Consider the following 56,772-nt stretch of genomic DNA (forward strand, 5'->3'; position numbering starts at 1 on the left):
AGCGAAGCGACGGTGCCAACGGCCTTGGACTGGAGGTCGCTTGCGCGCTTCTGCGCAAGCTCGGCGCCGCGCACCGTCGCTTCGAGAGCCTTCTTCTGCGCTTCGGTCTGGGCCAGGCTCGCCTTGGCACCGGCAATCTGCGCATCGAAACGGCTGAGTGCAAGTTTCTGGGTGGCAATCTTTGCCTCGGCCTGCTCGGCTGCGATACGATAATCGCCATCGTCGAGGGTAACGAGAGGATCGCCGGCCTTCACCTTCTGGTTGGCGACGGCATCGACCTTGGCGACGTATCCCGAAACCTTCGGCGAAATCGTCGCGATGTCGCCTTCGATATAGGCGTCATCGGTCGAGACCATGAAGCGACCATTGGTCCACCAGTCGTAGCCGAACCAGGCGCCGGCGGCGAGAAGCGCCAGACCGAGCACCGGAACGATGGGCTTGCGCGCCTTCTTCGGCGGCTGCGCCGCTTCTGCGGGAGCCTGGACAGCGGCCTGCTCCGCCGCAGGCGCCTTTGCCTCAAGCGCGGTTTCCTGCTGCACTTCAAAATTCTCGTCGACTGGACGGACGCGAGCAGCGCTGGATGTGTTGGATGCGGACATTGGGCACCGGCCTGGTTAAAGATTGCTGAACGAACTGAACCGTTCGGTTCGATCGAGCTTGACATAAGCCCTTTCTGGTCGCATATCAAGAGGAAATCGAACCGCGCGGTTCGATGACTGAAATTTAATGCAAGCAGGACGGAAACAAGCGACCACCATGAGCACGGTGAAGACCGGAACCCAGGACGTGATCCAGCCGAATGTCGGCCAGGACGAAGATCTCTTTTCGATGGGCGGCCGCCACGCCGCCGGCGAGGACCCCGCCAAGCGCGAGCAAATCCTCGAAGGTGCCCGGCGCGCCTTTTTGAGCCAGGGTTTCGACGCTGCCAGCATGAACGACATCACCCGTGAGGCCGGCGTCTCCAAGGGTACGCTCTACGTATATTTCGAGAACAAGGAAGACCTGTTCAAGGCGCTGATCATCAAGGGCAAGACCCGGGTGGTCCAGACCGCCAAGCACGCGCTCAACGATCACGACGACGTCGAGGAATCGCTCTACGACTTCGGCGTGACGCTGACGACCAGCATGACGGCCGAAGAAACGATCCGCTCCATGCGCATGGTGATCGGCGTGATCGATCGCATGCCGCATCTGGCCGAGCGCTTTTTCAGCGAGGCGCCGGAAAACGGTTATACCGTGCTCAAGGCCTATCTCGACCGGCAGGTTCCCGCCGGTACTCTGGATATCGACAACACCGAGATGGCCGCCCGCCAGTTCATCGAAATGGCGCAGGCCGGGCTCTTCAAGCACCGCCTGTTCGGCGGCATGTGCTCCGCACCGCCGAAGGAACAGATCGAGGCGACGGTGACCGCCGCCGTCCGCGTCTTCATGTCCGCCTACGGACCGAAGAAATAGGACGGCTGGCGCCGAACTCTTCCGACCCGTCCGGCGTTACAATCCAGCAATTGCGATCAAGCGCGCCTTCCGGCAAGACCCTATCACCAGGGCGCTGCCAAAGGAGTGATGATGAGTGCCATCGGACGGGCGGTCTGGTTCATCGAGAGCCATTTCGCAAAGGACATATCGCTGGATGAGATCGCCGGGGCCGCTGGCCTCTCGCGCTTCCATCTCTCGCGCGTTTTCGGGCTGGTCACGGGCCGCTCGATCAGCGCCTATATTCGCGGCCGGCGCCTCAGCGATGCCGCTTACGCCCTGGCCGATGGTTCCCTCAGCATTCTTTCGGTAGCCCTCGAAGCGGGCTACAACTCGCACGAGGCTTTCACCCGCGCCTTTCGCGACCAGTTCGGCGTGACGCCCGAGACGGTGCGCAAGCAAAGGCACGTTCGAAACATCGAACTGATGGAGCCTTTAAGAATGGACGATACCCGTCTTCTCAAGATCGACCCGCCGCGCTTCGAAGAGAGCCCGCCCCTGCTTCTGGCGGGCCTGGCGGAAACCTATGCCTACAGCCGCACCGAGGGCATCCCCTCGCTCTGGCAGCGGTTCAACCGCCATTTCGGCAACATACCCAGCCAGAGGGGCGACATGGTGTCTGCACCCATAGCAATGGCGAGGCCGGAACCTTCCGTTACATGGCAGCCGCAGAAGTCAGCGAAACCGACGACCTGCCGGAGGGCTTTTCGACGCTGAAGCTGCCGAAGCAGCGTTATGCCGTCTTCCTGCACCGCGGCCACATCTCAGCGATCGCCAAGACCGCGGACCATGTCTTCGGCACCTGGCTGCCCGAGTCCGGACTTCAGCACGGCGAAACGCCTGATCTCATCGAACGCTACGACGATCGTTTCGATCCGCATTCGGGCATGGGCGTCGTGGAATTGTGGATTCCGATCAAATCGTAAACGGTAAAGCGCCGCCGCAAATAGCGGCGGCGCTTGTCACCTCCGCGATGTTTCTTAAATACTTTCGGCGATTCTTGCGCGACGACGCGCCACCCACAAAGGAAGATCGCCGATGCAGGATATCCTGTTGCTTGCCCAAGACCCCGCCGCCTGGGTCGCCCTCGTCACGCTTGTGGTCATGGAGGTGGTTCTCGGCATCGACAACCTGATCTTCATCTCGATCCTCACCAACAAGCTACCACTGGAGCATCGCGAAAGGGCCCGCCGCATCGGCATCGGTCTCGCCCTCGTCATGCGCCTTGCCCTGCTCGGCACCGTTGCCTGGATCGTCAAGCTGACGACGCCGGTGTTCGAGGCCTTCGGCCAAGGCTTCTCCTGGAAGGACATGATCCTGATTGCCGGTGGCCTGTTCCTCGTCTGGAAGGCGACCAAGGAAATCCACCACAATGTCGATCCGGCCGATCATGGCGAGGACTTCATCGCGTCTTCGGCGATCAACAGCTTCGGCGCTGCGATCGCTCAGATCCTGTTGCTCGACCTTGTCTTCTCCGTCGACAGCATCATCACCGCCGTTGGCATGACGCCGCACCTGCCGATCATGGTCATCGCCGTGATTGCCGCCGTGACCGTTATGCTCGTCGCCGCCAATCCGCTCGCCAACTTCATCGAGAAGAACCCGACGATCGTCATGCTGGCGCTCGCCTTCCTCTTGATGATCGGCACGACGCTGATTGCCGAAGGCATGGGCCTGCATGTGCCGAAGGGTTACATCTACGCCGCCATGGCTTTCTCGGCCCTTGTCGAAATCCTCAACATGGTCGCGCGCAATGCGCGGCTCCGGAAGGCTGGCAAACTCAACTGACGAGTTGAGCCCACGACGGTCTCATCACGAAAAGGCCCGCATCGCCGATGCGGGCCTTCTTGTTTGCGGGAGTTCACGAAGACGCGGGGCCGACCCGACCGGCCGTCAACCGCGAGCCTTCAGCGAAAAGCAGGATCGCTCCTCCTCTTTCGCTGAGCCATGCCGGTGGCTGGCTCCACGCCTTCTGATTGGACAACGCCTCTCCCGAGGAAACGTTCCGCTGGCCTTCCGGTCCGGTTCAGACGTCCGCGCGATGACCGACTTCGACCAGGATGTTGCCGGGAATGACCACATAGAAGACGTAGGCGCCGTGCCGGTCCTCCGGTGCGATCACCTGGACGCCGGATCCACGCACCCGCCGGTAGGCGTCGTCGACCTCGGCCCGCGCCGGCAGCAGGAAGCCGATGTGGTAGGTCTGGGCACCGAGGTTCACCTGGTCGCCGCCGCCAAGTGCCGTGATCGGCGGGCTGACGACGAGCACGAGGCCGAAACCATCCGTCAAGCGATAGAAGGCGTCCTTGCCGCGCTTTTCGACCAGCGTCAGGCCGAAATGGTCGATGAGGAAGGAAGCCGTTTCGGCAACGACGGGGCTATAGAGGTCGATATGATTCAGTCGCATGTTCACAGTCTCCGTGTTCGAGAAACGCGGCGGACTGCGTCGATATGCATACCCCGCTGCGGACCGATGCGATTGCATCGGAACCACGTCGTGGGTTCGAACGCGACGTTCGAGCAGAGCTTCGTTAGAAAACCGAAGGGACCGGGCTTACCATATCCGGTCCTGCCTTTTTCGACGCGTCCTGCTTACAGCAGAACGGCCGGACACGGAAGATGGAATGACGATCAGTTCTTTCCGGCGTCCGGATCGATGTGCTGGAGTTCCTGCAAATAGGTGTCGAGACGATCGAACTTCTGCTCCCAGAAGCGGCGGTAACTGTCGAGCCAGCTGTTGACGTCCTTCAGCGGCGCGGCCTCGAGCCGGCACGGGCGCCATTGCGCTTCGCGGCCGCGGCTGATCAGCCCGGCGCGCTCGAGAACCTTGAGATGCTTGGACACTGCCGGCAGGCTCATTGCGAAGGGCTCCGCCAGTTCGCCGACCGAGGCCTCTCCGAGGGCGAGACGGGCAAGGATCGCCCTTCGCGTTGGGTCGGCCAGGGCGGAGAGCGTCGTCGACAAGCGATCTTCCGGCATTTTCTAAAAAACCTTTCAGTTAAATAACCTTTCGGTTCATTATCGTCCAGGGCCGGCAGTGTCAACAAAAACCGACGTGGTCCACTTTCCGTTGACATGATCGGTGTTCTATGGTCTCACGCGAGCCGACTGGAATAGCCTGCCGATACCGCTGTTGCGGCACCCTTGCGGGCCTTTCCTTCCCATAAAATGCGCGCCCCGGCGGTCGGATTTCTTTTCCGGCAAGGGGCGAAAAGCACGTCAGACGGGCAAAAAGACCATGGCAAATTCAGCAGTCCGGGTACGCATCGCACCCTCCCCCACCGGCGAGCCGCATGTCGGCACGGCCTATATCGCTCTGTTCAACTACCTCTTCGCGAAGAAACACGGCGGCGAGTTCATCCTGCGCATCGAAGACACCGATGCGACCCGCTCGACGCCGGAGTTCGAACAGAAGGTGCTGGACGCGCTGAAATGGTGCGGGCTCGAATGGTCTGAAGGTCCTGATGTCGGTGGTCCCTATGGCCCCTATCGCCAGAGCGACCGCAAGGACATGTACCGTCCCTATGTCGAGAAGATCGTCGAGAACGGTCACGGCTTCCGCTGCTTCTGCACGCCCGAGCGGCTCGAACAGATGCGCGAGAGCCAGCGCGCCGCCGGCAGGCCGTCGAAGTATGACGGCCTTTGCCTCAACCTTACAGCCGAAGAAGTGACGTCGCGCGTTGCCGCCGGCGAGCCGCATGTCGTGCGCATGAAGATCCCGACCGAGGGTTCGTGCAAGTTTAACGACGGCGTCTATGGCGACGTCGAAATCCCGTGGGATGCCGTCGACATGCAGGTGCTCTTGAAGGCCGACGGCATGCCGACCTACCACATGGCAAACGTCGTCGACGACCATCTGATGAAGATCACCCACGTCGCCCGCGGCGAGGAGTGGCTGGCTTCCGTGCCGAAGCACATCCTGATCTACCAGTACCTCGGCCTCGAACCGCCAAAATTCATGCACCTGTCGCTGATGCGCAATGCCGACAAGTCGAAGCTGTCGAAGCGCAAGAACCCGACGTCGATCTCCTACTACACCGCCCTCGGCTATCTGCCGGAAGCGCTGATGAACTTCCTCGGCCTGTTCTTCATCCAGATCGCCGAAGGCGAGGAGTTGCTCACGATCGACGAGCTCGCGGCAAAGTTCGATCCGGAAAACCTGTCCAAGGCCGGCGCGATCTTCGATATCCAGAAGCTCGACTGGCTGAACGCGCGCTGGATCCGCGAGAAGCTCTCGGAAGACGAGTTCGCTGCCCGTGTGCTTGCCTGGGCGATGGAAAACGACCGCCTGAAGCAGGGCCTGAAGCTCAGCCAGTCGCGCATCTCGAAGCTCGGCGAACTGCCGGATCTCGCAAGCTTCCTGTTCAAGTCCGATCTCGGCCTGCAGCCGGCTGCCTTCGCCGGTGTCAAGTCGACGCCCGAAGAACTGCTCGAGGTCCTCAACGCCGTTCAGCCGGATCTCGAAAAGATCCTCGAATGGAACAAGGAGTCGATCGAAGCGGAACTGCGCGCGGTCGCCGAACGCATGGGCAAGAAGCTGAAGGTCATCGTGGCGCCGCTCTTTGTGGCGGTTTCCGGCTCGCAGCGCTCGTTGCCGCTGTTCGACAGCATGGAAATCCTGGGCCGCGCCGTGGTACGCCAGCGCCTGAAGGTCGCTTCCCAGGTGGTCGCCTCCATGGTCGGCAGCGGAAAGTAAGGAGAGCACGATGAACGACAAGACCGAGACCACTGGCCTCTCCTCCGACGCAACGGAAGTCCGCGCACAGAAGCTGAAGCTGCTGCGCGAACAGATCGGCGACGTCTATCCGGCGCATTTCCACCGGACGATGAGCAATGCCGAACTCACCGCCAAGTACGAAGGCCTGGAACCGGACACCGAGACGCAGGATGTCGTGACCGTTGCCGGCCGCGTCTACTCCTCGCGCAACTCCGGCATGTTCATGGACATCCATGACGCCTCCGGCAAGATTCAGATCTTCAGCCACAAGGACGTGACGAGCGAAGAGGCCCGCGGCCTGCTGCCGATGATCGACATCGGCGACATCATCGGCGTCACCGGCGTCGTGCGCCGTACCAAGCGCGGCGAGCTGACGATCAACGCCCAGGCGATCACCATGCTGACGAAGTCGCTGCTGCCGATGCCCGAGAAGTGGCACGGCCTCTCCGACATCGAAATTCGCTACCGCAAGCGTCACCTCGACATCATGACCAACGAGGAATCGAAGCTGCGCTTTCAGAGCCGCAGCCGCATCGTTTCCGGCATCCGCCGCTTCATGGAAAACGACGGCTTCATGGAAGTCGAAACGCCGATGCTGCATTCGGTCTACGGCGGCGCTACCGCCGAGCCGTTCAAGACGCATCACAACACGCTGAAGCTCGACATGTTCCTGCGCATCGCGCCGGAACTGTACCTGAAGCGCACGCTGGTTTCGGGCCTCACCGACAAGGTCTTCGAGATCAACCGCAACTTCCGCAACGAAGGCGTCTCCACCCGGCACAATCCGGAATTCACCATGATGGAGTGCTACTGGGCCTATGCCGACTACGAGGACATCATGGACCTCGTCGAGCGGCTGTTCGCCGAGCTGGCGATGGCGATCCACGGTTCGACCGAATTTGCCTACGGCGACAAGGAAATCTCCTTCAAGGGTCCGTTCCGCCGCGTGCCGATGCCCGACGCCGTCAAGGAAGCGACAGGCATCGACTTCCTGGCGATGAAGACCGACGAGGAAGCCCGCGCGGCCGCCAAGGCTGCCGGCTTCGAAGTCGAGAAGGACTGGACCTGGGGCGAGTGCCTCGCCTTCATCTTCGAAGAAAAGGTTGAAGGAACGCTGATCCAGCCGGCCCACGTCACGCATTTCCCGAAGGACATCTCGCCCTTCGCCAAGGAAGTGCCGGGCGAACCGCGCCTGGTCGAGCGTTTCGAGACCTATTGCAACGCCTGGGAACTCGGCAACGCCTTCTCGGAACTCAACGACCCGGAAGAGCAGCGCGCCCGCATGGTCGAGCAGCTCGAACAGGCGCATGCTCGCGGCGAAAAGGCCAAGCAGCTCGACGACGAGTTCCTCGATGCCATCGACCAGGGCATGCCGCCGGCCGGTGGCCTCGGCATCGGCGTCGACCGCCTGATCATGCTTCTGACCAATGCGCCGTCGATCCGCGACGTCATCCTCTTCCCGGCACGCCGCCAGAAGGCCGACTGATCAAGGTCGCATTGCCACGAACACGAAGGCCCGCCGCACCAGCGTCGGGCCTTTTATTTTCTGATGATGATCCGACGTCTCGGACGCAGCGTGGTCTCAGTGACCGGCCGGCGCCTCGGCCGTCTCCTCCGGTTCGGCCGCATGTTCGGCACCGCCTGCTTCGGCGGTCTTGGCTTCGGACGGATCCGCGGACGGATCGATGCACGACGAGTGGTCGTCCATCGCTGCCATCATCATGCGGATATCATCCATCGAGAGATCGACCGTCTTGCCATGAAAGACGCCGACGGAATTCGCCGTACCGGCATTATAGGAAGCACGGAACGTTTCGCTCATTCCAGGCACGCTCTGCGGGCCTGGAGCGAAAAGCACTTCCGCCCCGATTGCGGCTCCGCGAACCTGCGCCCGATCCTCCGGGCCGGCCGCGTCGAGCACGACGACCTGATAGAGATCGGCGCTCTCGGCCTTCGCCAGCGCGCCGACCACACGCAGGGCCGTGCGCATGCGTGCCTCGCCATCGGCGCGATCGGTCTTGACGTGCATGCGGATCCAGCGCTGGCCGTTATGGCTGAGCTTGAGGGTCCGCAGCATCGTGCATTCGAGACCCGATGTATTCGGCTTGGAAAGCCCCGCCATCAGTGCGTCCCGGCTGACATAGACAGCGGCCCCGCCGGATGCGGCCGACACGCCGAAGGCGGCCGCGAGGATGACGAGCAGCCTCTTCGATGGCCGAAACTTGCCGAGGATAGCCTTCACGAGGGTGACTCCGCCGTCATATCCAGGAATTGCAGAAAAGCCCGAAAGGGCGCGCCTCAACATTAGGCGCGCCACCCTTTCGGAAAGTTTAAGCTGCTGCGAGGGAGCCCGCCATGTCTGCCGGTGCAGCGATGTTCCAACGGAAACCGGCCAGGAAGGCGCTCAGTCTCGGCCCAGGCGCCCGCGAGGGAGATTGACTTTCACAGCCATCTTGCCTCCATTGCGGGCCGTCAAACACAAGAACAAGAAAAGAAGAACGCAATGCACAAAGTCATCTTTGATACGGACCCGGGCATCGACGATGCGATGGCGCTGCTTTTCCTGCATCGTCATCCGGCTATCAACCTGATCGGCATCACCACTGTCTTCGGTAATGCCTCGGTCGAAACCACCACCCGCAATGCGCTGTTCCTGAAGCAGCAATGGGGCATCGATGCACCGGTTGCCAAGGGCCTCGACAAGACCTTCGACCCCGACCGTCCGCATGTCGGCTGGCCGACCTTCATCCACGGCGACGACGGCCTCGGCAACATCGATGTCCCGGAGACTGTCGACCTGCCGATCGACCCGCGCCCGGCGCACCGCTTCATCATCGATACGGTCCGCGCCCATCCGGGCGAAGTGACGCTGATCGCCGTCGGCCGCATGACCAACCTGGCGCTGGCGCTGCGCGAGGATCCGGATTTTGCCGCACTTGTGCGCGAAGTCGTCATCATGGGCGGCGCCTTCGACGTCAACGGCAACATCACACCCGCTGCCGAAGCCAATATCCACGGCGACCCGGAAGCCGCTGACGTGGTGATGACGGCCGCGTGGCCGGTCACCGTCGTCGGCCTCGACGTCACCACCCAGACCGTGATGACCAAGGCGATGATCGCCGACATAGCCGAGCGCGGCGGCGAGGCCGGCAAGCTGCTTGCTGACATCTCGAAGTTCTACGTCACCTTCTACGAGCAGCATGTTCCCGATGGCATGGTCGTGCATGACAGCTGCGCCTGCGCCTATGTCGTGGCGCCCGATCTCTTCACCGTCAGAAGCGGATCGATCCGTGTCGTCTGCGGCGGCATTGCCGACGGCCAGACGATCCAGAGCCCCGACAACAGGCTCTTCCCGCCGAGCCCGTGGGACAATCTGCCAAGCCAGAAGGCCTGCATCGACATCGATGCGGCCCGCACGCTGAAGCTGATCAGCGACACGCTTGTCTTGAACGACTGAACCTGATCGAGGCGCGACCGATGTTGCGCCTTGAAAAACTTGAACAAGATGGCTGGCGGACGCGCGTTCGCCGGCTATCTTTATGTCCATGAAACCGGACGCCCTGCTCTATCCCGCCCCCAAGGGTCTCTACTGCCAGATTGGCGATTTCTACATCGACCCGGTGCAGCCGGTCGAAAGGGCGCTCATTACCCATGGCCATTCCGACCATGCCCGCGCCGGCCACGGCCAGGTGCTCGCCACCCGCGAAACCCTCGACATCATGCGCATTCGTTACGGAGATGGATTCTGCGGCACGAGCCAGGCGGTCGAACTCGGGGAAAGGCTGACGCTGAACGGTGTCGAGGTGGGCTTCCATCCCGCCGGCCACGTGCTTGGCTCGGCACAGATCTCAGTGCATGCCAACGGTATCCGCATCGTCGTCTCCGGCGACTACAAACGGCGACGGGATCCGACCTGCACGGGTTTCGAACCGGTTGCCTGCGACGTGTTCATCACCGAGGCCACCTTCGGTCTGCCGGTCTTCCACCACCCGGACGACCGGGCCGAGACGCGCAAGCTGCTCACCTCGCTTACCCAGTTTCCCGAACGGACCCACGTGGTCGGCGCCTATGCGCTCGGCAAGGCGCAGCGTGTCATCGCGCTGCTGCGCGAAGAGGGCTACCACCAACCGATTTTCATTCACGGCGCCCTGCAGCGGCTGTGCGACTACTACCAGAGCCAGGGCATCGATCTCGGCGAACTCCGCCCGGCAACACTTGCCGCCGACGAAAAGCAGGATTTCAGAGGGACCATCGTGATCGGTCCGCCCGCCGCCTTCGCCGACCGCTGGTCGCGGCGCTTCGCCGATCCGATCGCCATCTTCGCCTCCGGCTGGATGCTGATCCGGCAAAGAGCGAAGCAGCGCGGCGTCGAACTGCCACTCGTCATCTCCGACCATTGCGATTGGGCCGAGCTCACGCAGACGATCACCGAGATTGCTCCCGGCGAAGTCTGGGTCACGCACGGCCGCGAAGAAGCACTGGTGCGCTGGTGCGAGCTGCAAGGCATCGCCGCCCGCCCGCTGCATCTCGTCGGCTACGACGACGAGGGAGAGTGACGGATGCACGCCTTTGCCGAGCTGCTCGATCGCCTCGTCCTGAGCCCACAGCGCAACGCCAAGATCCGCCTGCTTGCCGATTACTTCCGGACCGCGCCGGATCCGAGCCGCGGATATGCGCTTGCGGCAATCGCCGGCACGCTGTCGCTGAACACGGTCAAGCCGGCGATGATCCGGGACCTGCTGCTCGAACGCATGGACGCCGTGCTCTTCCAATATTCCTACGATTATGTCGGCGACCTCGCCGAAACGGTCTCGCTGGTCTGGGAACCGCCGGCTGGTACGGTTCAATCGGACATCCCGCTGGGTGCGGCCATCGAGCGCCTGCAGATGACCGGGCGCGCCGACGTTCGCAGCGTCGTGCGCGACATGCTCGACCACCTGGACACGTCGGCGCGCTTCGCTTTCCTCAAACTGGTGACCGGAGGCCTGCGCATCGGTGTATCGGCGAAGCTCGCCAAACAGGCGCTTGCCGACATGGGCGGCAAGGACGTCGCTGAGATTGAGACGCTCTGGCACGGTCTGTCGCCGCCCTATCTGCCGCTCTTCCGCTGGCTCTTGGGCGAGGCGGATAAGCCCGAGCTTTCGACGCCGGCGGTGTTCCACTCGGTCATGCTCGCCAATCCCGTCGCTGAGGGCGATCTCGACGCGCTCGACCCCAGGGATTTCGCGGCCGAATGGAAGTGGGACGGGATCCGCGTACAGCTTGCCAATATCGGCGGCGTCAAACGTCTTTACTCCCGCAGCGGCGACGAAATTTCCGGCGCCTTTCCCGATGTGCTCGAGGCCGCAGACTTCACCGGCGTCATCGACGGCGAACTGCTCGTCGGCGGCACGGCGCGCACCAATCGCGCAACCCGAAGCTTCGCCGACCTGCAACAGCGCCTGAACCGCAAGACAGTCAGCCACAAGCTCATCGAGGCCTACCCGGCCTTCATGCGCGCCTATGACATTCTCTTTTCAGGCGAGGAGGACGTTCGCCCGCAAGGCTTCGTCACACGAAGGGCGATGCTTGCCGATCTTGTGGAAAGTGCTGCGCCACAACATTTCGACCTGTCGCCGCTGGTGCCGTTCTCCTCCTGGGAAGAACTCGACCGGCTGCGCGCCGACCCGCCCGACCCGGTCATCGAAGGCATCATGCTGAAACGGCTCGATTCACCCTATACGGCCGGCCGTGTCAAAGGTCCCTGGTTCAAGTGGAAGCGTGCGCCCTTCAACATCGACGCAGTGCTGATGTATGCGCAGCGCGGCCACGGCAAGCGCTCGAGCTACTATTCCGATTACACCTTCGGCGTCTGGACTGTCATCGACGGGAAGGAAACGCTGGTGCCGGTCGGCAAGGCCTATTTCGGCTTCACCGACGCCGAACTGGAGGTTCTCGACCGTTTCGTCAGGGACAACACGACCGACCGTTTCGGGCCCGTCCGTGCCGTCAGGGCCGAACCCGATTTCGGTTTCGTCGTCGAGGTCGCCTTCGAAGGCATCAATCGCTCGACCCGGCACAAATCGGGCGTGGCCATGCGCTTCCCCCGCATTGCCCGCCTGCGACAGGACAAGCTGCCACGCGATGCCGATCGCCTGGAGACGCTGCAAGCCATGATCGAGGCCCGGGAAGGCGCGTAGCATCGTGATATTCGTCCGGAGATTTGGGAACACCGGCGACGGCTGAGCGTTGGGAAAAGGCTATCAACCGAAAGGTGGTGTTCCATGCCAGCCAAATCGAAAGCTCAGCAGAAGGCAGCCGGTGCGGCCCTGGCCGCAAAACGCGGAGAGACCAAGAAGTCCAGTCTCAAGGGCGCGTCCCGCGAGATGGAAAAATCCATGACGGAAGGTGAACTCAAGGAACTCGCCGAGACCAAGCGCAAGAAGCTACCCGAGCGCAAGCGCGGTTGAGTGCGAAACCTCGAATAAAAGAGCTGGCTAAAACAAGAATTATTAAGACCCTTTTGGGATTATCCGGGTCGATACACAGCCATTCGCGTGCCGCCGGGGTGATTTGTGCCTGCCAGACATGCTTTCAACCTCGGAATGAAGAGGCTCTCCAGGGTTTTAACGCCAAGCTACCTTCCGGCGGTCATCGCGGCTTTCGTGGTCCTGGTGGCCGGCATCCTGGCGGACAATCAGAACCAGGTGGTAGCCGAGGCGCGGTTGCGCGCACGGGTAGCCGAAGAGCTCAATCCCATCCGCTCCAAGCTCGAAGCCAACGTCAACGGCAATATCCAGCTCGTGCGCGGCTTGATCGGCACGCTCGTCACCGAGCCGGGCATGGATCAGAAGCGCTTCGCCGCCCTTTCGCGCAGCATCTTTACCGAACGCTCGCAACTGCGCAGCATCGCTGCCGCGCCGAACCTCGTCGTCTCGCTCGTCTACCCGCTCAAAGGAAATGAGAAGGCGCTGGGGCTCGATTACCGCAAGAACGAGTTGCAGCGCGCTGCCGTCATGCGTGTCAAGGACACCAGGCAGATGGTGCTTGCCGGCCCGGTGGATCTCGTCCAGGGCGGACGTGGGCTGATCGGCCGCTTCCCGGTAATGATCGACGCCGGCGGCGGCAGCAATCGCTTCTGGGGCATCGTCTCCGCCATCATCGACATCGACCGCCTCTATCGTGACAGCGGCCTCCTTTCCGAACAGCCCGGCATAGATATCGCAATAGCCGGGCGACCCCGCGATCTTCAAGCATTCGCCGGTCGGGATGACCGTGCTGTTGCCCGGCGGCTCCTGGCGCATTGCAGCCGTTCCCAGGGGCGGCTGGCCGACGACGGCCGGCAATGCCTGGTTCATCCGCGGATTGATCGTTCTCGGCGGCCTGATGATCATCCTGCCGATGGTGCTGACCGGTCGCCTGATGAGCGAGCGGCAGATGAACATCCGCGCGCTGAGGCACAGCAAGGCGCAGCTGCAGGAACTCTCCCATCGCCTCAAGATCGCGCTGGACTCGTCGCAGATCGGCATTTGGGAGCTGGATATTGCGAGCGGCAAGCTGCTTTGGGACGACCGGATGCGCGAACTCTACGGTCGCGCCGGCTCTACCCGCGAGACCTATGAGGACTGGAGGAGCGCCCTTTATTCCGACGATCTCCAGCGCGCCGAGGCCGAGTTCGTAGAAGCGCTCGAGACGGGCGACGCCTACAACTCGGACTTCCGCATCTGCCTCCCAGACGGCAGTTTGCGTCACATTCGCGCGATCGGCTCCGCCTATATCGGCGCCGATGGCATGCGGAAGGTCGTCGGGGTTAACTGGGACGTCACCGCCGACTTCGAGACCCGCGAAACCCTGTTCGAAGCCAAGCGCATGGCCGAGGCACACAGCGTCGAGCTCGAGGCGGCGCGCCATCGCATGGAATTCAATGCGCTGCACGATCCGCTGACCGGCCTGCCGAACCGCCGGTTCCTCGATCAGGTCCTGGCCGAGCGCAACAGGCATTTCGCACCGGAGGCCCGGCTCAGCATATTCCACATGGACCTCGACCGGTTCAAGCAGATCAACGATACGCTCGGCCACGCCGCCGGCGACGAGATCCTGCGCCATGCCGCCGAGCTGCTCCGGGGCAATGCGGATGCCAGGGACTTCGTCGCTCGCATCGGCGGCGATGAGTTCGTCATCGTTCGCCAGGATGGCGGGATGGAACCGGACGCCGCACTCGCATCCCGCATCATCGAGGCGATGAGCGTGCCCGTCCGCTACAAGGACCAGGAGTGCCGCATCGGCGTCAGCATCGGCATTGCTGCTCAGGCCAAGGCAACGGATGATCTGTCGCACGTGCTGGTCAATGCCGATATTGCGCTCTACGAAGCCAAGCGCCGCGGCCGCAACCGGCACGAGACCTTTACCGGTGAGCTGAAGACGGCCGTTTTCAAGACCAAGCAGACGGCCGACGAGATCCTTCGCGGGCTGGAGCACAACGAGTTCATCGCCCATTTCCAGCCGCAGTTCTGCCCGCGATCCCTCGACATAACAGGTGTCGAGGCACTGGCGCGCTGGGATCACCCGTCCAAGGGACTGCTCGGCCCGCATACCTTCCTGAAGACGGCGGAAGACATTAACGTGGTCGCGTCGATCGACCAGGCAATCCTGGAACAGGCGCTATTCCAGATCTACCGCTGGGAGGCGGGCGGCATCCATATTCCCAAGGTCTCGGTCAATCTGTCCTATGCACGTCTTCACGACGAAAACCTGATCGATCGCCTCGAACAATTGCAAATTCCGGCGGGCCGCCTGTCCTTCGAACTCCTGGAATCGATCTCCTTTGACGAGAGCGACGTGACCGTGCTTTCCAACATCCGCCGAATCAAGGAACTCGGCATCGACATCGAGATCGACGATTTCGGCACCGGCTATGCCTCGATCCTGAGCCTTCTGAAGCTGACCCCGCGGCGGCTGAAGATCGACCGCCAGCTCGTCCTGCCGATCCTCGACTCGCCCGCCGAAAAGCGCCTCGTCGAATCGATCATCGATATCGGCACGTCGCTCGGCATCGAAGTAATCGCCGAAGGCGTCGAGACGCTGGAACACGCCCATATCCTGAAGGAACTCGGCTGCCACGGGCTGCAGGGTTATGCCTTCGCGCGGCCGATGAACGCCAACGAACTCGCGACCTTCGCCTTCGAGCGCCGCTGGCTTGCGGCCTGAGAAGCACGCCGGCCTGCTGCAAAAAACACGGTGCGTGCATTTTTCGCACCGGTAAGGCTTGGCAGCTTTGCCGCGAATCGCCATAAAAACAATTGCCTGCCTCCACGTCTTGGGATCGGCGGCATCACCTGCGGCAGTCGCTGATGCGACCGCCCTTTCGGGCCTCTAGGGCGTCCCGCTTCAAGGGCAACCCACTGAAGTGGAAAAGATGCTCTAGATTCAACATCCTGGTGCGTCCCCTGTGCATTCTTTTGAAAGCACGGCGCTCTGGTGCCCGCTCTCCATGAAACCCGAACGAAGGGAACGGTACGATCGAATACGCGGGAAAATTGCTTTCTGTCTTCATTCTCGCCCCATTTGCGGGAAGCCTCCTTGCAATCTTCTTTCCGCCCGATCAACGCGGTGCGACAGCCTGGTTCGCAGGAACGATCGCGCTCCTGTGTTTCCTCGTCGCCGCCAGCCTCTATCCCTTCGTCACCTCGGGCGGCGTGCTGCGCTACGACATCGCTTGGCTCCCTGAACTCGGCCTCAATTTCACGCTCCGGATGGACGGCTTCGCCTGGCTCTTTACGGTGCTGGTGACGGCGATCGGCGTGCTCGTCGTGCTTTACGCCCGCTACTACATGGCCGCGGAAGACCCGGTGCCGCGCTTCCTGGCGCTGTTTCTTGCCTTCATGGGCTCGATGCTCGGCGTCGTGCTTTCAGGCAATCTCATCCTGCTTGCGGTCTTCTGGGAACTGACGAGCATCGTTTCGTTCCTCCTGATCGGCTACTGGCACCACAATGCCCATGCCCGCGACGGCGCCCGCATGGCGTTGACCGTGACCGGCACGGGCGGCCTCTGCATGCTCGTCGGCCTCCTGCTGATGGGCCGCATCGTCGGCAGCTACGACCTCGACGTCGTGCTGGCGTCGGGCGATCTGATCCGCAACTCGCCGCTCTATATGCCTGTCCTGATCCTGGTCCTGCTCGGCGCATTGACGAAAAGCGCGCAGTTCCCGTTCCACTTCTGGCTGCCGCACGCGATGTCGGCACCAACCCCGGTCTCCGCCTACCTGCACTCCGCAACCATGGTGAAGGCAGGCGTCTTCCTGCTCGTGCGTCTGTGGCCGGTGATGGCCGGTACCGAGGCCTGGTTCTGGATCGTCGGCCTTGCCGGGCTCTCCACCCTGCTGCTCGGCGCCTATTTCGCCATCTTCCAGCAGGACCTCAAAGGCCTGCTGGCCTATTCCACCATCAGCCATCTCGGCCTGATCACGGTGCTGTTGAGCCTCGGCAGCCCGCTTGCAGCGGTCGCCGCGGTCTTCCACATCGTCAACCACGCCACCTTCAAGGCGTCGCTGTTCATGGCGGCTGGCATCATCGACCACGAGACCGGAACGCGCGACATGCGCAAGCTCGGCGGGCTGATCCGCTACATGCCGGGAACGGCGGTGCTCGCCATGGTCGCGAGCGCTGCCATGGCTGGTGTTCCGCTTCTGAACGGTTTCATCTCGAAGGAAATGTTCTTCGCCGAGGCGATCGAGACACACCAGGCCAACATCCTCGACACGATGACGCCCTATATCGCGACGCTCGCCGGCATGTTCGCGGTCACCTATTCGCTGCGTTTCATCCATAGCGTCTTCTTCGGCAAGACGCCGGAGGATCTGCCAAAGGTGCCGCACGAGCCGCCGCGCTGGATGCGCGTGCCGATCGAATTCCTGGTGCTCGCCTGCCTGGTCGTCGGCATCATTCCGGCGATCACCATCGGTCCGTTCCTGCACACGGCGGTCGTATCGATCCTGGGCGCCAGCACGCCATACTACAGCCTCTCCGTCTGGCATGGCTGGAACCTGCCGCTAATCATGAGCTTCGTGGCGCTGGCGGGCGGCGTCGGCCTCTATTTCCTGATGCGCAATTATCTTGCGACCAGCATCGAGGGGCCGCCGATCTTCCGCCTGCTGCACGGCCAGCGCATCTTCGAGCGCGTGCTCGTGACGCTCTCCTGGAAATGGGCACGTTCGCTCGAACAACGGCTCGGCACCCGGCGGCTGCAGCCGCAGATGCGCTTCCTCGTCTTCATCGCCGTCGCCGCCGGTGCGCTGCCGCTGCTTCTAAGCAAATACGAGCTGCCGCCGCTTCTCGTTCGCAGCATCGATCCGGCCTTCGCGCTGCTCTGGGCGGTCGGCATCGCCTGCGCGATCGGTGCGGCGCTGCTGGCAAAATTCCACCGGCTCGCCGCGCTCGTGCTGCTTGGCGGCGCCGGTCTCACCACCTGCCTGACCTTCGTCTGGCTTTCGGCGCCGGACCTTGCCGTGACTCAGCTGCTCGTCGAGATCGTCACGACGGTCCTGATCCTGCTTGGTCTTCGCTGGCTGCCGAAGCGCATCGAGGATACGCAGGAATCGGAGCTGCTTTCGCTCAGGGTCCGCTTCCGCCGCCTGCGCGACTTCCTGCTGGCGATCGCCGCCGGCGGCGGCGTAGCGCTCATCGCCTATACGATGATGACCCGGCCGATGCCCGAGACGATCGCCAGCTACTTCCTCGAGCGCGCCTACAAGGAGGGCGGCGGCACCAACGTCGTCAACGTCATCCTCGTCGACTTCCGCGGCTTCGATACGTTGGGCGAAATCGCCGTTCTGGCAATCGTCGCGCTCACGGTCTTCGCTCTGCTCCTGCGCTTCCGCCCGCAGGCCGACAGCCTGGAGGCACCGGAACAGCAGCGCGTCCAGAACGCCTTCGACGACGACCACCCGGATCGCAGCAAGGGCGACAGCGTCGCCGAGTACCTGTTCGTGCCTTCTGTGATCATGCGCTGGATGTTCCCGGTCATCGGCATGCTCGCCGCCTATCTGTTCCTGCGCGGCCATGACCTGCCGGGCGGCGGCTTTGCGGCCGGCATCGCCATGTCCATCGGCTTTATCCTGCAATACATGTCCGGCGGCACCCGCTGGGTCGAGGAACGGCTGCGCATCCATCCGCTGCGCTGGATGAGCATCGGTCTGCTGGTCGCCGCGACCACCGGCATCGGCTCCTGGCTCTTCGGTTATCCGTTCCTCACCTCGCACGCGCAATACGTGACGCTGCCGATCGTCGGGAAGTTCCCGCTTGCGAGTGCGCTATTCTTCGATCTCGGCGTCTTCTCGCTGGTGCTCGGCGCAACGGTGCTGATCCTCATCGCCCTTGCCCACCAGTCGATCCGTGCGCCGCGTGCCCATGCCCGCGCCACGCGGAGCGGAAAGGAGGCCCGCTAATGGAGATCATCCTCTCTGTCGCGATCGGCGTGCTGACCGCATCGGGCGTCTACCTGCTGCTGCGTCCGCGGACCTATCAGGTGATCATCGGCCTCTCGCTGCTCTCCTATGCCGTCAACCTCTTCATCTTCGGCATGGGGCGCCTTCGCGTGAACGCGCCGCCGGTGCTGGAACCCGGCGGTGTCGGCGACCTCAGCCGCTTCACCGATCCGGTGCCGCAGGCGCTCGTCCTGACCGCCATCGTCATCGGCTTTGCGATGACCGCGCTCTTTCTCGTCGTGCTGCTCGCCTCGCGCGGCTTCACGGGCACCGACCACGTCGACGGCCGGGAGCAGCGCCATGACTAACTGGGTGCACCACCTGCTGATTCTGCCGATCTTGCTGCCACTGATGGTCGGTGCCGCGATGATCCCGATCGACGAGCGCAACCGCATGGTGAAGGGCGTGATGGGCTTCGTCTCGACGCTCGCGCTTTTCATCCTCTCGATGGTGCTGATGCGCATCGCCTCGATGGACGGCGCCCCCGCCGGCAGCGGCGTCTATCAACTCGGCAACTGGCCGGCGCCCTTCGGCATCGTGCTGGTGCTCGACCGCCTGTCGGCGCTGATGCTGTGCCTGACGAGCGGACTGGCGCTTGCCGCCCAGGCCTATTCGATCGCGCGCTGGCACACGGCCGGCCATCACTTCCATTCGCTGTTCCAGCTGCTGATCGCCGGTCTCAACGGCTCGTTCCTGACCGGCGACCTCTTCAACCTCTTCGTCTTCTTCGAGATGATGCTGGCGGCATCCTACGGCCTGCTGCTGCACGGCTCCGGGCCGCTCCGCGTCAAGGCGGGCCTGCATTACGTTGCTATCAACCTCGCTGCCTCGTCGCTCTTCCTGATCGGCGTCAGCCTGATCTATGGCGCGACCGGCACGCTCAATATGGCCGATCTCTCGATGAAACTGGTGACGCTCTCGCCGGATGACCGCCAGATGGTTGAGGTCGGAGCGGGCGTGCTCGGTGTCGCCTTCCTGGTGAAGGCCGGCATGTGGCCGTTGAGCTTCTGGCTGCCGACAGCCTATTCGGCCGCGACACCGCCGGTCGCCGCCGTCTTCGCGATCCTGACCAAGGTCGGCATTTATGTCATCCTCAGGCTTTCGCTGTTGGTCTTCGGCGCCAGCGCCGGCGCCTCGGCGGGCTTCGGCCAACCGATCCTGCTTCTGGGTGGCCTGCTGACAATCGCCTTCGGCGCGATCGGCGTGCTGGCCTCCCAGGCCATGGGCCGTCTGGCCGCCTATTCGGTGCTGGTTTCTTCCGGCACCCTGCTCGCGGCAATCGGCCTCGGCCATCCGAGCATGATTGCCGGCGCGCTGTTCTATCTCGTCAGTTCGACACTGACGATCTCCGCCTTCTTCCTCTTGATCGAACTGGTCGAGCGTGGCCGCGACGCCGGCGCCGACGTTCTGGCGGTGACGATGGAAGCCTACGGCGATGCCGACGAGGACGAGGAGGAAGAAGTGGTCGGCGCCGCGATCCCCGGCACCATGGCGATCCTCGGCCTCTGCTTCTGCCTTTGCGCCCTGCTGCTTGCCGGCCTGCCGCCGCTTTCCGGCTTCGTCGCCAAATTCGCGATCCTCGGCGGTCTTTTCGGCCTGTCGGGAGCCGAAGCCGCTCCGGCGATTTCCGCAGCCGACTGGACCTATGTCACCCTCTTGATCGTCTCCGGTCTCGCGGCGATGATCGCCATGAACCGCGTCGGCATCCGCACCTTCTGGGCGTCGATTGAAAACACCGTGCCGCGGGTGGTCGTCATCGAGATCACACCCGTCGTCGTGTTGCTCGCCACCTGCATATACCTCAGCGTGCAGGCCGGCCCGACGATGCGCTACATGCAGGCGACGGCGGACTCGCTTCTGAACCCGGCAGGCTATGCAGAACGCGTACTCACCGCACCTCGGGCGGAAGGGCAATAGCCGATGCGCACCTGGTTTCCCTACCCGCTTCTTTCGGCCGGTTTGCTCGCCATCTGGCTGCTGCTCAATCAGTCGGTCGCCCCCGGCACGATCCTCATGGGTTCCGTGCTTGCCACCGGTCTCGGCTGGGTGACGCTCAAGCTCGGCCTCGCCCGTTCGCACCCGCGGCGGGTCCTGCTGATGCTGCGTTTCGGCTTTACCATTGCGCTCGACATCATCCGATCCAACCTGGCCGTCGCTGCCGTCATTCTAAGGGGCCGACGCAGACCGCCGAATTCCGGCTTCCTGACCGTCGATATCGATCTCGATGACGAAAATGCCCTGGCGCTGCTCGCCTGCGTCATGACGGCGACCCCGGGAACGGCCTGGCTAGAATACGACCGCCTGCGCAAATCCCTGCTCTTCCATGTGCTCGACATGGAGAACGAGCGCGTTTGGATCGATACGGTCAAGCGCTACGAGGCCGCCTTGAAGGAGATATTCGGATGATGGAACTCACGATCATCTGGTCGATCCTGATTGCCCAGATCATGCTCGGCCTGGCGATGGCCTTCGCCTTCTACCGCATGGTGAGAGGACCGCGCGCGCAGGATCGCATCCTCGGCCTCGACACGCTCTACATCAACGCCATGCTGATGCTGCTCACCTTCGGCATCCGCACGGCAAACTCGATCTATTTCGAATCGGCGTTGATCGTCGCGCTGATCGGTTTCGTTTCGTCGATCGCCTTCGGCAAGTTCCTGATGCGCGGGGAGATTATCGAATGAGCCATGTCACCGACCTTCCCCTCTGGGCGGCCATTCTGGTCTGCGGGCTCACCGTTCTGGGCGCTGCCATAGCGCTGATCGGCTCGGTCGGCCTGCTGCGGTTTACCAGCTTTTACGAACGGCTGCATGCGCCGACGCTGGCAACCAGCGGCGGCGTGCTGCTGATCTGCACAGCCTCGATCATCTGTTTCGCCGTGCTGCAGAGCCGCTGGGTGTTCCACGAAATCCTGATCATCGTCTTCGTTCTCGTCACCACACCGATGACGCTAATGCTGCTCGGGCAGGCCGCACTCTATCGCGACCGCGTGGAAGAAAAACACGGCGTGCCGCTCAAGCAGCGTCCGCCGCGCGAAGAACCGGCAGAGTAGGTTTCAGCCTGCGCAACGACGGAGAAAGCCGGCGACAGGGACCTGAAGCGACCCGGCCTATTCGCCGCGGCCCCTGAACCGTCGCTGATAGGCGGGATCGTAGAGCGAACTCTCGCGGAAATCGGAGGCTTCGAGCCCCGGGCCGACGAAGATCAGCGCCGTGCGCTCGATCGGCTCTTCCGCCACCTTGGCGGCGATGTCCCCGAGCGTGCCACGCACCACCCGCTCGTCCGGCCAGGAGGCTTTGACGACGATTGCAACAGGGCAATCGGCGCCATAAAGCGGCGTCAGTTCCTCGACCACCTGCTGGAGCGCGTGGATGGCGAGATGGATCGCCAGCGTCGCGCCGGTGGCGCCGAAGGCGGCGAGCGTCTCACTGTTCGGCATCGGCGAGGCGCGACCGGAGACGCGGGTCAGCACCAAGCTTTGAGCCACCGCCGGAATGGTCAATTCGCGCCCAAGCGCTGCGGCCGCCGCCGCAAAAGATGGCACGCCCGGCGTCATCGTGTAGGCGATGCCGTGCTTCTCCAGCCGGCGGATCTGCTCGGCCACCGCACTCCAGACCGAGAGGTCGCCGGAATGAAGCCGCGCCACGTCGAGACCGTCCGCAGCCGCCTTCAAGTATTCCGCCTCGATTTCGTCCAGCGACATCGGCGCGGTATCGACGATGCGCGCACCCGGCGGGCAATACTGCAGGAGGTCCGGCGAAACGATCGAGCCGGCATAGAGGCAGACCGGGCAACGTCCGATCAGGTCGCGGCCGCGCACCGTGATCAGATCCGCAGCCCCCGGGCCGGCGCCGATGAAATGTACCGTCATATCTAGCTCTCTCTTTGTTTCACGCAGTTGCGGACGCAAAACCGCTTCACGCTCCTGCTGGTTTTGCTCATTTTTCTTCCGCATTTCCGGACGCAAAACCGCTTCGCACTGCTGGTATTGTTCTAGCTCTTCGCCCAGGACCACTGCGTCACCGGCATGGCAGGCCGCCATCCGGTCATCGCGCCAACGGGACCGGCTCGTGCGATATCGATTCGGATCAGCGTGCCACCGAGCCGCACGTGATGATCAAGCAGCACCGCTTCCATATCCGTTGTCACCGCGTTGGCGACCAGACGTCCACCAGGCCCGAGCGCCGCGATCGCGGCCTCCATCACGCCGGCTTCGCTGCCGCCGCCGCCGATGAAGATCGCATCGGGCTGCGGCAGGCCGGCAAGGGCGGCCGGTGCTTCACCTTCGACCACTGTCAACCCCGGCACACCGAACATCGTCGCGTTGCGGCCGATGCGGACCGCACGCTCCGGCGACACTTCGATGGAGATCGCGCGCATGGTCGGGTCGGCCAGCATCCATTCGATACCGATCGAGCCGGAGCCGCCGCCGATATCCCAGAGCAGTTCGCCCTTGCGTGGCGCCAGTGCGGACAGCGTGAGCGCCCGCACCTCGCGCTTGGTGATCTGGCCGTCATGCTCGAACAGCGCGTCGTCGCGGCCGGCCGCAAGCGGCAGGATGCGCGCGCCCTCGTCGGCCGTCACCTCGATGGCGCAGACATTCAAGGGGTGCACGAGGCCGAGCATGAAACGCGAAGCGATCTGCGTCGTGACACGTTCGCCGGCGCCACCAAGCGCCTCCAGAACCGTCAGCCGCGACTGACCGAATCCGCTTGCGACCAGCAGTTCGGCCAGGTCCCTAGGACCCGCTCCATCCGACGTCAGCGTCAGCACGCGGGCATCCGGATGCAGGTGCGGCCGCACCAGATCGAGCGGGCGTCCGTGCACGGAGACGAGCGTCGCATCCTGCAAGGCCCAGCCTAGGCGCGAGGCGGCAAGACTGATCGAGGACGGTGCGGGCAGCGTGCGGATTTCGGCAGACGCGATCCGGCGCGCCAGCGTCACGCCGACGCCGAAGAAGAATGGGTCGCCCGAGGCAAGCACCACCACGGGGCTGCCACGGCGACCGACGATTTCCACCACCGAGCGCTCGAGCGGGCTCTGCCAGTGATGAGCCTCGCCTGTGATAAGAGGAGCGGCGAGCTCCAGGTGGCGATGACCGCCATAGACGACGGGTGCCTCGGCGATCAACCGCTTGGCCTCGTCGCCGAGACCCGCTACACCATCTTCACCGATACCGATGACGGTCAGCCAGGGGGAGACGATGGCGGGTTCGCTGTTCGGCACGTCAGCCATGGAAAAACCTCGCATTCTGATATTGGGCGGCACCACCGAGGCGCGCGAACTCGCGAGCCGATTGGCCGAAGACGCCCGCTACGACACCGCAATCTCGCTTGCCGGTCGTACCGCCGACCCGCGGCCGCAACCGGTCAAGACCCGCATTGGCGGTTTCGGCGGCGCCGATGGGCTGGCGCACTTCCTGCGCGACGAAAACATCGCCCTGCTGGTCGACGCCACGCATCCCTTTGCCGCGCGCATATCGCACAACGCCGCGGAAGCGGCGCAACGAACCGGAATTCCGCTGCTTGCGCTTCGCCGACCGGAATGGCTGCCCCTGCCCGGCGATCGCTGGACCACCGTCGACAGCGTTGTCGAAGCGGTGAGCGCGCTTGGCGATCGCCGCCGGCGCGTCTTCCTCGCCATCGGCCGGCAGGAGGCGTTCCACTTCGAGGTCGCACCGCAGCACAGCTACGTCATCCGCAGCGTCGATCCGGTCACTCCGCCGCTTAACCTGCCCGACCAGGAGGCGATCCTGGCGACCGGCCCCTTCAAGGAAGCCGATGAAGCCGCGCTGCTGGAGACCCGGAAGATCGACGTGATCGTCGCCAAGAACAGCGGCGGCAGCGCCACCTATGGCAAGATCGCCGCGGCGCGCCGGCTGGGCATCGAGGTGATCATGGTCGAGCGGCGCAAGCCGACGGACGTGCCCGCCGTAGGCAGTTGCGACGAGGCGCTCGACCGCATCGCTCACTGGCTTGCCCCTGCATAGAAGCGCGGCGTGTAGACGAGATCCGGCTGCCCTTCACGCTCGACGATGCGCGTTTCCGGCGAGCCGATGATGACGCAGGTCGCCATATCGGCGCGGTTGGCATCGGCCTCGCCGAGCGGCATCACCGCAATCCTCTCGTCCGGCCGTCCGGCCGCGCGGCCGAAGATGACCGGCACCGTCGCCGGCAGCACACCGCGCAGGATCTCGAAGGCTTCGCCGAGCTGCCACGGTCGCGCCTTGCTGATCGGATTGTAGAGCGCAATGACGAGGCCCGCTTCCGCCGCCAGCCTGAGCCGCCGGGTGATGACTTCCCATGGCTTCAGGTTGTCGGAGAGAGACATCGCGCAGAAATCATGGCCGAGCGGAGCGCCGATACGGGCGGCAACGGCGAGCATCGCGGTCACGCCGGGCGTGATCACCAGTTCGACCGATTTCCATTCCGCCGGCCCCTTGTCAATCGCCTCGCAGACGGCAGCCGCCATCGCAAAGACGCCGGGATCGCCGCCGGAGACCATGCAGACCTTTGCGCCGGCCGCGGCCCGCGTCAGCGCCACCTGTGCCCGGTCGAGTTCCTCGCGATTGTCGGAGGCGACGCGCAGCTGGTCGGGACGCAGGTTCAGCCGATCGAGATAGGGAAAATAGCCGTAAAACTCTTCCGCCGCCGCAACAGCTTCCGCCGTCTCCGGCGTCATCTGCTTCGGGCTGCCCGGGCCGGTGCCGACCACATAGAGCGTACCGGTCATGGCCTGTCCTTCCAGCCGGGAACGAGCACCAGCGAGAAATAGGGTGCATCATCATCGGCCTTCTCGGCCAGCGCCGTCATCGCCGCGTTCTTCATCGTGCCGCGCTCGACATAGACGGCCTGATCGAGACGGCCGGAGGCGGCAAGCGCCCGGCGGATCTTCGGCAGATTGCGTCCGACCTTCATGATCACGGCCGCTTCGGTATCCCCAAGCCGCCGGCCAAGCTCGGCCTCGGCCATGGTGCCCGGAAGCACCGAGAGCACATCATCGCCCTGCACCAGCGGCAAGCCGGCAAGCGACCAGCAGCCGGACATGGCGGTAATGCCAGGGATCACCTCCACGGTGAAACGGTTGGCCAACCGTACATGCAGGTGCATGTAGGAGCCATAGAACAGCGGATCGCCTTCGCTGAGGACCGCGACCGTGCGCCCGGCGAGAAGATGCGCCGCCACAGCTTCGGCGGAAGAGTTGTAGAAATCGGTGATCTGGCTCTTGTAGGCGCCGTCGTCCTTGTCGATCTCGGTCGTCACCGGATAGTAGAGCGGCAGCTCTAGGAGATCGGGCTTCAGCAGACCTTCGACCACGGCGCGACCGTTGCCGCTGCGCCCGGCCTTGGCGAAGTAGGCAAGCACATCGGCTTCGCCGAGCGCCTTCACCGCCTTGACCGTCAAGAGCTCCGGATCGCCGGGGCCGGTTCCAACGCCGATCAGGCGCCCCACGCCGGCGCCGCTCACAGGCCCGGCCTCGCGAGCGAATTGAGCGCCGCAGCGGTCATGGCGCTACCGCCGAGGCGACCGCGCACGATGGCGAACGGAACGCCATAGGAATTTTCCGCCAGCGCATCCTTCGATTCCGCCGCGCCGACGAAACCGACCGGCATGCCGAGGATCGCCGCCGGCTTCGGCGCTCCGTCACGCAGCATTTCAAGCAGGAAGAACAAGGCCGTCGGAGCGTTGCCGATCGCCACGACCGACCCGGCCAGACGCTCGCTCCAGAGTTTAAGTGCTGCGGCAGAGCGGGTATTGCCGATTTCGGCGGCAATCTCAGGCGTACGCGGATCGCGCAGCGTGCAGATCACCTCGTTGCCGGCCGACAGCCGTGCGCGGGTAACACCGTGAGCGACCATCTCGGCATCGCAGAGGATCGGTGCGCCGGCCTTGAGCGCCGCGCGGGCCGAGGTCACGAAATCGGGGGAGAAGACGAACTGCTTGGTCGCTTCGACGGAGCCGCAGGCATGCACCATGCGCACCGCCAGATCCGCTTCCTCCTCGGAGAAACCGGAAAGGTCGGCCTCGGCGCGGATGATCGCGAAGGAACGCTCGTAGATGGCGTTGCCATCGCGGATGTAATCATACTCAGGCATGTCTATTCCTGTTCGAACGCTGCCGAGACGCGCGCAGCTCCGAGCCGTGTAAGACAGGACTGCGCCGATTCGCCAGCGTCTTTGTTTTGCCGCACCAGCCGGCCGAGCCGGGCGAGCGCGGATTTCACTCCATTCTCATCGGTGTAGGCGCTTGGCAAGCCGTTCGCAGCCCCATTTACGACAAGCCCGTATCCTGATGGCGCACCGGCCAGCGTCAGCTCCGACCGCCTCGGTCGGGCACAGCCCTTGGCGCAGCCGGACAGATGCACGGTAAGCGAGCCGTCGAGCAGCTCGGGCGCCATCTCGACAAGGCTTTGTGCCATGCCCTTGGTCTCCATCCACGCGGAGGCACAGCCCTTGCTGCCGGCGCAGGTGGCGATCGCGTTGCGCGGGTCGTCTTCGACGATGCGAAAACCATGCGCCGCTGCCAGGCTCTGGGCGACAGCCGCGGTCTCGTGGCTGAGGCCAAGCACGAAGAAGGCGTGCCCCGGCGCAAGCCGGATCGCAGTGGCGCCAAGCTCCTGGACCTGATGGAGGAAGGCCGCCAGCGCGGAGGCTTCCACCTGGGCAAAGGCAAGGCCGAGACCAAGAACGACCCCGGCGTCACCGAGGTCATGACTGCCGGGAATCGAGGCCGAACTCAGAACTGCCGGACATTCGGACAATGCCTCGCACCGACAAAGGGCGCGGACTTCCGCCGGGTCCAGATCGCGCCCGCGCGCCGTCGTGCCGAGGCTCGCCAGTTTTTCGAGAATGGTGATCAAGGCCGGCACGACCGCGTTGCCGGCAAACGTCCCGATGATCGATCCCTTCGCTGCCGTCCCGCCCAGCGACAGCAGCCATCCAGAGCCGTCGGGCGTCGAAAGCGCCTGAAGGCGAATATCGGCAACCACAGCACCAAGACCAAAGCGTCCGCCACCGTCGATGACGACCGACAATTTGGGCGCAAGCCTCAGCATCGGCCGGCGCGCCTGCAGGGCTTCCCGAAGCCCTGCCGCGATCGATCGGGGATCGGCGATCTCTGTCGGATCGATACCGGCCAATGGCGGCACCTCAATCGCAAGGCCCTCGGCGATCATGATCTCGGCATCCCCGATCGCCTGCGCCAGCGCCGGCACCGTCGCCTCGCTCAGGCCGCGCAACTGCAGGTTTCCGCGCGCGGTAATCTCGATGATGCCGTTGCCGAATGTCTCGGCGGCGGCCGCAAGCGCGATGACCTTGGGAATGATCAGGCTGTCGTCATCGGGCCTGAGCCGCACGAGCAGGCCATCGCCGGTCTGCATCGGTGCGGCGAGCGACGGACAGGCGCCGCGCCGCATCGAGGCGCTGGCACCGGGTTCTGCAGTCGATGGAAGGGCACAGGTGCTCATCAAATCCGTCATCGCTCGAGGTTCTCCTCCCTGAAGAAGCCCCTTAAGACGCTATAACACAGCCGCAAACCTTGAGTGAGATCAATCACGGCGCGGTCTGTCCGGCGTCCTCACTCCTCGAAGTCGACACCTTTGCGAAGCAGGTAGATGTCCATGATCCAGCCCATCCTCTCGCGCGCCGACGCCCTTGTTTCGAGGATCCGGTCCTTCACCTCGGCAACGCGGCCGGAAATGACGATCTCATCCGGCGTACCGAGATAGGCGCCCCAGTAGATCTCGGCATCCGGATCGTCGATCCGCTGAAACGCCTGCTCGCCGTCGAGCATCACGACGGACGTCTGGCTCTTTTCCGGAAAGCTCTCGTGCAACCGGCGCCCGGTGGTGATCTCCACCGGCTTGCCGACGAGGTTCAGCGGAATGCGGTGGCTGGCGCAGAGCGCCTGCAGGCTGGTGATCCCCGGAACGACGTCATAGTCGAAGGCAACCTGCCCGCGCGCATTGACCCGCTCGACGATGCGGATGGTGCTGTCATAGAGCATCGGATCGCCCCAGACGAGAAACGCGCCGGTTCCATCCTCGCCCAATTCCTTCGCCAGCAACCCCTCGTAGATCGCGGCAATCTGGGCGTGCCAGTCGTCGACGCTGCCGTCGTAGCTGACGCCCTCGGTGCGGCGCACCGGCACAGCGAATTCGACCGTGCGGCTGTCGCCGCGCGTCACGTAGCGGGCGCAGATGTCGCGGCGCACTTCGGCCAGCTCGGTCTTCTTCGCCCCCTTGGTCGGGATGAACAGCACGTCGGCGCGGTTCAGCGCATTGATCGCCTGTACCGTCATATGCTCCGGATTGCCCGAACCGATGCCGATGATCAGAATTTTGCGCATGTTCTCGCCTCCGCCTGCCTTCTCTCGGCGTGTTTGGCGGATCGCCGTCTCCGGCGCAAGACCTCACCGCGACAGCGGAAACGTCAACGCCGACCTCAGTTCATTTCGGCGACAGCCGGATCTTCGGGCAGCCGCCAGTCGATCGGATCAAAACCCTTGGATTCCAGGAAGGCATTGGCCTGGGAGAAATGCCGGCAGCCGAGAAAACCGGAATGGGCCGACAAGGGCGAAGGATGCGGCGCGCGCAGCACCAGATGGCGCGACCGGTCGACGAAGGCCGCCTTCTTCTGCGCGTAGGAACCCCAGAGCATGAAGACGACGGGATGATCCGCCTCGTTGACCGCGCGGATGATTGCGTCCGTGAACTTCTCCCAACCGCGCCCCTGGTGTGACGCCGCATTGCCGCGCTCCACCGTCAGCACGCTGTTTAAGAGCAGCACACCTTGCTTCGCCCAGCTTTCGAGGAAGCCGTGTCGCGCCGGCGGAATGCCGAGATCTGTATTCAGTTCCTTATAGATGTTGACGAGCGAGGGCGGTGTTCGGATACCGGGGCGCACGCTGAAGCAGAGCCCGTGCGCCTGGCCGTCGCCGTGATAGGGGTCCTGGCCGAGGATGACGACGCGCACTTTGTCGAGCGGCGTCAGGTCGAGCGCGCGGAAGTATTCAGGTCCCCGCGGAAAAATCTGTCTGCCTTCGTTCCTTTGGGCGAGCAGGAACTTCTTGAGCTCGGCCATATAGGCGCTGGAAAATTCCGGCGCCAGCGCTGCCTTCCAGCTCTCTTCGAGCTTCACCGCCGTTTCCATCGCACCTCCGGTCCATCAATTAGCTTTGAGGCCAGCAATTTAGGCCGCCCGACCGCCATCGCAAGCCCCATCGCGGATGTTGCACGGCTTTTGCCTGGAGCGGATGGGCGCGCCGGACGCCGCGCTAGCCGTCTACAAGAGCATTGTATTTCAATGGATACAACGCTAATCAGGAAGCGATATCGTTGTATCCTAAGAGATATCACGCTTCGTTGGAGGAAATCGATGATCAAGAGAAGAGACTGGCTGAAGGGCCTGGTGTTGACACTCTGCCTCGCCTGGGCCGGTACCACCGTCATGCCGGCATCGGCGCAGGCCGAAGAGAAGGTAACGGTCTTTGCGGCCGCTAGCCTCAAGAACGCGCTCGATGCGATCAATGCCGAGTGGCGGAAGGAAAGCGGCAAGGAAACGACCGTTTCCTACGCGGCAAGCTCGGCGCTCGCCAAGCAGGTCGAGCAGGGTGCACCGGCCGATGTCTTCATCTCCGCCGACCTCGCCTGGATGGACTATCTCACGGACAAGAAGTTGATCAAGGACGACACCCGCTCCAACCTGCTCGGCAACCGCATCGTACTCGTTTCCGGCAAGGCCGACGCAGCAGCCGTCGATATCAAGCAGGGCTTCGACCTGGCAGCCATGCTCGGCGACGGTCGCCTCGCCATGGGTGCCGTCGATTCCGTTCCGGCCGGCAAATACGGCAAGGCGGCGCTCGAAAAGCTCGGCGCCTGGAAGGCCGTAGAGCCCAAGGTCGCCGGCGCCGAAAGTGTGCGCGCGGCACTCCTCCTCGTCTCGCGCGGCGAAGCACCCTATGGCATCGTCTACCAGACCGACGCGGCCGCCGACCCGGGCGTGAAGGTCGTCGGTACCTTCCCGGAAGACAGCCATCCGCCGATCATCTATCCGATCGCGATCACCGCCGAGAGCAAGAGCCCGGATGCCGCCGCCTATGTCGACTTCGTCAAGTCGGCAAAGGCTGCCGCCCTCTTCGAAAAGCAGGGCTTCACCGTCCTTAAGTAATCGGCCTGAAAAGACGGTGGATCTCGGCTGTCCAGAGGCAGGCGAAGCATCTATCGTCACGCGTCGCCCGCGCCCAAACGCGGGCGACGCAATCATTCGTCAGAGGCAGGGGCGGATGCAGGCGGACAGCCACATCTCACCAGCCTCGTATCGGGGAGCGACATCTGTTGGACTGGCTTGCAGTGAGCGATGCGGAATGGACGGCGATCCTCTTGAGCCTGCGCGTCGCAACCGTCGCGATGATCTGCAGCCTGCCCTTCGCGCTCGCCATCGCCATGCTGCTCGCGCGCGGCCGTTTCTGGGGCAAGACGCTGCTGAATGGTCTCGTTCACCTGCCGCTGATCCTGCCGCCGGTCGTTACCGGCTTCCTGCTGCTCCTGCTCTTCGGGCGCCGCGGACCGCTCGGCGCCTTCTTTGCCGACTACTTCGGTTTGGTCTTCTCCTTCCGCTGGACGGGCGCGGCGCTCGCCAGCGCGGTCATGGCCTTTCCGCTGATGGTGCGCAGCATCCGCCTGTCGATCGAAGCAATCGACCGCAAGCTCGAGGACGCAGCGACCACGCTCGGCGCCAGCCCGCCCTGGGTCTTTGCCACCGTCACCCTGCCGCTGATCATCCCCGGCATCATCGCCGGCATGATCATCGCCTTTGCCAAGGCGATGGGCGAGTTCGGCGCGACGATCACCTTCGTCTCCAACATTCCCGGCGAGACACAGACGCTGTCGTCTGCGATCTACACCTTCACCCAGGTGCCGGGTGGCGACGCCGGTGCCATGCGACTGACGATCATTTCGATCGTCATTTCCATGGCCGCGCTCATCTTCTCCGAACTGCTGGCGACCTTCGCCGCGCGCCGGGTGGCTGCCCAATGAGCCTCACCGTCGAAGCCCGCCACCAGTTCGGCAGTTTCTCGCTCGATGCCGCCTTCACCTCGGACGGCGGCGTTACCGCGCTGTTCGGTCGCTCCGGCTCCGGCAAGACCTCGCTGATCAATATCATCGCCGGGTTGTTGAAGCCGCAAAGCGGTCGCGTTGTGCTCGATGGCGACGTCATCGCCGACAGCGAGCGCCGGATTTTTACCCCGGTGCATCGCCGCCGCTTCGGCTATGTCTTCCAGGAAGCACGCCTCTTTCCGCATTTGAGCGTGCGCCGCAATCTCGCCTATGGCCGCTGGTTCGCCGGCAAGAGCGGCTCCGGTGGCGACTTTGCGCGCATTGTCGAGATGCTCGGGATCGGCCATCTGCTGGAACGCAACCCTTCAGCCCTGTCCGGTGGCGAACGGCAGCGCGTCGCGATCGGCCGTGCGTTGCTCGCCGCACCGCGCCTGCTCCTGATGGATGAGCCGCTCGCCGCACTCGACGAGGCCCGCAAGGCCGAGATTCTGCCCTATCTCGAACGGCTGCGTGACGATGCCGGCATCCCGATCGTTTATGTCAGCCATTCCGTCGGCGAAGTCGCCCGGCTGGCGCGCCGCGTCGTCGTCCTCGAAAACGGCCGGGTCACCGCATCGGGCGCGGCCGCCCAGGTCTTGAGCGCGCCGGCCGCCATGCTCGCCACCGGCAGGCGCGAGGCCGGCGTCCTGCTGGAAGGCGAGGTCGAGGGAACCGATCCGTCCCACGAACTGACGACGGTCCGGGTCGGACGGGAACGGCTGCGCATTGCGGGTGTCAGCGCGGCACCCGGCAGCAGGCTTCGCCTGCACGTCGCCGCGCGCGACGTCATGTTGGCGACATCAAGACCTGTGGAGATCAGCGCGCTCAACGTGCTGGAAGGGCGCATCCTTGCGATCGCGACGGAGGAAGACGGCAGCGTCGATGTCAGGGTGACTTGCGGCGATGCGACGATTGCCGCCCGCATCACTCGGTTTTCACGCGACGCGCTTGCGCTTGTTCCCGGCAAGACGGTCTACGCCATCATAAAATCGGTGGCGATCGATCACTGAGCTTTGCCCGGAACGACCTCGCCAGCGCCTGCTGGCGGATCGCTGCCGCGAACGGATTCGAGCCAGGCAAGATCCTCGGCGATCGCGGCTTGCGTTTTTTCCTCCATCTCGCGGTAGCGCCGGATCAACGTTTCGCCGAAAGGTGTCACCTGCGCCCCGCCACCCTGTTTGCCGCCGCGCTGCGACTCGACCGAAGGCTCGGAGAACATCCGGTTCAAAGCATCGACCAGCAGCCAGGCGCGCCGATAGGACATGTCCATCGCCCGGCCGGCCGCAGAGATCGACCCGGTCTCGCGGATCAACTCCAACAGCATGATCTTGCCGCGGCCGAGCCGGGCGGCGGGCGGAAAATCGATGCGCAGGACGGGGCGAAGATCGGGGCGGCTCTCACTCATGCGGGCGAGCATAGAAGCTCCCCGGGCAAACCGGAAGTCCGCCCGATGGCGAGGCGGACCAGCTTTCCCAAACAAAGTGAGCCGGCAAACCCTAGCTTTCGAGCAATGGCCAGATAGCAGGTCTTGATCTCGCGGCGGCGGCATGCACCGATGACCGTGACACGTCCTGCCCGAAAGTACCTCCCCATGCCCGGTCCCGCGCTTGATCCCATCGCCACCGATACCGCCCTGCCCGCCAAGGCCGACGTCGTCATCGTCGGTGGTGGTATCATCGGCGTCAGCACAGCCCTCTTCCTCGCCGAACGCGGCATCGATGTCGTGCTTTGCGAGAAAGGCATGCCCGGAGCGGAGCAGTCGAGCCGCAACTGGGGCTGGGTGCGGGTCATGGGCCGCGACGAGCGCGAGATCCCACTGGCGATCGAGGCGCTGAGGATCTGGGACACGCTCGACGCCCGCATTGGCGGCGAGACCGGCTTTCGCCGCAGCGGCATTCTCTACATCTCCGAGAATGAACGTGATGTCGCCAACCGCGATGCCTGGCTCGCAATGGCCCAACCCTATGGCGTCGACAGTCGGCAGCTTGGCGCTGATGCGACCGCGGCGGCAATGCCGGGCGCCGCCCTTCGCTATGAAGGTGCGCTCTTCACCCCAAGCGACGGCCGGGCAGAACCGCAAAAGGCCGTGCCCGCGATCGTCGCCGGCGCTCGCCGCGCCGGGGCACGCATCGTCACCGGCTGCGCCGTGCGCGGCGTCGAGAGGACGGCCGGGCGGATCTCCGCGGTTGTGACCGAGAAGGGTCGCATCGAAACTTCGACGGTCGTCGTCGCCGGCGGTGCCTGGTCGCGACTGTTGCTCAAGCGCCTCGGCATCCGCCTGCCGCAACTGAAAGTGCGCAACACGGTCTTGAGAACCGGACCCGTTTCCGGAGGTCCAGAGGGTGCGGGCGCGACCGCAACTTACGCCTATCGCAAGCGGTTCGATGGCGGCTACACGATTGCCGACGGCGCGGCCAATCTGCACGCGATCGTGCCCGATAGCTTCGCGTTCTTCCGCGATTTCCAGCCGGCGCGAAAGGCGGAAGGCGAGGCCGTGCAGGTCGGCCTCAGCGCCCAGAGCTGGAACGAGCTGTTCGAAATCGGCGCCGTCCCGCTCGATCGCCCGGGCGCCTTCGAGCGTCACCGCGTGCTTGACCCCAACCCGGATTCGCGCCGCGCACTTCATGCTCTCGACGCCGCCGCAAAGGCCTTCCCATTTCTGCGTGAAGCCAAGGTGCAGCAGATCTGGGCCGGCCTGATCGACGTGACGCCGGATGCCGTTCCGGTGATTTCAGCGGCAGAAGGCGTTCCGGGACTGATCATCGCGACCGGATTTTCGGGCCACGGTTTCGGCATCGGACCGGGCGCCGGGCATCTCGTTGCGGATCTCGTGACCGGAGACAAACCGGTCGTCGACCCCACCCCATTCCGGCTCTCGCGCTTCCTCGATGGGACGCCGATTGCGATCGCCCCGCCGGTTTGATCGCCGTACGGCGAAACGCCCGCGAAAGAAAATTACAAGCAGCGACCGGCAAGGCCATGCGCAACACAACGCGTGAGCGCACTCCCGGCAGGATTCTATCTTTCTTCGCTCCAGCCCACCCCTCGATGCCGAAAGACCTTCATTAGCCCCGGAACTCGTGGCAGTCTGTGAGCATTCCCGTCGGGAGAACGGGGCTTAAGGAGGAGTCTGTGCAGACCTCGGGCGGAGGAGCCTTGTGGGGTCGGAAGGCACGTTCCCCTGATACGTCAAGCCTACCGTTTTCCCGCTCTCGAATTGGTGCGCTGCGCACTCCGGAGGAGGCCGGAAAACGCATGAGCGATCTCGATCGACTTAGCCTGCATGTCCCCGAACCCGCCGTTCGGCCCGGCGGCCAGCCGGATTTCTCCAACGTCAAGATCCCGAAAGCCGGCTCCGTTCCGCGCCCGGAGGTGGACGTCGCGCCGGAAGAGATGCGCGATCTCGCCTATTCGATCATTCGCGTCCTGAACCGCGACGGCGAAGCGGTCGGCCCCTGGGCCGGTCTGCTGTCCGACGACGAGCTTCTGGCTGGTCTCAAGCACATGATGACGCTGCGCGCCTTCGACGCGCGCATGGTGATGGCGCAGCGTCAGGGCAAGACCTCGTTCTACATGCAGCATCTCGGCGAAGAGGCCGTCAGTTGCGCCTTCCGCAAGGCGCTGGTGAAGGGCGACATGAACTTCCCGACCTATCGTCAGGCGGGTCTCCTGATCGCCGACGGCTATCCCATGGTCGAGATGATGAACCAGATCTTCTCGAACGAGAGCGACCCGTTGCGCGGCCGCCAGCTGCCGATCATGTATTCCTCCAAGGAGCACGGCTTCTTCACCATCTCCGGCAACCTCGCAACGCAATATGTGCAGGCTGTCGGCTGGGCGATGGCGTCCGCGATCAAGCGCGACACCAAGATCGCCGCGGCCTGGATCGGTGACGGCTCGACGGCGGAATCGGACTTCCACTCGGCGCTGGTCTTCGCCTCCACCTACAAGGCGCCTGTCATCCTCAACATCGTCAACAATCAGTGGGCGATCTCGACCTTCCAGGGCATTGCCCGCGGCGGCTCCGGCACCTTTGCAGCCCGCGGCCTCGGCTTCGGCATCCCGGCGCTGCGCGTCGACGGCAACGACTACCTCGCCGTTTACGCCGTCGCCAAATGGGCGGCCGAGCGCGCAAGGCGCAATCTCGGGCCGACGCTGATCGAATACGTCACCTATCGCGTCGGCGCGCATTCGACCTCCGACGACCCGAGCGCCTACCGACCGAAGACGGAATCGGAGGCCTGGCCGCTCGGCGATCCCGTCCTCCGGCTGAAAAAGCACCTGATCCTGCGCGGCGCCTGGTCCGAAGAGCGCCACACCCAGGCGGAAGCCGAAATCGTCGATGCGGTAATCCAGGCACAGAAACAGGCCGAAGGCCACGGCACCTTGCATGCCGGCGGCAAGCCGTCGGTGCGCGACATCTTCGAGGGCGTCTATGCCGAGATGCCGCCGCACATTCGCCGCCAGCGGCAGAAGGCAGGATACTGACATGGCCAGAATGACAATGATCGAAGCCGTGCGCAGCGCCATGGACGTCTCCATGGAGCGCGACGACAATGTCGTCGTCTTCGGCGAGGACGTCGGCTATTTCGGCGGCGTCTTCCGCTGCACGCAAGGGCTCCAGGCGAAGTACGGCAAGACCCGCTGTTTCGACGCGCCGATCAGCGAAAGCGGCATCGTCGGCACGGCGATCGGCATGGCGGCCTATGGATTGAAACCCTGCGTCGAGATCCAGTTCGCCGACTACATGTACCCGGCCTATGACCAGATCACCCAGGAAGCGGCCCGCATCCGCTACCGCTCCAACGGCGATTTCACCTGCCCGATCGTGCTGCGCATGCCGACCGGCGGCGGCATCTTCGGCGGCCAGACCCACAGCCAGAGCCCGGAAGCGCTCTTCACCCATGTCTGCGGCCTCAAGGTCGTGGTGCCCTCCAATCCCTATGACGCCAAGGGCCTGCTGATCGCTTCGATCGAAGATCCCGATCCGGTGATGTTCCTCGAGCCGAAACGGCTCTACAACGGCCCCTTCGACGGCCATCACGACCGGCCGGTCATCCCGTGGTCGAAGCATGATCTCGGCGAAGTACCCGAAGGCCATTACACCATCCCGATCGGCAAGGCGGAGATCCGCCGTCAGGGCTCCGCCGTCACCGTCGTCGCCTATGGCACCATGGTGCACGTGGCGCTTGCAGCGGCCGAGGAAACCGGTATCGACGCCGAGGTGATCGACCTGCGCAGCCTGCTGCCACTCGATCTCGATACGATCGTGAAGTCGGTGGAAAAGACTGGTCGCTGCGTCGTCGTGCATGAGGCCACGCTCACGTCAGGCTTCGGCGGCGAAGTGGCCTCGCTCGTTCAGGAGCATTGCTTCTACCATCTCGAAGCGCCCGTCGTGCGCGTTGCGGGCTGGGACACGCCCTACCCGCACGCCCAGGAATGGGACTATTTCCCCGGCCCCGCGCGCGTCGGACGCGCGCTCGTCGAAGTGATGGAGGCCTGAGATGGGCGAATTCGTAATCAAGATGCCGGATGTCGGCGAAGGCGTGGCCGAGGCCGAACTCGTGGAATGGCACGTGAAGCCTGGCGATCCCGTTCGCGAGGACATGGTGCTCGCCGCCGTCATGACCGACAAGGCGACCGTCGAAATCCCCTCGCCCGTCACCGGCACCGTGCTCTGGCTCGGTGCCGAAGTGGGTGACACCGTCGCGGTGAAGGCGCCGCTGGTGCGCATCGAAATCGCCGGTGAGGGGGAAACAGCCGCGCCGGCTGTTGACAACAAGCTGGCAGCAAAGGCGGAAGAACAGCCCGCCGTAAAGGTCGAGGCACCCGCCCCAGTCGCCAAGCCTACGCAACCCGTCAAAGTCGAGGCGAAGGCACCGATCGCGAATGGCCACGCGACCGGCGAGCGGCTGGAAAAAGCACTGGCCTCGCCGGCCGTGCGCCTGCGCGCCAAGGAAAGCGGCGTCGACCTCCGCCAGGTGGCCGGCACCGGTCCGGCCGGCCGCATCACTCATGATGATCTCGACCAGTTCATCGCCCGCGGCGCCCAGCCGGCGCCGGCGCCCGCCGGCCTGCAGCGCAAGACCGCGGTCGACGAGATCAAGGTGACCGGCCTTCGCCGCCGCATCGCCGAGAAGATGTCGCTTTCGACCTCGCGCATTCCCCACATCACCTATGTGGAAGAAGTGGATATGACAGCGCTCGAGGACCTGCGGACGACGATGAACCGCGACCGCAAACCGGATCAACCGAAGCTGACGATCCTGCCCTATCTGATGCGCGCGCTGGTCCGCACCATTGCCGATCAGCCCGCCGTCAACGCGATCTTCGACGACGGTCCCGGCATCATCCACCGCCATCACGCCGTGCATATCGGCATCGCCACCCAGACACCCGCCGGCCTCACCGTCCCGGTCGTGCGCCATGCCGAAGCACGCGGCATCTGGGATTGCGCCACCGAACTCAACCGCCTGGCGGAAGCGGCCCGCACCGGCACGGCCACCCGCGACGAGTTGACCGGATCGACGATCACCATCTCGTCGCTCGGCGCGCTCGGCGGCATCGTCACCACCCCGGTCATCAACCATCCGGAAGTGGCGATCGTCGGCGTCAACAAGCTTGCGATCAGGCCGGTCTGGGACGGCACGCAGTTCGTGCCGCGCAAGATCATGAACCTGTCCTCGAGCTTCGACCACCGCGTCATCGACGGCTGGGATGCGGCCGTCTTCGTGCAGCGGCTGAAAACCCTGCTCGAAACCCCGGCGCTAATTTTCGTGGAGGCCTGAGGCGATCATGAAGGAAATATCCTGCAAGCTGCTCGTGATCGGCGCCGGCCCCGGCGGCTACATCGCAGCCATCCGCGCCGGCCAGCTCGGCATCGACACGGTCATCGTCGAAAAGGCCAAGGCCGGCGGCACCTGCCTCAATGTCGGCTGCATTCCCTCGAAGGCCCTGATCCACGCGGCCGAAGAGTTTCACAAGCTGCGCGCGGCCGCCTCCGGCCGCAACCCGCTCGGCCTCTCTCTGGCCAATCCGTCGATCGACCTCGCCCATACCGTCGCCTGGAAGGACGGCATCGTCGGCCGGCTGAATGGCGGCGTCACCGGGCTTCTGAAAAAGGCCGGCGTCAAGGCCGTGATCGGCGCCGCCCGCTTCGTCGATGGCAAGACCGTCGATGTCGAGACCGAAATCGGGCTGCAGCGCATCCGCGCCGAAGCGATCGTCATTGCCACGGGCTCGGCGCCGGTCGAACTGCCGGACCTGCCCTTCGGCGGGCCGATCATTTCCTCGACGGAAGCCTTGTCGCTGAAGAGCGTGCCGAAGAGCCTCGCCGTCATCGGCGGCGGCTATATCGGTCTGGAACTGGGCACCGCCTTCGCCAAGCTCGGCAGCCATGTCACCATCGTCGAGGCGCTGACGCGCATCCTGCCGCAGTACGACGCGGATCTGACGAAGCCGATCGGCAAGCGCCTAGGCGAGCTCGGCATCGAAGTCTTCACCCAGACGGTTGCCAAGAGCTACTCCGCCGAGACCGGCAGCCTGCATGCCGAGCACAACGGTCGCGCCATCGACGTTGCCGCCGAAAAGGTTCTCGTCACCGTCGGCCGCAAGCCGGTGACCGAAGGCTTCGGCCTGGAGGAGATCGACCTCGACCGCACCGGCCGCTTCATCCGCATCGACGACCAGTGCCGGACGTCCATGCGCGGCATCTACGCGATCGGCGACGTCACCGGCGAGCCGATGCTGGCGCACCGCGCCATGGCGCAAGGCGAAATGGTGGCGGAGATCGTCGCCGGCCACAAGCGCAGTTGGGACAAGCGCTGCATCCCCGCCGTCTGCTTCACCGATCCCGAGATCGTCACATCAGGGCTCTCACCCGACGAGGCGCGGGCCAGCGGCATCGAGATCAAGATCGGCCAGTTCCCCTTCCAGGCGAACGGCCGGGCGATGACGACGCTTGCGGAAGACGGTTTTGTCCGCATCGTTGCCCGCGCCGACAACCACCTGGTGCTCGGCATCCAGGCCGTCGGCCACGGCGTCTCGGAACTCTCGGCAAGCTTCAGCCTGGCGATTGAGATGGGCGCGCGGCTCGAAGACATCGCCGGCACGATCCATGCCCACCCGACACAATCGGAGGCCTTCCAGGAGTCCGCGCTGAAGGCACTGGGGCACGCGCTGCATATCTGACGGTGGCCACCCACTAGCGCCAACCATTGCCGTATGGGAGAAAGACATGAGCAGAATTGACCCTATCGTCATCGTTTCGGCGGCCCGCACCCCGATGGGCGCCTTTCAGGGCAGCCTCAAGGATCTGACTGCGCCGGAAATCGGCGCCGTCGCGCTGAAGGCAGCACTTGATCGCGCCGGCCTTGATGCCGTCGACGAGGTGCTGATGGGCAATGTGCTGCCGGCCGGCATTGGCCAGAACCCGGCGCGCCAGGCCGCTCTTGGCGCAGGCCTCGGCAAGGAAACGCCGTCGACGACCATCTCCAAGGTCTGCGGTTCCGGCATGAAAGCGCTGATGCTCGGCCACGACGCGCTCCTTTCGGGCAGCGCGTCGGTGCTTGCCGTCGGCGGCATGGAGTCGATGACCAACGCCCCGTATCTGCTGCCGAAGGCGCGCGGCGGTTTCCGCCTGGGGCATGGTGAGGTCAAGGATCATATGTTCCTCGACGGCCTCGAAGACGCCTACTCCGGTCGGCTGATGGGCACCTATGCCGAGGATACGGCCGAACACTACCAGTTCTCGCGCACCGATCAGGACGCGTTTGCGCTTCGCTCGCTGGAGCGCGCCAACCGGGCGGCTGAGGATGGTTCCTTTGCCGAGGAAATAGTGGCGGTTAGCGGCGCCGGCAAACGCCAGACCGCCAACCTTGATCGCGACGAGCAGCCGACCAAATCGGATCCGGCAAAGATCCCGAAGCTGAAAGCCGCCTTCCGTGACGGCGGCAGCGTGACGGCGGCCAATTCGTCGTCGATCTCCGACGGTGCAGCGGCGCTGATTTTGATGCGTGCAAGCGAGGCGGAAAAGCGCGGACTGACGCCCCTTGCCATCGTCGCTGGCCATGCCGGCCATGCGCAGGAACCGGCCTGGTTTACCACCGCGCCGATCGGCGCGATCGACAAGCTGATGGCCAAGCTCGGCTGGGAGAAGGGCAGCGTCGGCCTCTACGAAATCAACGAGGCCTTCGCCGTGGTGGCGATGGCCGCGATCCGCGATCTCGGCCTTTCCGACGATATCGTCAACATTAACGGGGGCGCCTGCGCGCTCGGCCACCCGATCGGCGCCTCGGGCGCCCGCATCATCGTGACGCTCTTGCACGCCATGCGCGCGAAGGGCGTCAAGCGCGGCATTGCCTCGCTCTGCATCGGCGGCGGCGAGGCGACGGCGGTCGGACTGGAACTGTTGCACTAACAAATGAGCGCCACCGGTCGAAACGGGTGGCGCTTCTCATTTTCAGCGGACGATTTGTTCCCCGAGCCTCTCACCCGCTTGGCGGCGAGAGGGCCGGATTTCCCATACCTCAGCCCATGCGCTCGGAAGCGTAGGAACCCGGGCTCGGCGGGAAGACGACGACGCGGTTGCCGTTGATGAAGCAGCGGTTGTGGATATGGGCGTGTACCGCACGGGCCAACACCTGGCTCTCGACGTCGCGGCCGATCGAGACATAGTCTTCCGCGCTCTGGGCATGGGTGATGCGGGCGATATCCTGCTCGATGATCGGGCCCTCGTCGAGATCGGCGGTGACATAGTGCGCCGTCGCGCCGATCAGCTTCACGCCGCGCTCATAGGCCTGCTTGTAGGGATTGGCGCCCTTGAACGACGGCAGGAACGAGTGGTGGATGTTGATGATGCGGCCCGACATCTTCTTGCAGAGCGCGTCCGACAGGACCTGCATGTAGCGGGCAAGCACGATCAGGTCGGCGCCGGTCTGTTCGACGAGCTCCAGGAGCTGGGCTTCCGCCTTCGGCTTGTTCTCCTTCGTCACCTTGATGTAGTGGAAGGGAATGTCGTGGTTGACGACCACCTTCTGGTAGTCGAAGTGGTTGGAGACGACCCCGACGATATCGATCGGCAGCGCGCCGATCTTCCAGCGGTAGAGCAGGTCGTTGAGGCAATGGCCGAAACGCGACACCATCAGCAGCACCTTCATGCGCTCTTCGCTGTCGCGGATCTCCGCATTCATGTCGAAGCGCTTGACCACCGGCTCGAAGCCCGCTTTCAGCTCGTCGAGCGTCGCCCCTTCCTGGCTGATGAAGGTGAGGCGCATGAAGAACAGCCCGGTTTCGAGATCGTCGAACTGCGAACTGTCTGAAATGTAACAGCCCTTTTCGGCGAGATAGCCGGTGATGGCGGCAACGATGCCACGGGTGGTCTTGCAGCTGACGTTCAGCACATAGCTTTTCATCGGTATGTCTCTCGCTCCAGAGGTTTTTCCGGCCCCCCTTATACGGCCAGTCACACAAAAACTAGCGCGGCCTTGGCCCGGCCGTCGATCCATTCGCGACATCCGTTTGACGGAACCGGCCAGATGAGGCCGGTCAGCACAAGGCAGCTTCAGTCAAATGATGTCTGAAGGAACGGAACGGACAACCGCACCGGTCAGCGCGGCGTGCGATCCGGGTGAGCGCGGGCGAATGCCTCGATCTCCGAACAATTCTGATCGATCGCGACAAGCCGTGGGCAAGCGCTGAGATCCACCTCCCAGCGGCGGGCATTGTAGACCTGCGGCACGAGGCAGAAATCCGCCATCGACGGGCTGTCGCCATGGCAGAACCGGCCGGTTGCGGGATGGTCGAGCAGCTGTTCGAAGGCGGCAAGTCCCTCGCCGACGAACTTGCGCATCCAGTTGCGCCGCGCCGCCTCACCGTCCTCGGCATTGGCCATGACATAGGAGATCACGCCGAGATTGCAGACGGGATGGATGTCCATCGCGATCGCGTAGGAGAGCATGCGCACCCGCTGGCGCCCGACGGCATCGTCAGGCAGGAAACCGGCATTGCTGCGTGTCTCGGCGAGATATTCGATGGTGGCGAGCGATTGCGTGAACCGCTCGCCATCGATGTCGAGAACGGGCACGAGCCCCTGCGGATTGCGCGCCAGATGCTCCGGCGCCTTGTGCGCCTTGGCGAGCAGATCGACCGGCACCGAACGATAGCTTTCGCCGAGGCTGTTGAGCGCGATACGCACCCGATAGCTCGCCGACGAACGCCAGTAGTCGTAAAGGACGGTCTCGCTCATGCCTTTGCCCGTTCTTGTCGTTCAGCCGTTTAGGCCTTGTTGTAGGCTTCGACGGTCTGTTCGATAGCGCCGAAGATCGAATGGCCGGTCTTGTCCTTCATCTCGATGCGCACGACGTCACCGACCCTCAGGAAATGCGTCTTCGCCGCACCACCGACGATGGTTTCGATCATGCGCAGCTCCGCGATGCAGGAATAACCGGCACCGCCCTCTGCGACCGGCTTGCCCGGTCCGCCGTCAAGCTTGTTGGAGACCGTGCCCGAGCCGATAATCGTGCCGGCAGAAAGCGGCCGGGTCTTGGCCGCATGCGCGACCAGTTGGGCGAAATCGAAGGTCATGTCGATGCCGGCATTGGCTCGGCCGAAGGGCTTGCCGTTGATGTCGACGCAGAGCGGCAGATGCAGCTTGCCGCCGTCCCAGGCCTCACCCAATTCATCCGGGGAAACGGCGACCGGCGAAAAGGCAGAAGACGGCTTTGACTGGAAGAAGCCGAAACCCTTGGCAAGCTCGGCCGGGATGAGGCCACGCAACGATACGTCGTTGACCAGCATCACCAGGCGGATCGCAGCGCGCGCCTCGTCATTGGTAGCGCCCATCGGCACGTCGTCGACGATGACGGCGACCTCGCCCTCCATGTCGACGCCCCAGCTTTCGTCGGCAAGCGGGATCGGATCGCGCGGCGCGATGAAGCTGTCGGAGCCGCCTTGATACATCAGCGGGTCGGTCCAGAAGCTTGCCGGCATTTCGGCATTGCGGGCCTTGCGGACGAGCTCGACGTGATTGACGTAGGCCGAGCCGTCGGCCCATTGGTAAGCGCGCGGCAACGGCGACAGGGCGTCGTGTTCATGGAACCGGATCGTCGGCTGCGAGCCGGTCTCGATCCCCTCGGCCACGCGGGCAAGCCGCGGGCCTGCGTGTTCCCAGTCGTCGAGCGCTGCCTGCAGCGTACGGGCGATATGCCCGACCTCGGAGCAGCGGGTGAGATCGCGAGAGACGACCACGAGCTTTCCGTCGCGCGTACTGTCCTTGAGTGTCGCCAGTTTCATGCAGTCCTCCCTCTCAATCTTCTCATTGTTCCGGACCGAAAGCCGCTGCGCGGCCTTCGCGGAGTTGTTTTAAGCGGGCGAATCGTCCGCAAGTCTCACAACAAGGCCGTCGGCGGCGATCGTCAAGGCGCCTGCCCAGCTTTTGCGGGTCGCCGCAATCCAATGGCCTTGCGTTATCTCGGGATCATCGGCCGGAATGAGGTGGTGCAGCACCAGCCGACCGACGCCGGCGGACGTTGCGATCGCGGCCGCCTGTTCGGCGAATGTGTGGCTCGCAAGCAGGTGCTCCTTCAATCGCGCGCCGTTGCCGGTGCGCGCCACCAGCCGGTCGACGCCTTCGGCGAGCATCGCTTCGTGCACGAGAATGTCAGCCCCTCGGGCGAAATCGGCGAGCGGCGGAAAATAGGCCGTATCAGCGGAAAAGACGACCGAGCCCTCCGCATGATCGAACCGCAGTGCGAAACAGTCGGTGACTGGCGGATGATCGACGCGTAGCGCCGACACGGTCAGGCCGTTCTCCGAAAAGACCGCGCCCTCGGAAAACTCGACGACGTCGACAAGAGCGCACAGGTCCGGCCGGCCTTCGTCGACGATGCGAATGTCGATGTCGAAGGCCATCGCCTGAAGGAAGCCCTGCCAATAGGCACGTGTCCCGGCGGGGCCGAAGACGCGCACTGGATGCGCGAGCCCCGCGGTCCAGGCCGTGTGGATCAACGGACCAAGCTCAAGCACATGATCCGAATGCAGGTGGGTGATGACGATCAGGTCCAGCGCCTTCAGCGGCACGCCGGCATCCGTTACTCCGCGGGTAACGCCAAGGCCGCAATCGACCACGATCGAACGGCCGCCGATTTGAAGCAATGACGAGGTCGGCCACGGGCCGCCCGGCCGGATCGCCGGACCACCCTTGCTGCCAAGTAAAACGAGGCGTGAACTCAAGACCAATCGCCTTCCGGCGTCCCGTTGAAGCGCTTCTTGAGATCCGTCCAGCAGTCGATGTAGTTGTCCTGCAACGTCTCCAGTTCGGCGGCGAAGCGGGTCAGCTGCTGTGGGAAGCGTGTCTCGAACATGAAGGCCATCGTATGGTCGAGCTTCACCGGTTTCAACTCACTGTTTGTCGCCTTGTCGTAGCCCGACGCATCCGGCCCATGTGCCAGCATCATGTTGTGCAGGCTCATGCCGCCGGGCACGAAGCCCTCTTCCTTGGCGTCATAGCGGCCGTAGATCAGCCCCATGAACTCGCTCATGATGTTGCGGTGGTACCAGGGCGGCCGGAAGGTGTGCTCGGCCACCAGCCAACGCGGCGGGAAGATGACGAAATCGATGTTCGCCGTACCCTCTTCGCCCGAGGGTGCCGTCAGCACCGTGAAGATCGACGGGTCCGGATGATCGAAGAGGATGGCGCCAACCGGCGAGTAGGTCTTGAGGTCGTATTTGTAGGGCGCGTAGTTGCCGTGCCAGGCGACGACGTCGAGCGGTGAATGGCCGATCTCGGTCACATGGAAGCCGCCGCACCACTTCACATGCACGCGGCAAGGCGTCTCCTTCTCCTCGAAGGCGGCGACCGGCGTCTTGAAGTCGCGCGGATTGGCAAGGCAGTTGGCGCCGATCGGGCCGCGATCCGGCAATGTGAACTTGGCGCCATAGTTCTCGCAGATATAGCCGCGCCAGACCTTCTCTTCACCAAGCCGCGTCACCTTGAACATGGTGCCGCGCGGCACGATGCAGATTTCCGAGGGCTCCACATCCATCTTGCCGAGTTCCGTGAAGACCTGGATCGCGCCCGCTTCCGGAACGATCAAGAGTTCGCCGTCGGCATTGAAGAAATAGTCGTCCACCATGTCGGCGTTGAAGGCATAGGCATGGGCCGCCATTCCGGTCTGCGTCGGCGCATCGCCCGCCGTCGTCATGGTGCGGATGCCCTCAAGGAAGTTCAGTTTTTCCGAGGGCGCCGGCAACGGGTTCCAGCGCAACTGGCCGAGCGCCAGGGAATGCTCGGCCACATGCGGCGCCGTCTTCCAGTGCGGATAGTCGATCTTGGAAAACCGCCCGGTGTGGCGGACGCTCGGGCGGATGCGGTAGAGCCAGGAGCGCTCGTTGGTGCCGCGCGGCGCGGTAAAGGGCGAGCCGGAGAGCTGCTCGGCATAGAGCCCGTAGGCGCATTTCTGTGGACTGTTCTGGCCCTGCGGTAGAGCTCCCGGCAGGCTTTCGGTCTCGAAATCATTGCCGAAACCCGGCATGTAGTTGAGCGCCTCGGCTGCGTCAGTCCGTGCCTCGGCCTGTTTTCCTGCCTTGTCGAGCATGGTTCTATCCTCCTCCCTTGAGCATCCGGCTCCAGCTCTCGCAGCGGGGCCAGCGCAATCCCAAACACCGCCCGCAACGGCCCCATCCATGGTGGACGCGAGCCTCGCCTTCGGCATATTAGTTGCAATCGTAACTATCGATTTTGTAACTATCAAGGAAACACCGATGACCGCCGACGGCTTCGAGCTCAATGCCTTCCTGCCCTACCGGCTGAACCGCGCGGCCGAATTCGTCGCCCTGCGCTTTGCCGCACAATACAAGGCGCGCTACCAGCTCACTCGCCCGGAATGGCGAACGCTGGCAGCCCTCGGCAGCACCCGTCGTCCAATGACGGCAACGGAAGTGGGCGCGCATTCCGCCATGCACAAGACCAAGGTGAGCCGTGCGGTCGCAGCACTCGAAGAGCGGCGCTGGCTGACGCGCAATGAAAACGAAGGCGATCGCCGCCTCGAACATCTCCAGCTGACGAAGGCGGGCCTGCGTGCCTATGTCGAACTGACGGCGCTTGCGGCCAGCTACCAGGCTGAACTCGACGCTTTGGTTGGAGCCGCCGGAATGCAGGCGCTGACGGCTGGTCTCGAGGCGATTGAACGCGCCATCGGCAAAGTGGAGAAACGTCCTCGCCGCGAGGGGTGAAACGTCAGCCCTTCATCCGCTCCGGAATCGGCACACCTTCAAAACTCTTCAGCGTTTCGAGCACGATCGACGTCTTCACGTGCTGCACGCTGTCATGCGGCAAAAGCACGTCGTTGACGAAGCGCGACAGCCCCGCGAGGTCAGGCGTCACCACCCGCAGGTGATAGTCCATCTCACCGGTCAGCGCATAGGCCTCCAACACCTCGGGCAAACTCGAAATGAGCTTGCCGAAGCGCTTGGCATTGTCGCGGTTGTGGGTGGCGAGCGTCACCGAGATCACCACCATCAGATCGAGGCCGAGCTTCTGCCGGTCGATCTGTGCCTGATAGCCGGTGATGTAGCCTTCGGCTTCGAGCCGGCTACGCCGCCGTGAGCATTGTGACGGCGAAAGTGCGATGCGCTCCGACAGCTCATTATTGGTCAGATGTCCGTCGCGCTGCAATTCGCTGAGGATCTTGAGATCGAACCCGTCAAGCTGCTCCATTCCTGCATCCTAATTCACTATTATGCATGTTCCGTGCGCCATCCTGTCTAAACCGCGCAAGAATACAAGCATCATGCATGGGAATTGCGTCATACTCCAGCAAAGTTTGGAAGAACAAGAGGAGACTTCCGATGGGCCCCTTCCCGCATGACGCCCCGCCGGCAACGATTACCGCTGAAAACCCCGCTGGCACCGACGGCTTCGAATTCGTCGAATTCGCCCATCCGGAACCGGAGAAGCTCGCCGAGCTTTTTGCTCGCATGGGTTACAGCCCGGTTGCCAAGCACAAGACCAAGAACATCACGGTCTGGCGGCAGGGCGACATCAACTACATTCTGAACGCCGAGCCCGGCTCGCATGCCATGCGCTTCGTCGATGAGCACGGCCCCTGCGCCCCGTCCATGGCCTGGCGCGTCGTCGACGCAAAGCACGCCTTCGACCATGCGGTCTCGAAGGGCGCGATCCCCTACGAAGGCAAGGACAAGTGCCTCGATGTTCCGGCGATTGTCGGCATCGGTGGTTCGCTGCTCTATTTCGTCGAGACCTACGGCGCCAAGGGCTCGACCTATGAGACCGAGTTCGAGTGGACCGGCGAACGCAATCCGAGGCCCGAAGGCGTCGGCTTCTATTATCTCGACCACCTGACGCACAACGTCTATCGCGGCAACATGGACAAGTGGTGGGCCTTCTACCGCGAACTGTTCAATTTCACGCAGATCCACTTCTTCGACATCGACGGCCGCATCACCGGCCTCGTCAGCCGGGCGATCACCTCGGCCTGCGGCAAGATCCGCATTCCCTTGAACGAGTCCAAGGACGACACGAGCCAGATCGAGGAATATCTGCGCAAGTACAAGGGCGAAGGCATCCAGCACATCGCCGTCGGCACCGAAGGCATCTATGACGCCACCGACAAGCTGGCCGCCAATGGCCTGAAGTTCATGCCCGGCCCGCCGGAGACCTATTACGACATGTCGCATGACCGTGTTCACGGCCATGACGAACCGATCGACCGGATGAAGAAGCACGGCATCCTCATCGACGGCGAAGGTGTGGTGAACGGCGGCATGACGAAGATCCTGCTGCAGATCTTCTCGAAGACAGTGATCGGCCCGATCTTCTTCGAGTTCATCCAGCGCAAGGGCGACGAAGGCTTTGGCGAGGGCAACTTCCGCGCCCTGTTCGAATCGATCGAAGCCGACCAGATCCGTCGCGGCGAACTGGGGCCGCAAGCGGCCGAGTAAATCGCAGCCGACAACGCCGGCACTTCTAACTCGAGCCTCTCGCCTCAAGCGAGGGGCTTTTCTGCAAGGAAGGGCATCCAGCCAAACGAGATGCTTGAGCTTTCTCGCGCGCCCGTTCAGAGCGCGCTACTGCCGGCAATGTCAGTTCGTGGTCTGGTTGACCACGCGCCAGTTCGGCCGGCCGAGATTGTGCGGCCATTCGATGACGTCACGGTCGTTGAAGTAGACGACTTCGGCCAGGTTGGGGAACTGCGGGTCCGGTTGTGTCGCGGTGTTCATCCAGGGCTGCATATAGGCCGGGCTGCCTTCCCATCCGAGCTCGGCAACCCAGATCGGCTTGTTGTATTTGGCCACCAGGTCGTAGCCGGGCTTGAGCGCCTGCGCGAACGTCCTTGGCGCCCCATATTCGATCTGATCGAATGGTTCGAGCCCGAAGACCGACAGCCCGACGAGATCGACGTAATCGTCACCCGGATAATAGGCATCGAGGTTCGGCAGACCCTTCGGTGACCACATGATCTGCGCCTTCGGCACCTTCTTGCGCACGATGTCCATCGCATGCTTGTAGGCCTTGATCCAGTCCTGTGGCGCCCAGCCAGCCCAGGAAAACCGTCCGGACGTGTCTTCCATCTCCTGGCCCCAGCGCACGATGACCGGGCTCTTCAGCTCGGCGATCATGTCGGCGATCGCCTCCATGTTGGCGTCGTATTCGCCTCTGAGCATCCGGTCGCGGAGCTGCGTCGGCGTCAGTTTCCAGTCGAGCGACCAGGACCAGGGCTCGATGGTGATCAGCAGATTGCGTCCCCGCTGAAGGGCATATTCGTCAGCGGTGCGCAAGGATGCGAGATCGACGTCCTCCCAGGGCAGGAACAGAGCTTCGGTCGTCACATCGCTTTGGGCGCCGAAATCGCCATGCGGGTCATAGGCGCCGAATCTCGTTCCGCCAGGGTGCATGACGGGACGTTTGTCGATCATGGTCTGGGTCTGACCGGCATTGCCCGCAGGATTGGCTTGCTCCTGCGCCAACGCGGATACCAAGCTGCCGAAGTCCAGTTGCAGGGCCAGGGCAGTGCATAGGGCGAATGCCAATTTGCGTTTCATTTCATCCTCCTGCTGCGTCTATTTTTTGGCCAGGAACTGTTCCTTGAGACGCAACGCCTTTGCTGTGATGTCGTCCTGGGCGACGAGGCTGTAGTAGGCGTCATTGGGCTTGGGTTTTGCATGCTTGAAGACATACCATTCGCCGTTTGGCACCTTCCGCTGATAGATCGTGTCGCCGATCTTGGCATGGCCGAAGCAGGTCCGCGCATCGCCGGCCTCGGCCGCGGTCGTCCAGATGGCCTGCATGCACATCATGCCGAGATCGCTGACGTACCAATTGCCTTCGGCAAAGGATCGGTTGCCGTTGCCCTTGTCGACAAAGGCCACGAGTTTGCGGTCATGCGCGGTGAAGCGTGCACCGCCGGTGGACCATTGCCAGGTCTTGTTGCGGTAGAGGGAATAGACTTCGTAAGCGCTGAGCGGCGTCGGCTTGACTTCCATCTTCGCCTTGACCGGCTGGGCGCCCAAGTAGACCGCAGCGGCTGCAACCGGCAGCAACAGCGGCAGAACCATGACTTTTATCGACCCTTTCATCCACTTTCTCCTCACATTGGAGATTACACACTCGACTGTTCGCCGCCGTCATGACGGCACGTAGTATCGGCCGACCTTCTTTGTCGTCCTGGTTTCCCGGTACTTCGTTTCACTGACACTCCTTCTTCCGGCATTGTTAGAGGTGGCCCGTGATACGGCAGGTTCGATCCGCGCCCCGCTCTCGGGCGGCTGAGAAAAGCCTTTCCATTGCAAATGGAAGCGAACGATCCTGAGTTTCGTACCGTGTCCGGCGCCGGCGACCGTGTATTTCGCCTCGGTGAAGGTCACGAAACCCAAGCCATGCGACAGGGCCTCCGTTGCCTCGGCGCCGTGACGCACCGCCGATTGGGCCGACAGCACCGAAACCAGCACCAGAGAGCCGGCCGTCATTGCGGTCATCGTCGAACGCGGCATAAGCGGCAGCCCGTTCTCGCGGGCGTGTCGAACGTGGATCACCACCACGAGCCCGGCATAGACGAGGGCGTTGATCTCGGCGAAGACGTAGAAGCCGCGTGCCGTTCCGGCATCGGAAATCAGCCAGACGGCGAGCGCCGACATCAGGGAAAGCACGAGATAGGGCATCAATATCCGAAGCAGCAGGGGAGCCGCGGCACCGCCGCCTTTCGGCGTGATGCGAAAATCGACGAACGAGCCGGTCAGATGATCGCGCACCGCCGCCAGACAGCCGAGCAGCGACCAGGGCCACCGCGCGAACAGGAACAGGACCGTCTCCCAACTCAGCACCCGCGCGTCGCGCGGCCGGAACGTACCGGTCGAACGCCAGAAATAGGCGAGCACGACCAGAACCAGCGACAAAGGCACGAAATGCAGCAGAAAATCGGGATAGTCGACGTCAACGAAGGCCCGCCCCATCAACAGCGCCACGATCGGCATCAGGAACATCAGCGCCATGAAGCACGAAAACAGCGGGTACCAGAGTTGCGAAAACAGGAACTGGAACTGCAGCCGCGGCCGCAGCTTCGGCACATACAAAGGCGAATATTTCAGCAAGATCGCGACGAGGCTGCGAGACCACTGGAACTCCTGAACCACGAGATCGGCAAAGTTCGCCGGCCCGTCGCCATGGGCTATGGCGTTGAGGGCATGCACGCCGCGCCAGCCATGGGCATTCATCATCAGCGTGGTCGAATGATCTTCGGCGAGTTCGGGCCCCAATCCGCCGATCTGCTTCAGGGCCTTAGTCCGCACGGCGTAGTGGGAACCGATGCATAGGGGCGCCCAGCCGTTGTTGTAGCCGACCTGAAGGGAGCCATGCAGGCTCGCCTCCGCGTAAAGCCGCCCGCGCGCCGACCAGCTTGCCGCGGCATTCGCGTCGCATATGCTCGGCGCCGAGACATAGCCGACCGACGGGTCGTTGAAGGGATGCAGCACCTCCACGAGATAGGTGGCTTCGGGCACGTGATCGGCGTCGAACTGCGCCACGAAATCGTAGCGGTCATAGCCGTGATGATCGTAGAAATAGGCAAGGTTTCCTTCCTTGCAGCGCGTGCGGCGCGGCCAGGCGGCGCGATGATATTCGGCGAAACCCTTTCGCGTGGAGATGAAAACCCCGTGGGCCGCACACCAGGAAACCGTTTCCGGCGACGGGTCTTCGTCTGCCAGCCACACATCGAAGTCGCAGCCGGTCTGGTCCAGCATCGCCTGCAACGTCTTGCGTACAACGGCAAACGGCTCGGACGGCGCCTTGGTGACGACCATCGCGATCCGCCCCTGGGGCACCGGCCCCGTGCTCACCGTGGCCACCTTCGCGCCGGAAAAGATCGTGATGAAGTAGACCGGCAGCAGGGTGATCCACCCGACGACGACGGTGATAAGGACGTAGGACGGCCAGTCCAGAACATGGGCCGGATCGAGCCACCACCACCAGAAATACGTGAAGGCCGCGAACCACGCGGTAACCCCCAACATGTTCAGTATCTGCAAGCGCCCGGAAAACAGCGTCGTCAGACGCGGCCTGACAGGCCCCGCACGCGCGAGATCGGCATAGCGCCGAAATCCATCGACTGTGGCTGCCCAGCTCATCGCTGCACCTCCAGCCCGAAACCCGGCGCCGCCGTGCGGATGATGGTTTCGATATCCGAGAAGGCCGGCCGGAAGCCCAGTTGCTGCCGCGCCCGGCTGGTGTCGGCATAGAGCACGGGCGGATCGCCCGGGCGACGCGGCAACATCTGCACGGGAACCTGCCGCCCGGTAACGCGATCGATCGCTTCGAGAACCTCCCGGATCGAGGTTCCATGTCCGGAGCCGAGATTGGCGCGCAGTACCTCGCCGCCGTCATTCAGATAGTTGACGGCCGCGACATGGGCGTCGGCAAGGTCGGTCACGTGAATGTAGTCGCGAATGCAGGTTCCATCCGGCGTCGCATAGTCGTCGCCGAAGATGTCGAGCCGTTCGATCCCGCCGGCCGCCGCCATTAGGGCACGCGGTATGAGATGCGTCTCGGGATCGTGCCGTTCCGTGAGCTGTCCTTCCGGATCGGCGCCTGCGGCGTTGAAGTAGCGCAACGCGACGGAGCGGAAATCATAGGCGCGCGCATAGTCGCCAAGCATCAGCTCGATCATCAGCTTCGTGCGCCCATAGGGGTTGATCGGAAACTGTTCCGTATCCTCGGTGATCGGAAGCCGCTGCGGCACGCCATAGGTGGCGCAGGAACTGGAAAACACGATGCGTGCCAGCCCGGTCGCGCGGCAGGCTTCGAGCAGCGCGATGCTGCCTGCGACGTTGTTGCGGTAGTATTTTCCCGGGTCTTCGACGGATTCCCCGACATAGGCGGAAGCCGCAAAGTGGATCACGCATTCAGGCAGGAACGTCCGGACGGCCGTTGCCAGCCGTTCCGTATCCTCGAGATCGCCTTCAACGAGGGGACCCGATTGTACGTTGGCCCTATGTCCCGTCGACAGGTTGTCATAGACGACGGGGACGAAACCCTGCTGGGCAAGGCGTTTGCAGGTGTGGCTTCCTATGAAGCCGGCACCGCCGGTGACGAGTACGACGCGGGACATCTCATACCGCCTGTCCCGCCGTTGCGCGATCGGCCGCGCTGAGGCGCTCCTCGAAGTAGGCGATAGTGCGCTCAAGCCCGTCGCGCAGGATGACCTTCGGCTCCCAGGCGAGTTCGGTCAGCGCCTGCGAGATATCGGGACGGCGCTGGCGAGGATCGTCGACGGCCGCCGCTTGGTGAACGATGCGCGAGCGCGACCCGGTCAGAGACCGCACCATCTGCGCAAGTTCGAGAACGGTGAACTCCCCGGGATTGCCAAGGTTGATCGGGCCGATGCAGTCATCCGCCGAGACCGAAAGCCGGAGAAAGCCGTCGATCAGGTCGTTGACATAGCAGAAGGACCGGGTCTGCTGCCCGTCGCCATAGATGGTCAGGTCCTTGCCGAGCAGGGCCTGAACGACGAAATTGGAGATCACCCGGCCATCGTCCGGACGCATGCGCGGACCGTAGGTATTGAAGATGCGCGCGACCTTGATCTTGACCCGATGGGATCGGTGGTAGTCGAAGAACAGGGTTTCGGCCGACCGTTTTCCTTCATCGTAGCAGGCACGCGGGCCGATCGGATTGACATTGCCGAAATAGACCTCGCGTTGCGGGCTGAGGAGCGGATCGCCGTAGACTTCCGAGGTCGAGGACTGGATGACCGTGGCGCCGGTGGCGCGCGCATTTTCGAGTGCATGCAGCGCGCCAAGGACGTTCGTCATGAGAGTGCCGACCGGATCGGCCTGATAGTCGGGCGGCGATGCGGGAGAGGCAAAGTTGAAGATGACGTCGGCGTCGATCAGATAGGGTTTGCGAACGTCATGATCGATGATGTGGAAATGCGGGTTCTGCACCAAATGAGAGAGATTTTCACGCCGTCCGGTTGAAAAATTGTCGAGACAAATAACCGTATGACCTAGAGAAAGAAGTCTTTCGCAAATGTGAGAACCAAGAAACCCGCCTCCACCTGTTACTAGAATTCTCCTTGGTATTCCTGAAATCTTCTTTAGAAATTCCCGTTGCCCGACGACAGACAACGGCCCCGGAACGACCTTTCGCATACGCACCTCCAATTATTGTACACACCATTTCTCATGGTGATTGGAGACGGGCTGCCAATGTAAATATAATAAGGAGTTTGTTCTTTATTACAAATTCACTCACAACCCGACAGAAATAGAATTCTACAATTCATCCCAAAATCTACTTATCTTCAATTTCAATATTAGTTAATTATCAAATAACCATTGGCGCGTCAACTAAAACAATAAGGATTGATATAATGTAATCTGAAATTGGAATGAGATAATTGGAAACATAATCACGAATAGTTACATTATAATCCAATCAACATAATTATCTAATACCTTGTTAACCATCTTGAAGTCACAGCGGGCTATCGGATCGCTCAAGAAACATTGCCATTCTCAGGGGAGTAGACCGTCATGCGGATGCCGGTCGCGTGTTCCGCCGTGGCGACCACGCTTCGCCACAGACCAGATCACGGGAACCCGGCAAACGGGGCCTCACAGACGATATCCAAACACCAACATCTGCGCTCTCGACCACGTCGAGGCACAGAAATGAAGTGTTTGGCCGACGCTGCCGAGCCTAGTTCTTCGAGCCTAGTTCTTCCAGCGCGACGAAAGCGTGTCGCCACCCCGTTCGGCCGCCGCATCGTTGGTGAAGTAACGCGACGCCGCCTCCGTGCGGTTGCGGACGTTCATCTTCTTGTAGATGTTGCGGACATGAACCTTGACGGTATTTTCCGACAATCCAAGACGATCCGCGATGATCTTGTTTTGCGTTCCCTTGCAGATCAGATCGAGGATCTGAACTTCACGGGTCGTCAATCCGTCAGGCCCGGCATCGCGCTTGCGCCGGCCCGCGCCTGCGGCCGTACCGGGTCCGGACAGCTCTGCCCGCCGGCCATAGAGACTGCTCGCAGCGAAGGGCTCGGGCGAAAGCCGTCGCAGTAAGGCGGCTGGGAAGTGCTCGCCTCCCTTCATCAGTAGATCGATGGCCGCAAGGCAGACGTCCAGGTTGAGGTTCAACGGCAGAACGCCATGGATCAACCGCTCTTCAACGAAGCCGGCAATCGACGGATCGAGCTCGTCGGCATTCTCCACCACCAGACCGATCGAGGTCTTGGGGTGGAACTCGTGGATCGTCCGCAAGATTGCTGGAAAGGACTTAGCCGGCATCCGGTAGAGCATGATCAACGTCACGTCGACGAGACTGCCGTCCAACAGATTGTCCGCATCGGAAAAGCAGACGATGTCGTGCCCCTGAAACCGCGAGCCGACCGCCTGCATCAGGCACTCGGCAAACAGATCGATCTTGGCAAGCATGACAATCTTTTTTTTCTGCGATAAAGCCTTGTTGTTTTCTTCAAAATCACCAACGCTGGAGCTTCCCGGATACATTACGCCCTCCTAGGATTTTTCCATTTGTTTTTATGGGTGCTGCGTTTTTCCCGCTGTGCACCACACTTTCAGAAAATTTATTCGGAACCACTATGCATCACGATATCTTCCCGCCCCGGGAAAATTCGCGATAGCTAATGTAACGTAAAGATCTTCATTACGAAACAACCCAAAAGGATTAGAGGCGCTTCATAAGCGTTCTTAAATCGTTATAAATCGAACCATCTTTGGGTTACACTGCGATCGACCCCCTTATTGGGGGCGTGAAAAACGTCATCAAGATGGCAGCGATCGCCGTTCCGCCGCACACGACGGGCCATCCATTTCCGCGAGGCGCAGCCCTTCCGAGACGAGAAAACGGATTAGCTGCCGAGGTATTCCCGGTACCGCCTACTCATTTCGCGAGGTCGATATACCTAATAATACTTCGTTAGAGCTAGTAAACTTGCGCTTCGGGCGAAGCGGGTCAACCGTTCGCGCGAGGAAGCGGGGCACACAACCGCATGTTTGGTGCCCACAGTCGCGCTGGCAGGCGCGATTCTTAACGCCATAACAACGGCTTGGGACTGCGGATTACGCCACAAACAGCCAATAATTACAAACCACTAACCAGAATTGGTAGCTTCCGCGCGCCCGCGTTTAGAGTCACATTGGCGTTTCGTTCCTGAGTATGAACGAAAACAGCTTGGGTTTCGGAGGATCTTAATCCGCTAATGCCCTTCAACCCAGCGCGTGGCGTAAGCGTAAACCAGAGTAAACGTAAAGAAAACATTGATCGATTGCGGGTTTCGTTCCGCTTTGTCATTTAAAAAAAGCATAAAATTCGAAATGTATTTTAATGAAAGCGATATAAATCAAGTTACAATATTGTTTATTCCTCAAAAACGGAGCCAACCCAGAAAAATACCGTAAGATCTAAAGGTATTTGGTGTTGGCTCCCCTTTTAACTTTTACCCCAAAAAACGCCGTCTCAGCGTCCTTGAAACGGCCCCTCGCCCGTCA

At 63.1% G+C, this 56,772-nt stretch carries 51 protein-coding genes and 2 pseudogenes (1 of these 53 only partly in view); 28 read left to right on the top strand and 25 right to left on the bottom strand.

Annotation, left to right across the window (positions count from 1 at the left end; genetic code table 11):
• Positions 1-599, bottom strand: partial view of an HlyD family secretion protein gene (locus BLU35_RS15055; protein ID WP_093233573.1) — the start only. 610 nt of this gene lie to the left of the window's left edge; 599 of the gene's 1,209 nt are visible here — the first part of the coding sequence; the start codon lies at positions 597-599; its stop codon lies beyond the left edge, outside the window.
• Between the two features lie 229 nt (positions 600-828).
• Between BLU35_RS15055 and BLU35_RS15060 the strand changes: the two genes are divergently transcribed.
• From BLU35_RS15060 to BLU35_RS15070, 3 genes and pseudogenes are all read left to right on the top strand, one after another.
• Positions 829-1,455, top strand: coding sequence for a TetR/AcrR family transcriptional regulator (locus tag BLU35_RS15060; protein ID WP_419178168.1), 627 nt, complete (start codon positions 829-831; stop codon positions 1,453-1,455).
• A gap of 111 nt (positions 1,456-1,566) precedes the next feature.
• Positions 1,567-2,399 (top strand): annotated as a pseudogene (locus tag BLU35_RS15065) (AraC family transcriptional regulator).
• A 112-nt stretch (positions 2,400-2,511) separates the two neighbouring features.
• A complete protein-coding gene (locus tag BLU35_RS15070) occupies positions 2,512-3,261 on the top strand; it encodes a TerC family protein (protein ID WP_093233574.1) in 750 nt (249 codons plus the stop codon).
• Between the two features lie 238 nt (positions 3,262-3,499).
• Here BLU35_RS15070 and BLU35_RS15075 read toward each other — a convergent pair whose 3' ends face one another.
• A complete protein-coding gene (locus tag BLU35_RS15075; RefSeq protein WP_093233575.1) occupies positions 3,500-3,880 on the bottom strand; it encodes a VOC family protein in 381 nt (126 codons plus the stop codon).
• Positions 3,881-4,104: 224 nt separating this feature from the next.
• The gene (locus BLU35_RS15080; protein ID WP_057254541.1) at positions 4,105-4,452 is read right to left on the bottom strand and encodes an ArsR/SmtB family transcription factor; all 348 of its coding nucleotides are present in this window, start codon (positions 4,450-4,452) and stop codon (positions 4,105-4,107) included.
• 259 nt (positions 4,453-4,711) lie between these two features.
• On the opposite strand from BLU35_RS15080, the gene gltX reads away from it, so the two are divergent.
• On the top strand, positions 4,712-6,169 hold the full coding sequence (gene gltX, locus BLU35_RS15085; protein WP_093233576.1) for a glutamate--tRNA ligase: 1,458 nt from the start codon (positions 4,712-4,714) through the stop codon (positions 6,167-6,169).
• A gap of 10 nt (positions 6,170-6,179) precedes the next feature.
• On the top strand, positions 6,180-7,676 hold the full coding sequence (gene lysS, locus BLU35_RS15090) for a lysine--tRNA ligase (protein ID WP_057254539.1): 1,497 nt from the start codon (positions 6,180-6,182) through the stop codon (positions 7,674-7,676).
• Positions 7,677-7,772: 96 nt separating this feature from the next.
• On the opposite strand, the gene BLU35_RS15095 is transcribed toward lysS, so the two are convergent.
• Positions 7,773-8,432 (bottom strand): hypothetical protein, encoded by a 660-nt coding sequence (locus tag BLU35_RS15095; protein WP_093233612.1) that lies wholly within the window; start codon positions 8,430-8,432, stop codon positions 7,773-7,775.
• A 261-nt stretch (positions 8,433-8,693) separates the two neighbouring features.
• On the opposite strand from BLU35_RS15095, the gene BLU35_RS15100 reads away from it, so the two are divergent.
• The 11 genes and pseudogenes from BLU35_RS15100 to mnhG all read left to right on the top strand — a co-directional run bounded on the left by BLU35_RS15100 (position 8,694) and on the right by mnhG (position 21,703).
• Positions 8,694-9,647 (top strand): nucleoside hydrolase, encoded by a 954-nt coding sequence (locus BLU35_RS15100; protein ID WP_057254538.1) that lies wholly within the window; start codon positions 8,694-8,696, stop codon positions 9,645-9,647.
• Between the two features lie 88 nt (positions 9,648-9,735).
• Positions 9,736-10,746 (top strand): ligase-associated DNA damage response exonuclease, encoded by a 1,011-nt coding sequence (locus BLU35_RS15105; protein WP_093233613.1) that lies wholly within the window; start codon positions 9,736-9,738, stop codon positions 10,744-10,746.
• Between the two features lie 3 nt (positions 10,747-10,749).
• Positions 10,750-12,369 (top strand): cisplatin damage response ATP-dependent DNA ligase, encoded by a 1,620-nt coding sequence (locus BLU35_RS15110; RefSeq protein WP_093233577.1) that lies wholly within the window; start codon positions 10,750-10,752, stop codon positions 12,367-12,369.
• An 84-nt stretch (positions 12,370-12,453) separates the two neighbouring features.
• Entirely contained in the window at positions 12,454-12,639 is a 186-nt protein-coding gene (locus BLU35_RS15115) for a DUF3008 family protein (protein ID WP_093233578.1), read from the top strand.
• A 135-nt stretch (positions 12,640-12,774) separates the two neighbouring features.
• Positions 12,775-15,376, top strand: a pseudogene (locus BLU35_RS15120) (bifunctional diguanylate cyclase/phosphodiesterase).
• 329 nt (positions 15,377-15,705) lie between these two features.
• Entirely contained in the window at positions 15,706-18,612 is a 2,907-nt protein-coding gene (locus BLU35_RS15125) for a monovalent cation/H+ antiporter subunit A (protein ID WP_058325292.1), read from the top strand.
• Positions 18,612-18,959, top strand: coding sequence for a Na+/H+ antiporter subunit C (locus BLU35_RS15130; protein ID WP_058326879.1), 348 nt, complete (start codon positions 18,612-18,614; stop codon positions 18,957-18,959). Before BLU35_RS15125 ends, BLU35_RS15130 begins: the two co-directional genes overlap by 1 nt.
• On the top strand, positions 18,952-20,568 hold the full coding sequence (locus BLU35_RS15135) for a monovalent cation/H+ antiporter subunit D (protein ID WP_093233579.1): 1,617 nt from the start codon (positions 18,952-18,954) through the stop codon (positions 20,566-20,568). Before BLU35_RS15130 ends, BLU35_RS15135 begins: the two co-directional genes overlap by 8 nt.
• 3 nt (positions 20,569-20,571) lie before the next feature.
• On the top strand, positions 20,572-21,057 hold the full coding sequence (locus tag BLU35_RS15140; protein ID WP_057254531.1) for a Na+/H+ antiporter subunit E: 486 nt from the start codon (positions 20,572-20,574) through the stop codon (positions 21,055-21,057).
• Positions 21,054-21,335, top strand: coding sequence for a K+/H+ antiporter subunit F (locus BLU35_RS15145; RefSeq protein ID WP_057254530.1), 282 nt, complete (start codon positions 21,054-21,056; stop codon positions 21,333-21,335). Before BLU35_RS15140 ends, BLU35_RS15145 begins: the two co-directional genes overlap by 4 nt.
• Positions 21,332-21,703: a monovalent cation/H(+) antiporter subunit G gene (gene mnhG / locus BLU35_RS15150; RefSeq protein WP_093233580.1), complete on the top strand. Its 372-nt coding sequence runs from the start codon at positions 21,332-21,334 to the stop codon at positions 21,701-21,703. The genes BLU35_RS15145 and mnhG overlap by 4 nt, the downstream gene beginning before the upstream one ends.
• Before the next feature lie 57 nt (positions 21,704-21,760).
• Here mnhG and cobM read toward each other — a convergent pair whose 3' ends face one another.
• Both cobM and cbiE read right to left on the bottom strand, forming a co-directional pair.
• Entirely contained in the window at positions 21,761-22,522 is a 762-nt protein-coding gene (cobM, locus tag BLU35_RS15155) for a precorrin-4 C(11)-methyltransferase (RefSeq protein WP_058326882.1), read from the bottom strand.
• Positions 22,523-22,644: 122 nt separating this feature from the next.
• On the bottom strand, positions 22,645-23,886 hold the full coding sequence (cbiE, locus tag BLU35_RS15160; RefSeq protein ID WP_093233581.1) for a precorrin-6y C5,15-methyltransferase (decarboxylating) subunit CbiE: 1,242 nt from the start codon (positions 23,884-23,886) through the stop codon (positions 22,645-22,647).
• Between cbiE and BLU35_RS15165 the strand changes: the two genes are divergently transcribed.
• Positions 23,855-24,640, top strand: coding sequence for a cobalt-precorrin-6A reductase (locus BLU35_RS15165; RefSeq protein ID WP_093233582.1), 786 nt, complete (start codon positions 23,855-23,857; stop codon positions 24,638-24,640). The genes cbiE and BLU35_RS15165 overlap by 32 nt on opposite strands.
• Here the strand turns inward: BLU35_RS15165 and BLU35_RS15170 are convergent.
• The 6 genes from BLU35_RS15170 to ung form a co-directional block, all read right to left on the bottom strand.
• Positions 24,619-25,383, bottom strand: coding sequence for a precorrin-3B C(17)-methyltransferase (locus BLU35_RS15170; protein WP_093233583.1), 765 nt, complete (start codon positions 25,381-25,383; stop codon positions 24,619-24,621). The genes BLU35_RS15165 and BLU35_RS15170 overlap by 22 nt on opposite strands.
• Positions 25,380-26,117, bottom strand: coding sequence for a precorrin-2 C(20)-methyltransferase (locus BLU35_RS15175; protein ID WP_093233584.1), 738 nt, complete (start codon positions 26,115-26,117; stop codon positions 25,380-25,382). Before BLU35_RS15175 ends, BLU35_RS15170 begins: the two co-directional genes overlap by 4 nt.
• Positions 26,114-26,746 (bottom strand): precorrin-8X methylmutase, encoded by a 633-nt coding sequence (locus BLU35_RS15180; RefSeq protein ID WP_093233585.1) that lies wholly within the window; start codon positions 26,744-26,746, stop codon positions 26,114-26,116. The genes BLU35_RS15175 and BLU35_RS15180 overlap by 4 nt, the downstream gene beginning before the upstream one ends.
• Positions 26,747-26,748: 2 nt before the next feature.
• Positions 26,749-28,116, bottom strand: a complete 1,368-nt coding sequence (cobG, locus tag BLU35_RS15185; RefSeq protein WP_176907265.1) for a precorrin-3B synthase — start codon at positions 28,114-28,116, stop codon at positions 26,749-26,751.
• Between the two features lie 110 nt (positions 28,117-28,226).
• Positions 28,227-28,997, bottom strand: a complete 771-nt coding sequence (gene cobF, locus BLU35_RS15190; protein ID WP_093233586.1) for a precorrin-6A synthase (deacetylating) — start codon at positions 28,995-28,997, stop codon at positions 28,227-28,229.
• A 95-nt stretch (positions 28,998-29,092) separates the two neighbouring features.
• Positions 29,093-29,800: a uracil-DNA glycosylase gene (ung, locus tag BLU35_RS15195; RefSeq protein WP_093233587.1), complete on the bottom strand. Its 708-nt coding sequence runs from the start codon at positions 29,798-29,800 to the stop codon at positions 29,093-29,095.
• Between the two features lie 225 nt (positions 29,801-30,025).
• On the opposite strand from ung, the gene modA reads away from it, so the two are divergent.
• The 3 genes from modA to modC all read left to right on the top strand — a co-directional run bounded on the left by modA (position 30,026) and on the right by modC (position 32,756).
• Complete coding sequence (gene modA / locus BLU35_RS15200; protein ID WP_058325300.1) at positions 30,026-30,817, top strand: molybdate ABC transporter substrate-binding protein; 792 nt, start codon at positions 30,026-30,028, stop codon at positions 30,815-30,817.
• Between the two features lie 167 nt (positions 30,818-30,984).
• The gene (modB, locus tag BLU35_RS15205; RefSeq protein WP_093233588.1) at positions 30,985-31,686 is read left to right on the top strand and encodes a molybdate ABC transporter permease subunit; all 702 of its coding nucleotides are present in this window, start codon (positions 30,985-30,987) and stop codon (positions 31,684-31,686) included.
• On the top strand, positions 31,683-32,756 hold the full coding sequence (modC, locus tag BLU35_RS15210; protein ID WP_093233589.1) for a molybdenum ABC transporter ATP-binding protein: 1,074 nt from the start codon (positions 31,683-31,685) through the stop codon (positions 32,754-32,756). Before modB ends, modC begins: the two co-directional genes overlap by 4 nt.
• Here modC and BLU35_RS15215 read toward each other — a convergent pair.
• Positions 32,750-33,151: a winged helix-turn-helix domain-containing protein gene (locus BLU35_RS15215; protein WP_058325332.1), complete on the bottom strand. Its 402-nt coding sequence runs from the start codon at positions 33,149-33,151 to the stop codon at positions 32,750-32,752. The genes modC and BLU35_RS15215 overlap by 7 nt on opposite strands.
• 186 nt (positions 33,152-33,337) lie before the next feature.
• On the opposite strand from BLU35_RS15215, the gene BLU35_RS15220 reads away from it, so the two are divergent.
• The 6 genes from BLU35_RS15220 (at position 33,338) to BLU35_RS15245 (ending at position 41,164) form a co-directional block, all read left to right on the top strand.
• Positions 33,338-34,669 carry an NAD(P)/FAD-dependent oxidoreductase gene (locus tag BLU35_RS15220; protein ID WP_058325303.1) on the top strand — a complete coding sequence of 444 codons (1,332 nt, stop codon included), beginning with the start codon at positions 33,338-33,340 and terminating at the stop codon, positions 34,667-34,669.
• 332 nt (positions 34,670-35,001) lie between these two features.
• Positions 35,002-36,234 carry a 3-methyl-2-oxobutanoate dehydrogenase (2-methylpropanoyl-transferring) subunit alpha gene (locus BLU35_RS15225; RefSeq protein WP_057254517.1) on the top strand — a complete coding sequence of 411 codons (1,233 nt, stop codon included), beginning with the start codon at positions 35,002-35,004 and terminating at the stop codon, positions 36,232-36,234.
• 1 nt (position 36,235) lies between these two features.
• Positions 36,236-37,249: an alpha-ketoacid dehydrogenase subunit beta gene (locus tag BLU35_RS15230; RefSeq protein ID WP_057254516.1), complete on the top strand. Its 1,014-nt coding sequence runs from the start codon at positions 36,236-36,238 to the stop codon at positions 37,247-37,249.
• 1 nt (position 37,250) lies between these two features.
• Positions 37,251-38,534, top strand: coding sequence for a dihydrolipoamide acetyltransferase family protein (locus BLU35_RS15235; RefSeq protein WP_057254515.1), 1,284 nt, complete (start codon positions 37,251-37,253; stop codon positions 38,532-38,534).
• Positions 38,535-38,541: 7 nt separating this feature from the next.
• A complete protein-coding gene (gene lpdA, locus BLU35_RS15240; protein ID WP_057254514.1) occupies positions 38,542-39,936 on the top strand; it encodes a dihydrolipoyl dehydrogenase in 1,395 nt (464 codons plus the stop codon).
• Positions 39,937-39,982: 46 nt separating this feature from the next.
• Positions 39,983-41,164, top strand: coding sequence for an acetyl-CoA C-acyltransferase (locus tag BLU35_RS15245; protein WP_093233590.1), 1,182 nt, complete (start codon positions 39,983-39,985; stop codon positions 41,162-41,164).
• Positions 41,165-41,273: 109 nt separating this feature from the next.
• Here the strand turns inward: BLU35_RS15245 and purU are convergent, their stop codons facing one another.
• From purU to hmgA, 5 genes are all read right to left on the bottom strand, one after another.
• Positions 41,274-42,158 (bottom strand): formyltetrahydrofolate deformylase, encoded by an 885-nt coding sequence (gene purU / locus BLU35_RS15250; RefSeq protein WP_057254512.1) that lies wholly within the window; start codon positions 42,156-42,158, stop codon positions 41,274-41,276.
• A gap of 194 nt (positions 42,159-42,352) precedes the next feature.
• Complete coding sequence (gene maiA, locus BLU35_RS15255; RefSeq protein ID WP_093233591.1) at positions 42,353-42,991, bottom strand: maleylacetoacetate isomerase; 639 nt, start codon at positions 42,989-42,991, stop codon at positions 42,353-42,355.
• A 29-nt stretch (positions 42,992-43,020) separates the two neighbouring features.
• Positions 43,021-44,037 carry a fumarylacetoacetate hydrolase family protein gene (locus BLU35_RS15260; protein ID WP_057254510.1) on the bottom strand — a complete coding sequence of 339 codons (1,017 nt, stop codon included), beginning with the start codon at positions 44,035-44,037 and terminating at the stop codon, positions 43,021-43,023.
• A 69-nt stretch (positions 44,038-44,106) separates the two neighbouring features.
• Positions 44,107-44,976 (bottom strand): MBL fold metallo-hydrolase, encoded by an 870-nt coding sequence (locus BLU35_RS15265; protein ID WP_057254509.1) that lies wholly within the window; start codon positions 44,974-44,976, stop codon positions 44,107-44,109.
• Positions 44,973-46,340, bottom strand: a complete 1,368-nt coding sequence (hmgA, locus tag BLU35_RS15270) for a homogentisate 1,2-dioxygenase (protein WP_058325309.1) — start codon at positions 46,338-46,340, stop codon at positions 44,973-44,975. The genes BLU35_RS15265 and hmgA overlap by 4 nt, the downstream gene beginning before the upstream one ends.
• A 166-nt stretch (positions 46,341-46,506) precedes the next feature.
• Here hmgA and BLU35_RS15275 point away from each other — a divergent pair, with 166 nt between their 5' ends.
• Entirely contained in the window at positions 46,507-46,977 is a 471-nt protein-coding gene (locus BLU35_RS15275) for a MarR family winged helix-turn-helix transcriptional regulator (RefSeq protein WP_058325310.1), read from the top strand.
• Between the two features lie 4 nt (positions 46,978-46,981).
• Here BLU35_RS15275 and BLU35_RS15280 read toward each other — a convergent pair whose 3' ends face one another.
• Complete coding sequence (locus BLU35_RS15280) at positions 46,982-47,461, bottom strand: Lrp/AsnC family transcriptional regulator (RefSeq protein ID WP_057254506.1); 480 nt, start codon at positions 47,459-47,461, stop codon at positions 46,982-46,984.
• Positions 47,462-47,592: 131 nt separating this feature from the next.
• Between BLU35_RS15280 and hppD the strand changes: the two genes are divergently transcribed.
• Positions 47,593-48,705 (top strand): 4-hydroxyphenylpyruvate dioxygenase, encoded by a 1,113-nt coding sequence (gene hppD / locus BLU35_RS15285; RefSeq protein ID WP_093233592.1) that lies wholly within the window; start codon positions 47,593-47,595, stop codon positions 48,703-48,705.
• Positions 48,706-48,846: 141 nt separating this feature from the next.
• On the opposite strand, the gene BLU35_RS15290 is transcribed toward hppD, so the two are convergent.
• The 6 genes from BLU35_RS15290 to BLU35_RS15315 form a co-directional block, all read right to left on the bottom strand.
• Positions 48,847-49,806 (bottom strand): glycoside hydrolase family 26 protein, encoded by a 960-nt coding sequence (locus tag BLU35_RS15290; RefSeq protein ID WP_093233593.1) that lies wholly within the window; start codon positions 49,804-49,806, stop codon positions 48,847-48,849.
• An 18-nt stretch (positions 49,807-49,824) separates the two neighbouring features.
• Positions 49,825-50,340: a DUF995 domain-containing protein gene (locus BLU35_RS15295; protein WP_057254503.1), complete on the bottom strand. Its 516-nt coding sequence runs from the start codon at positions 50,338-50,340 to the stop codon at positions 49,825-49,827.
• A 48-nt stretch (positions 50,341-50,388) separates the two neighbouring features.
• A complete protein-coding gene (locus BLU35_RS15300) occupies positions 50,389-52,383 on the bottom strand; it encodes a glycosyltransferase (RefSeq protein ID WP_093233595.1) in 1,995 nt (664 codons plus the stop codon).
• Positions 52,380-53,363 carry a UDP-glucose 4-epimerase GalE gene (gene galE / locus BLU35_RS15305; protein WP_093233596.1) on the bottom strand — a complete coding sequence of 328 codons (984 nt, stop codon included), beginning with the start codon at positions 53,361-53,363 and terminating at the stop codon, positions 52,380-52,382. The genes BLU35_RS15300 and galE overlap by 4 nt, the downstream gene beginning before the upstream one ends.
• A 1-nt stretch (position 53,364) precedes the next feature.
• Positions 53,365-54,405, bottom strand: a complete 1,041-nt coding sequence (locus BLU35_RS15310; protein WP_082641249.1) for a UDP-glucuronic acid decarboxylase family protein — start codon at positions 54,403-54,405, stop codon at positions 53,365-53,367.
• A gap of 564 nt (positions 54,406-54,969) precedes the next feature.
• Positions 54,970-55,770: a helix-turn-helix transcriptional regulator gene (locus BLU35_RS15315; protein WP_093233597.1), complete on the bottom strand. Its 801-nt coding sequence runs from the start codon at positions 55,768-55,770 to the stop codon at positions 54,970-54,972.
• Positions 55,771-56,772: the final 1,002 nt, after the last annotated feature.

This window comes from Sinorhizobium sp. NFACC03 (genome assembly GCF_900103435.1).
Taxonomy (GTDB): Bacteria; Pseudomonadota; Alphaproteobacteria; order Rhizobiales; family Rhizobiaceae; genus Ensifer.

Bases quoted from the DNA above. Each gene is read 5' to 3' on its own strand.
- BLU35_RS15075 (WP_093233575.1), bottom strand. From the start codon at position 3,880: ATGCGACTGAATCATATCGACCTCTATAGCCCCGTCGTTGCCGAAACG.
- BLU35_RS15290 (WP_093233593.1), bottom strand. From the start codon at position 49,806: ATGAAACGCAAATTGGCATTCGCCCTATGCACTGCCCTGGCCCTGCAA.
- BLU35_RS15070 (WP_093233574.1), top strand. From the start codon at position 2,512: ATGCAGGATATCCTGTTGCTTGCCCAAGACCCCGCCGCCTGGGTCGCC.
- BLU35_RS15115 (WP_093233578.1), top strand. From the start codon at position 12,454: ATGCCAGCCAAATCGAAAGCTCAGCAGAAGGCAGCCGGTGCGGCCCTG.
- cobM (WP_058326882.1), bottom strand. From the start codon at position 22,522: ATGACGGTACATTTCATCGGCGCCGGCCCGGGGGCTGCGGATCTGATC.
- BLU35_RS15100 (WP_057254538.1), top strand. From the start codon at position 8,694: ATGCACAAAGTCATCTTTGATACGGACCCGGGCATCGACGATGCGATG.
- BLU35_RS15315 (WP_093233597.1), bottom strand. From the start codon at position 55,770: ATGTATCCGGGAAGCTCCAGCGTTGGTGATTTTGAAGAAAACAACAAG.
- ung (WP_093233587.1), bottom strand. From the start codon at position 29,800: ATGGAAACGGCGGTGAAGCTCGAAGAGAGCTGGAAGGCAGCGCTGGCG.
- BLU35_RS15245 (WP_093233590.1), top strand. From the start codon at position 39,983: ATGAGCAGAATTGACCCTATCGTCATCGTTTCGGCGGCCCGCACCCCG.
- BLU35_RS15260 (WP_057254510.1), bottom strand. From the start codon at position 44,037: ATGAAACTGGCGACACTCAAGGACAGTACGCGCGACGGAAAGCTCGTG.
- galE (WP_093233596.1), bottom strand. From the start codon at position 53,363: ATGTCCCGCGTCGTACTCGTCACCGGCGGTGCCGGCTTCATAGGAAGC.
- BLU35_RS15170 (WP_093233583.1), bottom strand. From the start codon at position 25,383: ATGACCGGTACGCTCTATGTGGTCGGCACCGGCCCGGGCAGCCCGAAG.
- maiA (WP_093233591.1), bottom strand. From the start codon at position 42,991: ATGAGCGAGACCGTCCTTTACGACTACTGGCGTTCGTCGGCGAGCTAT.
- BLU35_RS15145 (WP_057254530.1), top strand. From the start codon at position 21,054: ATGATGGAACTCACGATCATCTGGTCGATCCTGATTGCCCAGATCATG.
- BLU35_RS15275 (WP_058325310.1), top strand. From the start codon at position 46,507: ATGACCGCCGACGGCTTCGAGCTCAATGCCTTCCTGCCCTACCGGCTG.
- BLU35_RS15180 (WP_093233585.1), bottom strand. From the start codon at position 26,746: ATGCCTGAGTATGATTACATCCGCGATGGCAACGCCATCTACGAGCGT.
- hppD (WP_093233592.1), top strand. From the start codon at position 47,593: ATGGGCCCCTTCCCGCATGACGCCCCGCCGGCAACGATTACCGCTGAA.
- BLU35_RS15280 (WP_057254506.1), bottom strand. From the start codon at position 47,461: ATGGAGCAGCTTGACGGGTTCGATCTCAAGATCCTCAGCGAATTGCAG.
- cobG (WP_176907265.1), bottom strand. From the start codon at position 28,116: ATGAGCACCTGTGCCCTTCCATCGACTGCAGAACCCGGTGCCAGCGCC.
- BLU35_RS15300 (WP_093233595.1), bottom strand. From the start codon at position 52,383: ATGAGCTGGGCAGCCACAGTCGATGGATTTCGGCGCTATGCCGATCTC.
- BLU35_RS15310 (WP_082641249.1), bottom strand. From the start codon at position 54,405: ATGCGAAAGGTCGTTCCGGGGCCGTTGTCTGTCGTCGGGCAACGGGAA.
- BLU35_RS15295 (WP_057254503.1), bottom strand. From the start codon at position 50,340: ATGAAAGGGTCGATAAAAGTCATGGTTCTGCCGCTGTTGCTGCCGGTT.
- BLU35_RS15060 (WP_419178168.1), top strand. From the start codon at position 829: ATGGGCGGCCGCCACGCCGCCGGCGAGGACCCCGCCAAGCGCGAGCAA.
- BLU35_RS15130 (WP_058326879.1), top strand. From the start codon at position 18,612: ATGGAGATCATCCTCTCTGTCGCGATCGGCGTGCTGACCGCATCGGGC.
- mnhG (WP_093233580.1), top strand. From the start codon at position 21,332: ATGAGCCATGTCACCGACCTTCCCCTCTGGGCGGCCATTCTGGTCTGC.
- BLU35_RS15225 (WP_057254517.1), top strand. From the start codon at position 35,002: ATGAGCGATCTCGATCGACTTAGCCTGCATGTCCCCGAACCCGCCGTT.
- BLU35_RS15215 (WP_058325332.1), bottom strand. From the start codon at position 33,151: ATGAGTGAGAGCCGCCCCGATCTTCGCCCCGTCCTGCGCATCGATTTT.
- purU (WP_057254512.1), bottom strand. From the start codon at position 42,158: ATGAAAAGCTATGTGCTGAACGTCAGCTGCAAGACCACCCGTGGCATC.
- BLU35_RS15140 (WP_057254531.1), top strand. From the start codon at position 20,572: ATGCGCACCTGGTTTCCCTACCCGCTTCTTTCGGCCGGTTTGCTCGCC.
- BLU35_RS15235 (WP_057254515.1), top strand. From the start codon at position 37,251: ATGGGCGAATTCGTAATCAAGATGCCGGATGTCGGCGAAGGCGTGGCC.
- BLU35_RS15135 (WP_093233579.1), top strand. From the start codon at position 18,952: ATGACTAACTGGGTGCACCACCTGCTGATTCTGCCGATCTTGCTGCCA.
- lysS (WP_057254539.1), top strand. From the start codon at position 6,180: ATGAACGACAAGACCGAGACCACTGGCCTCTCCTCCGACGCAACGGAA.
- cbiE (WP_093233581.1), bottom strand. From the start codon at position 23,886: ATGGCTGACGTGCCGAACAGCGAACCCGCCATCGTCTCCCCCTGGCTG.
- modA (WP_058325300.1), top strand. From the start codon at position 30,026: ATGATCAAGAGAAGAGACTGGCTGAAGGGCCTGGTGTTGACACTCTGC.
- BLU35_RS15165 (WP_093233582.1), top strand. From the start codon at position 23,855: ATGGCGGGTTCGCTGTTCGGCACGTCAGCCATGGAAAAACCTCGCATT.
- lpdA (WP_057254514.1), top strand. From the start codon at position 38,542: ATGAAGGAAATATCCTGCAAGCTGCTCGTGATCGGCGCCGGCCCCGGC.
- gltX (WP_093233576.1), top strand. From the start codon at position 4,712: ATGGCAAATTCAGCAGTCCGGGTACGCATCGCACCCTCCCCCACCGGC.
- hmgA (WP_058325309.1), bottom strand. From the start codon at position 46,340: ATGCTCGACAAGGCAGGAAAACAGGCCGAGGCACGGACTGACGCAGCC.
- BLU35_RS15230 (WP_057254516.1), top strand. From the start codon at position 36,236: ATGGCCAGAATGACAATGATCGAAGCCGTGCGCAGCGCCATGGACGTC.
- BLU35_RS15220 (WP_058325303.1), top strand. From the start codon at position 33,338: ATGCCCGGTCCCGCGCTTGATCCCATCGCCACCGATACCGCCCTGCCC.
- BLU35_RS15105 (WP_093233613.1), top strand. From the start codon at position 9,736: ATGAAACCGGACGCCCTGCTCTATCCCGCCCCCAAGGGTCTCTACTGC.
- BLU35_RS15110 (WP_093233577.1), top strand. From the start codon at position 10,750: ATGCACGCCTTTGCCGAGCTGCTCGATCGCCTCGTCCTGAGCCCACAG.
- cobF (WP_093233586.1), bottom strand. From the start codon at position 28,997: ATGCGCAAAATTCTGATCATCGGCATCGGTTCGGGCAATCCGGAGCAT.
- BLU35_RS15080 (WP_057254541.1), bottom strand. From the start codon at position 4,452: ATGCCGGAAGATCGCTTGTCGACGACGCTCTCCGCCCTGGCCGACCCA.
- modC (WP_093233589.1), top strand. From the start codon at position 31,683: ATGAGCCTCACCGTCGAAGCCCGCCACCAGTTCGGCAGTTTCTCGCTC.